This is a genomic window from Mycolicibacterium chubuense, from assembly GCF_001044255.1.
Classification (GTDB): domain Bacteria; phylum Actinomycetota; class Actinomycetes; order Mycobacteriales; family Mycobacteriaceae; genus Mycobacterium; species Mycobacterium chubuense.
This window is the reverse complement of sequence record NZ_JYNX01000062.1, coordinates 1-54919: the sequence shown is the minus strand read 5'-3', so window position 1 is coordinate 54919 and position 54919 is coordinate 1. Positions and strand designations below refer to the sequence as shown.

Sequence of the window (54919 nt, the reverse complement as noted above, 5' to 3'; positions counted from 1 at the left end):
GCAGGCCGGCCACCTCGGCCTCGTCGGGGAGCAGGGCTGCCAGTACCCGCCCGAGACGCATTGCCTCGCTGCACAATTCGTCGCGGATCCAACGGTCGCCGGAGGATGCCGAGTAGCCCTCGTTGAAGACCAGGTAGATCACGCTGAGAACGGCGGACAGTCGCTGGGGGTGGTCGGAGCGGTCGGGGATGTCGAACGGTACGCCGGTGAGCGCCTTCTTGGCACGGACGATACGTTGTGCGACGGTGGCTTTCGGGACGAGGAAGGCGGCGGCGATCTCGTCGGTGGTCAGGCCGCCGACCAGGCGCAGCGTCAGGGCGATCTGGCTTTCCCGCGGCAGGCTCGGATGAGCGGCCATGAAGACGAGCCGCAGCACGTCGTCGTCGATGCGGTCGGGATCCCAGGCGCTGTCGGTGACGGTCTCGAGTTCGCGGGCCAGCACCGCGTATTTGGCGTCGAGGTTGTCGCTGCGGCGCCAGTGGTCGATGGCCTTGCGCTTGGCGACGGTGGTCAGCCACGCGCCGGGATTGCGCGGCACCCCGCGCTCGGGCCACTGGGTGAGGGCGTCGACCAGGGCCTCGGCGGCCATGTCTTCGGCGAAGCTGACATCGCCGACCGCGGCGGTCAGCGTCGCGACGATCTTCGCGGCCTCCATACGCCACACCGCGTCGACGGTGCGCTGGACATCGGGGTCGGCCACGCCGCCATTTTCGTCCCCGCGAGCGTGCGTGTCTGCGGCCGCCACGCCGCGAGAAATCCCGAGAACGCGCACGCTCGTCAGCCGACCGTGCCTGATTGTCGGCTTCCTCCTCGGCTCGTCCCTCGCCGCATCGTCAGCCGACTGAACGCCCCGCGCCCTCCCAGAACTGCGCCCGCACCGCCTTCTTGTCCGGCTTACCCAGCGCGGTCACCGGCACGGAGTCGACGACGATCACCTGCTTCGGCGCATGCACCGAGCCCTTGCGCTCCTTGACCGCCACCTGGATCTCCGTGACCATCGCATCGACCGCGGCCTCGTCGGTCGCCGCATCGGGTCGCAGCACCACCACGGCCGTCACCGCCTCGCCCCACTTCTCGTCGGGCGTACCGATCACGCACACCTGTGCGACCGAGGGGTGTTCGGCCACAACGTCTTCCACCTCACGCGGGAACACGTTGAAGCCACCGGTGACGATCATGTCCTTGGTGCGGTCGACGATGTAGTAGAAGCCGTCGGAGTCTTCCCGGGCGAGGTCCCCGGTGTGCATCCACCCGTCCCGAAAGGTGTCGGCGGTGGCGTCCGGCAGCTTCCAGTACCCGCCCGACAGCAGCGGGCCGGAGACGCAGATCTCTCCCACCTCGCCCTGAGGCACCGGTTGGCCGTCGTCCCCCAGCAGCGCCACCCGCGCGAACAACGTGGGCCGTCCGCATGACGTCAGCCGCTTCTCGTCGTGATCCTTCTTGGCCAGGTAGGTGATCACCATCGGCGCCTCGGACTGGCCGTAGTACTGCGCGAAGATCGGTCCGAACCGCCGGATCGCCTCCTTCAGGCGCACCGGGTTCATCGCCGAGGCCCCGTAGTAGACGGTCTCCAGCGACGACAGGTCGCGGGTGTGCGAGTCGGGGTGGTCCATCAGCGCGTAGATCATCGACGGCACCAGCATCGTCGCGGTGATCTTCTGCTCCTCGATCACCCGCAGCACCTCGGCCGGGTCGAACTTGGTCAGCACGATCAGCTCGCCGCCCTTGACGATGACCGGTGTGAAGAACGCGGCGCCCGCATGCGACAGCGGCGTGCACATCAGGAAGCGCGGGTTCTCCGGCCACTCCCATTCGGCCAGCTGCACCGTCGTCATCGTGGTGATCGACTGCGTCGTGCCCATCACACCCTTGGGCTTGCCGGTGGTTCCGCCGGTGTACGTCAGCCCGCCGATGTGATCGGGCGGCAGATCGGCCGCCACCAGCGGTTGGGGCGTGTACTTCGCGGCTTCGGCACTGAGATCGACGGCGGTGACGTCGGCCAGCTCGGCAGGAACCGGACCGATGGTCAGGATCTGCTTGAGCGACGGCACCTTGTCCAGCAGACCCAGCGCCCGCTCGACGAACATCGGGTTGGGGTCGATGATCAGCGAGGTCACCTCGGCGTCGGCGAGCACGTAGGCGTGGTCGTCCAGCGATCCCAGAGGGTGTAGTGCCGTCCGGCGGTAGCCCTGGGTCTGGCCGGCGCCGATGATCATCAGCACCTCGGGCCGGTTCAGCGACAGCAGTCCGACAGCGGCGCCGGTGCCGGCCCCCAGCGCCTCGAAGGCCTGGATGTACTGGCTGATGCGATCGGCCAGCTCACCGCCGGTGAGCGTGGTGTCGCCGAGGAACAGCACGGGCCGGTCCCGGTGGCGCTTCAGCGCGCCGACGGTCAGGTGGCCGGAGTGCAGGGGATGCCGCAGCAGATCACTCATGCGCTACAGACTAGAACGTGTTCCAATTTTAGTCACCAGGCCCGGTACCCGGGGCGACGACGGCGGGGGCCGCTTAAGTCGCGTAGTCGACTACGCGCGATCGCAAATACTGCAGCCGAAACACTTTCCTCGACGGCAGGCAGAGCGCCGGCCGACACCGAGGGGAGAACTTCTGATGACCACCCGAACTGCCGTTTCGCTGGCCCTGGCCACCGCATTCGCCGGCTCGCTCGCAGCGATGCCCGTCGCGCACGCCGACCCGCTGGACGCGATCATCAACACCGTCAACAAGGACCGTCCGGCGCGCTGCCCGGCGCTGAAGTACGACAGAGGCGTCCTCGAGGGCGCTGCTCAGACCTATGCGCGCTCCGAGAACCCGGTCGACGGACAGCCCGCCGGATACAACGGGCGGACGCTCGCGTTCCTCGGGTCCGGTGATCCGCAGGCCGCGGCGACGACCAGCGCGTATTCGCGCGGTGCGGGCGGGGTGATCACCAACTGCGACTTCACCGACTTCGGTGTCGGCTTCGTCCGGCACGAGGATCGGGAGGTCGACGTGGTGACGATCGTGCTGGGCGCCCCGGCGAAGCCGGTCGAGGCGGCCCCGGCACCGGCCGCCAACCCGGCGCCCGCACCCGTCGCTGTGCCGGACCCCCCGAAGCCCGACCCCGTCGCTCCCACCGACGCGATCCGGTTGGCGTTCGACCGGGGGTTGACCAGCTGGACGGTGAACATCACCAACACCTCGGCGCTGGCCGGCACGTGCACCTACGTCGCGACGAACCCGGTGCTGCCGGGGGTCAACAAGACGTTCTCGATCGGCCCGAACGGCAGCACCAGCTTCCCGGTGCTCCCGCCGCCGCCGCTGTCGACCTACCACGTGACGGTGTCCTGCAAGGGCGACTTCAACGGCAAGAACGTCGAATTCGGCCACGTCGAACAGGACGTCTGACCGCCGCGCCGGCATGGCGGTCCGCACGGGCCGCCATGCCGGGGCGCTGGGGGCTCAGCCCGGGTAGCCCTCCTTCTTCCACTGCATCTCCTTCTGCACCCACTCGTTGTCCTGCGGGAACTCTTCGGTCTCGGTGATGCGCCGCACCTCGAGCCGCGCGCCGTGGCCCAGCGGGCACTTCAACGCCCACTGCTTGGCTTCCTCGATCGACGACACTCCGAGGATCCAGAAGCCGTTGAACAGTTCCTTGGCCTCGGTGTACGGGCCGTCGGTGATCACCGGCGTCTCGGCGTCGAAGTTCACGACGAAACCCTCCTCGGGCCCTGCCAGGCCTTCTCCTGCGAGCAGCACCCCGGCTTTGAGGAGCTCCTCGTTGTAGCGGCCCATCGCGGCGATGACCTCGTTGAAGTCGACGTTCTCCATGGCCTTCTCGGCCTCGGGGGTGGACCGCAGGATCAGCATGTAGCGGGTCATGGTCTCTCTCCTTCTTTCTCGGTGGGAAGGGCTCGTCAGGTCTTGTTCAGGATGCCCTTCACCCACTCGTCGATCGGCGCGGGCGCAAATCGACACGAGCGGGAAGAAAAGTTTCGCCTCGGGGCACGCGTGGGCGTGGCACGCTTGTCGACCATGGCCGATCTGCCCGAACCCCGCTTCCTCGACGAACGAGTCGCCCACTGGGCGGCCACCACCCCCGACGCCGAGGCGATGGACTATTTCGACCGCAACTGGACCTGGGCGCAGTGGGACGACCGGATCCGACGGCTGGCCGGGGCGCTGACCGAACGCGGCGTCGGGCGCGGGGATGTGGTGGCGTTTCTCGACAAGAACCATCCCGCGTGTGTCGAGACGACGATCGCCGCCGCGTCGCTGGGCGCCGCCACCGCGATCATCAACTTCCGGCTGGCCGCCGACGAACTCGACTACGTGCTCAACGACTCCGGCGCCAAGGTGCTGATCGTGGGCGCGGAGTTCATGTCCTCGATCGACCGGATCCGCGACAAGCTGACCAACATCGAGCACGTCATCGCCGTGACACCGGAAGGCGATGACGAGTACGAACAGATTCTCGCCGCGTCGACGCCGGTGCAGCGTTCCGAGGACGTGGAACCGGGCGACGTGGCGATCATCATGTACTCGTCGGGCACCACCGGCCGGCCCAAGGGTGTCGAGCTCACGCAGGCCAACATCATCGCCCACACCGTGAACGCCCACGAGGGCTTCGAGTTCGACGAGGGCGACAAGAACATGGTGTCGATGCCGCTGTTCCACGTCGGCGGTTCGTCCTACGTGCAGTTCGGCATTCACGACGGCTTCCCGAGCGTGATGACCCGTGACGTCGACGGCGCGGCGCTGGCGGGGGCGATCCTCAAGGGCGCCAACCGCACCTTCCTGGTGCCGGCGGTGCTGGCCAAGGTGCTCGAGTCGGGCGAGGACGCGGTCAAGCTGTTCGCCGCGCTGAAGACCTACGCCTACGGGGCGTCGCCCATGCCGCTGCCCCTGCTGCGGCAGGCGTTGCAGGCGTGGCCGGACACCGACTTCATCCAGGCCTACGGGCTCACCGAGGTGTGCGGTGTGATCAGCCATCTACTGCCCGAGGCGCACCGCGATCCCGGCCGCGAGGAGCGGCTCTCGAGCGCGGGCACGCTGGTCCCCAACGCCGAGGTGCGGGTCGTCGACCCCGACACCCTCGAGGACGTGCCCACCGGTGAGCAGGGCGAATTGTGGTTCAAGACACCGCAGTTGATGAAGGGCTACCACAACAAGCCGGAGGCCACCGCCGAGGCGATCACCGAGGACGGCTGGTTCCGCACCGGTGACATCGGCCGCGTCGACGACGGCGGCTACATCTTCGTCGAGGACCGGCTCAAGGACATGATCATCTCCGGCGGAGAGAACATCTACTCGATCGAGGTCGAGCGGGTGCTCGCCGAGCACGAGGCGGTGGTCGAGGTCGCGGTGATCGGTGTGCCCGACGACAAGTGGGGCGAGGTCGTCAAAGCGGTCGTCGTGGTCGAATCGGAGGTCTCGGAGAAGGACCTGATCGCGTTCGCACGCGAGCGGTTGGCCGCCTACAAGTGCCCCAAGTCCGTCGACATCACCGACGAGCTACCCCGTAACCCCACCGGCAAGGTCCTGAAAAAGGAACTGCGCAAACCGCATTGGGACGGCCGGGACCGCGCGACGGTCTAGATGCCGACGGCGACCTCGTTGCGGCGGCGGAACGGCAGCGTCCACGGCGGATCGTAGAACCACGCGGTCGTCTCACCGACGGGCTCGATGCCCTTGTCGCGCAACGTCGTGCGCAGCTCTTCGCCACGCCTGGCGATCGCGGCCGCACTGCGGTCACCGGTGAACTTCAGCACCGCGACGGTCTGGGGCGGCACGGTCACCAGCCGGACGTTCTCGTCGTCGGGTTCGGGCAGGGTCTCCATCGACCACTTCGACGGCATGAAGAACCGCACCGTCCAGCCGTCCTCGGCGCTGCCCGTCTGGGAGACGGGCGCGGTCATCGCGATCTCCTCCTTGGCGGACTGCTGGCTCACCGGCGCAGTCATCGCGATCTCGGTGTCGCGGTGGTTGCCGCCGAAGATGTAACCCGCGAGCCGACGGAACCCGGTGTTGAGGGCTTTCTGCTTGTCACCGCTGACGGTGGTCTCGGCGGCGATCCGCGAGCCGTACTGCCGGATCTCGACGGTGTCGGTCAGCGGGCGCTTGATGTAGTGGGGCTCCTCGACGGTCCGCACACCAACGATCGACAGCGCGGACTCCCCGAGCTGGCCGGCGAACTTGACGATGCGATTGACCACGGGCTCATCCTCCTTCTCACCTCGGGCGGCTACCCGCACCGAGCTCGACGCAACCTTTCTTCGTCGCCATGACGTCTCCGGATGGGTGGCGGCAGCGCACCCCGAACGCCATCACGGCGCAGGCTGGGCCCACTGCGCGATCAGCGATCGCCGGTGCGCGGCCTCCGCCTCGCTGACGGGCCCGGCCAGCGAAGCCGTCATCGCGTCGATGGCCTCGCGGTGGCGCCCGTCCCGGGCCAGGATCTCCGCACGCACGGCGTGCCAGCGGTGGTCGGGCTCCAGCTCGGCCAACGCAGCCAGGCCGGCGGCCGGTCCCGCGTGTTCGGCGACGGCGACCGCGCGCGCCAGTCGGCCGGCCGAGGTCGGTTGCACGTCGACCAGCAGCGTGTAGAGCCGGACGATCTCCGCCCAGTCGGTGTCGCGGTAGGTCGCGGCGCGGGCATGCTCGGCGGCGATGGCGGCCTGCAACTGATAGGGGTCGGCGATTCCATCGGAGCGGCGCAGCGATGCGTCGAGCAGACGGCACCCCTCGGCGATCGAGGCCCGGTCCCAGGCCTGGCGGTCCTGCTCGGCCAGCACGATCGGACGACCCTCTGGGTCGGTGCGCGCGCCGCGGCGGGCCTCGGTCAGCAACAGCAGCGCCAGCACCGACATCGGCGCGCCCTCGTCGGGCATCAGGTCGAGCACGAGCCGGGCGAGCCGGATCGCCTCCCGGCAGCCGTCCACGTCGCTGAGGTCCGGACCCGACGTCGCGGTGTGGGCGCTGGTGTACAGCGTGTACACGACCGCGCAGACCGCGGCGAGCCGCTGGGGAAGTTCGGCGGCCGACGGCACCTGGTAGGGGATACCGGCGCGAGCGATCTTGGCGCGCGTGCGGGTCAGCCGCTTGGCCACGGCGGCCTCGGAGCTCAGTAGCACCGAGGCGATCTGCGCCGTCGACAGCCCACACAGCACCCGCAGCGCGAGGGTCACCTGAGCGTCGAGCGACAGCGCGGGGTGGGCGCAGGTGAAGATGAGCCGCAGCAGGTCGTCGTGGACCACCGGCTCGGGAGGGTCCTCGTCGACACGCAGGTCCATGGCGGCACGTTCCTTCGTGGTCCGGGAGCCTTCGCGGCGCAGGACGTCGATGGCGGCGCGTCGGGCGGTGACGGTCAGCCATGCCCGCGGTGAGTCGGGAATGCCGGTGACCGGCCACTGCCGCAGCGCCCGCATCGCGGCCTCCTGGACCGCGTCCTCGGCGATGTGCAGATCGCCGACGATCCGGACCAGGGTGGCCAGGATGCGCGCACCCTCGGCCCGGATCGTCTCGGCGACCTGCTGATCGACTGAGGTCACCCGCCGAAGTCGATGACCGGACGGACCTCCACCGCCCCACCACCCCAGGCTGCGGGGATGTCCGCGGCGATGCGCAGGGCCTCGTCGAGGTCGGCGGCTTCGATGAGGTAGAAGCCGGTCAGCGCCTCCTTGGTCTCGGCGTACGGGCCGTCGCTGAGCACGACCTCTCCGCCGCGGGCGCCGCGAACCCGCACCGTGGTCGCAGTGGAGGTCGGGTACAGCGCGGCGCCACCACGGATCGACGCGCCGTGCGTTGCGCCGAACTCGCCGTACTCCGCCATCTCGGCGGCGTGCTCGGGCGCCGTCCAGTCGACGTCGGCGGCGTAGTTGATGGCGGCGTACTGAGGCATCGTGTTCTCCTTTGTTGGGGTGATCCCACTGTTGGGATCACAACAGGAAGACGAACGGGACGCACGGAAAAGGACATCAGTGCGCGGCGCGTGATTCCACGTGCGCCTTGAGCTGGTCGAGGTCCTTGACGTGCAGGGAGCGCACCCGGCGGCTCATGGCAGCCTCGACCAGGTGACGCAGGCCCGGCGGCAGTGGTGCGGCCTCGCTGGCCGAATACCTCGGTCTGTCGCGCGGATCCGTCACCGCACTCGTCGATCGGCTCGAAGCTGCAGGCCTGGTCGAGCGCCGCGCCGCCGAGCGGGATCGGCGCAGTGTGCTCGTGGCCCTGCGCGATCCGACGTGGCGCGCACTCGCCGAGATCTACCGGCCCCTTGGCCAGGCTGTCGCCGCGGCCGGCGCCGCTCTCAGCGAACGTGACCGCCGCGCGCTGGTGCGGGGGCTCGGCCGGATCACGGCCGCGTTCGCGCAGGCGCAACCGTCGGCTGCCGGATGATCGGAGCGATGGACCTCGCCGACATCCTCGACCGCCTGCACGTCGTCGCCCTGCCGATGCGGGTGCGCTTCCGCGGGATCACCACGCGGGAGGTGGCGCTGATCGACGGCCCGGCCGGCTGGGGCGAGTTCGGGGCCTTCGTCGAGTACGGACCCGCCGAGGCCGCGCACTGGCTCGCCGCGGGTCTCGAGGCCGCGTACCAGCCGATGCCGTCGACACTGCGCGACCGGGTCCCGATCAATGCGACCGTCCCCGCCGTGCCGGCCGCGCAGGTCCCCGAGGTGCTCGCCCGGTTCCCCGGCGCGCGCACCGCCAAGGTGAAGGTGGCCGAAGCCGGGCAGTCGCTGGCCGATGACGTCGCGCGCGTCAACGCCGTCCGCGCCCTCGTCCCGACGGTGCGGGTCGACGCCAACGGCGGCTGGAGCGTCGAGGACGCCGTGACCGCGGCCGCGGCACTCACCGCCGACGGGCCGCTGGAGTACCTCGAGCAGCCGTGCGCGACGGTGCCCGAACTGGCGGAGGTGCGCCGCCGCGTCGACGTCCCGGTCGCCGCCGACGAGAGCATCCGCAAGGCCGATGACCCGCTACATGTGGTGCGCTCGGGTGCGGCCGACGTCGCGGTGCTCAAGGTGGCGCCGCTGGGCGGGGTGCGCGCGATGCTGGCGATCGCCGCGCAGATCGACATCCCGGTGGTGGTGTCGAGTGCGCTGGACTCGGCGGTCGGCATCGGCGCCGGACTCGTCGCCGCGGGATGCCTGCCCGAGCTGAGGCACGCCTGCGGGCTCGGCACCGGCGGCTTGTTCGTCGAGGACGTCGCCGGCCCGTTGGTGCCGGTCGACGGCTTCCTGCCCGCGGCCGCGGCGGCCCCCGACCCGGCCCGGATCGCGGCGTTGGCGGCACCGCCCGCACGCCGGCAGTGGTGGATCGAGCGCGTCCGGGAGTGCCACCCACTCGTGTCCTGATCTGTGGGGTGCATGGCCTGGACGCCATCGCGGTGGTCGCTGACACTGAGGACATGGCGCAACGGGTGCTGATCCTCGGCTTCGAAGGAGTCCAGGCGCTCGACATGGTGGGCCCGTTCGAGGTGTTCACGGGGGCGACGCTGTACGCGCACGCCCACCACGCCGACGGCTACGACGTCCGCGTCGTCTCGGCACACGGCGCGCCGGTCAGCACCGGCACCGGGCTGACGCTCGTCGCCGACCCACTGCCCGATCCTGGCGGGCCGGTCGACACCGTCGTGCTGCCCGGCGGCTACGGCACCGAGACTGCGCGCAAGGACCCCGACCTGATCGACTGGATCGCCGCCGTGGCCCCGCACGCCCGCCGCGTGGTCAGCGTCTGCACCGGCGCGGTGCTGGCCGCGCAGGCCGGCCTGCTCGACGGCTGCGTCGCCACCACGCACTGGGCGTTCGCGCCGCAGCTGGCCTCGGAGTTCCCCGCGGTCACCGTCGACCCGGATCCGATCTTCGTCCGCAGCTCGTCGAAGGTGTGGACGGCCGCGGGCGTCACCGCCGGAATCGATCTGGCGCTCGCACTCGTCGAGGACGACCTCGGCACCGAGGCCGCGCAGACGGTAGCCCGCTACCTGGTGATGTATCTGCGCAGGCCGGGCGGGCAGACGCAGTTCGCCGCGCCGGTGTGGATGCCGCGCGCGCGGCGCACCCCGATCCGCGACGTGCAGGAGGCCATCGAGGCCGCACCCGGCGGCGCTCACAGCATCGCCGAGCTGGCGCGCCGCGCCGCGATGAGCCCGCGGCACTTCACCCGGGTGTTCACCGAGGAGGTCGGCGAGGCGCCCGGCGCCTACGTCGAGCGCGTGCGCGTCGAGGCGGCCCGCCGTCAGCTCGAGGAGACCGACGACCCCGTCGCCGTCATCGCCGCGCGCTGCGGGTTCGGCTCCTCGGAGACGCTGCGCCGCAACTTCGTCCGCCGTCTCGGCGTTTCGCCCGACCGGTATCGAAAGACGTTCGCCTGAAAGGAGATCGGCCATGCAGGTCGCGATCGTGCTCTATCCCGGGTTCACCGCCCTGGACTTCATCGGCCCGTACGAGTGCTTGCGTTGGCTGCCCGAGACCGAGGTCCGTTTCGTCTGGCACCAGCCGGGTCCCATCGCCGCGGACTCCCAGGTGCTGCTCGTCGGGGCCACGCACAGTTTCGACGAGACCCCGTCGCCGGACATCGTGCTGATCCCCGGGGGGATGACCACGCTCGAGCACGCCCGCGACAAAACAGTGCTCGACTGGGTACGGCGCGCGCACGCGACGTCGACGTGGACCGCGTCGGTGTGCTCGGGGTCGGTGATCCTGGCCGCCGCGGGTCTGCTCGACGGCAAGCGGGCGACATCGCACTGGGCGGCGCTGCCGGTGCTGCGGACGTTCGGGGCGGTGCCGGTCGGCGACGAGCGCATCGTGCCGGCCGACGACCACCTCGTCACCTGTGCAGGGGTGTCGGCGGGGATCGACCTCGGGCTGTGGCTGGCCGGCCGCATCGGCGGAGAGGCCAAGGCCAAGGCCATCCAGCTGTCGATGGAGTACGACCCACAGCCGCCGTTCGATTCCGGGCACATGTCGAAGGCGTCGGCGTCGACCAAGGCCGCCGCCACCGCGCTGATGGCCCGCGACCTGGCCAAACCCGCCTCGCTCGCGGCGGCCGGCGGCCTGATGTGGGACGCGGCGCTCGCGCGCGTTCGCCGCGGTCGCCGCTGACGCCGAGACTGCGCCCAGGGCGGCATTTTCGGGCGAATCGCCACCGTGGACGCAGTCTGGACGGACTCCAGTAGCCTCGTCGGGGTGAATTTGGCCTACGACGACCGCGGCACCGGCGATCCGGTGCTCTTCATCGCTGGTCGCGGGGGCGCCGGTCGCACCTGGCATCTGCATCAGGTGCCCGTCTTCGCCCGCGCGGGCTACCGATGTGTGACGTTCGACAACCGCGGGGTCGGCGCGACCGAGAACGCCGACGGCTTCACCACCGAGACCATGGTCGGTGACGTCGTGGACATCATCGAGCAGCTCGGTCTCGCTCCGGTGCGGATCGTCGCGCTGTCGATGGGCTCCTACATCGCCCAGGAGCTGATGGTCGCCCGCCCCGAACTGGTGCGCTCGGCAGTGCTGATGGCCACCCGCGGCCGCCACGACCGCACCCGCGATTTCTTCTGGAAGGGTGAGCAGGCGCTGGCCGACTCCGGGATCGAACTCCCCGTTGAGTTCGAGGCGAAAGTGCGCCTGCTGGAGAGCTTTTCGCCGAAGACCCTGAACGACGACAATGCCATCCGCGACTGGATCGACATGTTCACGATGTGGCCGCAGAAGCCGACGCCCGGCATGCGCACGCAGTTGTCGATCGCGCCGCAGAGCAGCCGGCTGGCCGCCTATCAGAACGTGCAGACCCCGGCTCTGGTGATCGGGTTCGCCGATGACGTCGTGCTGCCCTCCTACCTCGGCCGCGAGGTCGCCAACGCGATGCCCAACGCGACGTTCCTCGAGATTCCGGGCACCGGCCACCTCGGCTTCATCGAGAAGCCGCAGGTGGTCAACACCGCGATCCTCAATTTCTTCGCCGATACGCTGTAGTGGTGAACCCCTCGACGGCGCAGGCCCGGGTGGTCGTCGACGAACTGGTGCGCGGCGGCGTCCGCGACGTCGTGCTGTGCCCCGGCTCGCGCAACGCCCCCCTCGCCTTCGCGCTGCACGACGCCGACCGCGCCGGCCGGCTGCGCCTGCATGTGCGCATCGACGAACGCACGGCCGGCTTCCTGGCCATCGGCCTGGCGGTCGCCGAAGGTGCGCCGGTGTGCGTGGCGATGACGTCGGGCACCGCGGTGGCCAACCTGGGGCCCGCGGTGGTGGAGGCCAACTACGCCCGCGTGCCGTTGATCGTGCTGTCGGCGAACCGGCCCTATGAGCTGCTCGGCACCGGCGCCAACCAGACCTTCGAGCAGCTCGGCTACTTCGGCACCCAGATGCGCGCCAACATCAGCCTCGGTCTCGCGGAGGACGCCCCCGAGAAGATGGCATCCCTCAACGCACAGTGGCGGTCGGCGACGTGCCGGGTGGTGGTCGCCGCGACGGGCGCTCGCTCCGCCAACGCCGGGCCGGTGCAGTTCGACATCCCGCTGCGCGAGCCGCTGGTGCCCCCGGTCGACGAGCCGGGCGCCGCGTACGCGCCGGAGGGTCGCCCCGACGGCCGGCCGTGGACGATCACCCCGCCGGTCACCTTCGATCAGCCGCTCGACATCGATCTGACGCCCGACACCGTCGTCATCGCCGGGCACGGCGCGGGCGTGCATCCGAATCTCGCGCATCTGCCCACCGTCGCCGAGCCGACGGCGCCCTACGCGCGTACTCCGCTGCATCCGTTGGCGCTCAACCTGATTCGGCCCAAACAGGTGATCATGCTGGGCCGTCCGACGCTGCACCGCCCGGTGTCGGCGCTGCTGGCCGATCCGTCGATCCCGGTGTACGCGCTGACGACGGGCCCGCGCTGGCCGGACGTGTCGGGCAATTCGCAGGCGACGGGCACGCGGGCGGTCACCTCCGGCGCGCCGGCGCCGGACTGGCTCGATCGTTGCGCCGAGGCCCACCGGCACGCCTGCGAGGCGGTGCGCGGTCAGCTGGCCGCCCACCCACTGACCACGGGGCTGCACGTCGCCGCGGCGGTGGCCGACGCGGTCCGACCCGGTGACCAGCTGGTGCTCGGCGCCTCGAACCCGGTGCGCGACATCGCGCTGGTGGGCTTCAACACCGCCGAGGTCAAGGTGCGCTCCAACCGCGGCGTGGCCGGCATCGACGGCACGGTGTCGACGGCGATCGGGGCGGCGCTGGCGCACCGGGGCCGCACGATCGCGCTGATCGGGGATCTGACGTTCGTGCACGACAGCTCGGGCCTGCTGGTCGGGCCGACGGAGCCGATGCCCGCCGACCTGACCATCGTGGTGTCCAACGACAACGGCGGCGGCATCTTCGAACTGCTCGAACAGGGCGATCCGCGGTTCACCGACGTGTCCTCCCGCATCTTCGGCACCCCGCACGACGTCGACGTCGGTGCGCTGTGCCGCGCCTACCACGTGGAGAGCCGGCAGATCGAGGCTGCCGAGCTGCCCGCGGCGCTCGAGGAACCGCACGACGGGATGCGGGTGCTCGAGGTCAAAGCCGACCGGTCGTCGCTGCGGGCGCTGCACGCGTCGATCAAGGCGGTGCTGTGAGCGCACTGCTCGCGCGGCTGAAGGCGTTGTGGCAGTTCGTTATTCCGCATCTCTACGGGGAGCCGGGGGAGACGCGGCGCGGCCGGGTCCTGCGCAGGATCAGGATCGGCATCGTGGTGGCGGCCTGTCTGGTGACCCTGCAGTCGGTGCTGCTGATGGTCGGCGCGTGGCGCAACGACCGCCAGATCGAGCGCCACATGGGTGTGGCGGAGGCCACCGTGCTCGACGCGGGACCGCGGCGGTCGACGATCGAGTTCGTCACGCCCGACCGGGTGACCTACCGGCCCGAGCTCGGTGTGCTGTACCCCTCCGAATTGGAGAACGGTATGCGCATCTACGTCGAATACGACGTCAACAACCCGGATCTGGTGCGGGTGCAGGACCGTGACGCGTCGCTGGCGATCATCCCCGCGGCATCGATCGCGGTGGTCGGCTGGCTGGTGGCCGGGGCCGCCCTGGGTGTCACCGCCTTGGTGCAGCGCCGCATCGATTCCGGGGCGGTTCCTCAGGACGCGACGAGCTGATCGAGCCAGGTGTCGTCGGACAGGTCGATCTTCTCGCCGGTCTTCAGGTCGACGACCGTCGGGGTTCCGGTGCTGACCGGGTCGACGTCGTAGAGCAGGCTGAAGTTCGCCTCCTCCATCGCCGCGACGTCGACCGCCTCTTGATCGCGGGACACGTTGTCGGCCACTGCTTCTGGTAGACCTGCACCCCGGGCGATGTCGCGCAGCTCGTCACCGGTGAACGCCGGACCGCCCGGATCCTGCTGCGCCCACAGCTCTTCGACGAAGTGTTGGAACTGCGTGCCGGTGGTGGTCGCGTCTCCGGTCGGCTCGGCGGCGACGAACATCGCGTTCGCCACCGTCGCCGAATAGCCGCTCTCAGTGTCCTGGTCGAGGAACGTCAGGGGACGGTAGGTGACCTGAAGACCGCCCACGGTCACGTAGTACGCGATCTGGTCCCCGAACTGCTGCTGCAGCTCGTGGCAGTGGGTGCACTGCGGCTCGGTGAAGATCTCGATGTGCCCCGGGGCGTCGTCGTAGCCGGCGACGATGCCGAACCCGTCGTCGGACAGGGCCAGCGGCGCGGTGGCGGGATCGGGCCGGGCGGTGCCGGTGACGTCCTTCGAGCAGCCGCCGACGCCGAGCATCAGCCCGATCGCCGCGACAGCGAGCACCGTCCGCGTTCTGCGCATGTCCCGAAGAATAACGCCGCAGAACCCGCAGTTCGTGCGACATATCCCTGTCGGCAACCTCCGGGACAGGTGGCGATGTCACCGTCATCGTGTGCGCGTCGCCATCGTCGCAGAATCGTTCCTCCCGAATGTCAACGGCGTCACCAACTCGGTGCTTCGGGTGATGGAGCATCTCCGTCGCACCGGGCACGAGGTGCTCGTGATCGCCCCGGACACGCCGCGCGGCCAGCCCGCGGCCGACAAGGTGCACGACGGGATCCGGGTGCACCGGGTGCCGTCGATGATGTTCCCCAAGGTGACCTCGCTGCCGCTGGGCGTCCCGCGGCCGCGGATGGTGGGGGTGTTGCGCGGCTTCGACCCCGATGTCGTGCATCTGGCCTCTCCCGCCCTGCTGGGCTGGGGCGGGGTGCACGCCGCGCGTCATCTCGGGGTGCCGACCGTCGCGGTGTTCCAAACCGACATTGCCGGGTTCGCCCAGAGCTACGGCGTCGGCGTCATGTCGCGCGCCGCGTGGACATGGACCCGACGCCTGCACAGCAAGGCCGACCGCACCCTGGCGCCGTCCACGGCGGCGATGGACGACCTTGTCAGCCATGGCATTCCGCGCGTACACAAGTGGGCGCGCGGAGTGGACGTCACCGGCTTCGCTCCCTCTGCGCGCGACGAGCGCCTGCACCGGTCGTGGTCGCCGCATGGTAAGCCCGTCGTCGGGTTCGTCGGTCGGCTGGCCCCGGAGAAGCACGTGGAACGGCTTGCGGTGCTGGCCGCGCGGGACGACGTGCAGGTCGTCGTCGTGGGGGATGGGGTCGACCGGCCGAAGCTGGAGGCGGCGCTGCCGGGTGCCGTCTTCACCGGCGCGCTGTACGGCGCCGATCTCGCGGCGGCGTACGCCAGCATGGACGTGTTCGTCCATCCCGGCGAGCACGAGACGTTCTGCCAGGCGGTGCAGGAGGCGATGGCCTCCGGTGTGCCGGTCATCGCGCCCGATGCCGGCGGCCCGCGTGACCTGGTCGCCCCGTACCGCACCGGGCTGTTGTTGCCTGTGCCCGAGTTCACCGAGCGGTTGTCGGCGTCGGTGCACCACCTCGTCGCCGAGCGGCGGCGTTACGCGGTGGCGGCGCGGCGCAGTGTGGTGGGCCGCACCTGGCCGGTGATCTGCGACGAACTGCTCGGCCACTACGACGATGTGGCAGGCAGGCGCGGAGCGCGCGCCGCGTAACTTGGGGGCTGTGCACCCCGAGCAGAAGATCGACGCCGGCGCGCTGACAGGCGTCTCCGAAACAGCCCTTCTGACGCTCAACGGACGAGCGCACCAGGCGCGGCTTCCGAATGCCATCCTCGACGACCCGATGGCCATCCGCCTGGTCGATGCGATCGACTTCGACTTCGACAAGTTCGGTCGTCGCAAGGGTCAGGAGATGGCGCTGCGCTCACTGGCTTTCGATCGCGCAACCACGGCGTATCTGTCCCGCTATCCGTCGGCGATGGTCGTCGCCCTCGCCGAGGGGCTGCAGACCACCTTCTGGCGCCTCGACGCCGCGCTGCCCGATCCCCGATTCCGATGGCTGACAATTGATTTCGAACCGATCATCGCGTTGCGTCGACGTCTGCTGCCGTCGTCGGCGCGCATCACCGCCCTCGCGCAATCGGCTCTCGAATTCAGCTGGATGGACGCGGTCGACACCAGCCAGGGCGTGGTCATCACCGCCGAGGGCCTGCTGATGTACCTGCAACCCGACGAGGCGATGCGCCTGATCACCGCGTGCGCGCAGCGGTTCCCCGGCGGCCAGATGATCTTCGACCTGCCGCCTGTGATGGTGAAGAAGCTCGCGCCGAAAGGCATGCGCTCGTCCTCGCGCTACCGGGTGCCGCCGATGCCGTTCAGCCTGTCCGCCGCGCAGCTGGCGGCGCTGGTCGACACCGTGCCGGGGATCACGGCCGTGCACGATCTGCCGATGCCCCGCGGACGCGGCTTCTTCTTCGAGCGGGTGTTCCCGACGTTCTGGGCGTGGAGGCCGGTGAGGAACCACCGCGGTTCCTACACCCTGCTCGAGTTCGGCTGAGGACCGCGCAGGGTTTGCCGGCGGCCTGCGCGGGTACAGAGCCGATGGCTCTGCTGCTGGGATCTGACGGCGGCGCAGCAATGTGTCGACGGCTCAGCGGAGAGCGAGGATTTCATGATCGGTGCCCTGTACGACGCCGCTCTGACCGGCCGGCGATGTTGGATCCGCGGTGCGGACTATCAGACCCGGGTGCTGCCCGTCGATCGGTGGCTCGGCGAGTGTGACGACGATCCGTTCGACGCCGCGCTGGCCGCCCGTGCCGAAGGCCCGACCGTCGACCTGGCGTGCGGACCGGGACGTTTCGCGGCGTGGCTGGCCCGCCAGGGCATCCCCGCTGTCGGGATCGACCAGTCGGCCGTCGCGGTGCACCTGGCCGAGCAGCGCGGTGCCCGGGCGCTGCGCGGCGACGTGTTCGACATGCTGCCGCGCGAGGGCTGGTGGCAGACCGTGCTGCTGGCCGACGGCAACGTCGGCATCGGCGGGGACCCGATGCGGCTGTTCAACCGCTGCCGGGCGCTGCTGCGCGACGGCGGACACTGCGTCGTCGAATTCGATCCGGCCGTCACCGGCTCGACGACCACGATGGTCCGCCTGGAAACCGACGACGAGGTCGGTCCCTGGTTCGAGTGGGCGTCGGTCGGCCTCGACGCGGTCGAGGAGTTCGGTCAGCGAGTGTCGTTGCGCCTCAAGGACGTCGAGATCATCGGCGAGCGCGGCATGGCCGAGCTCGCCGCGATCTGACTCAGCCCTGCGCTTCCACCGCGACCGGCTGCCACTGCTCCCAGGTGGCCAGCCGCTTCTCGTAGTCCGCCTTGGCCAGCTCCAGCGGCAGTTCGCCGAAGAACACCCGCAGCGGCGGCTCGTCGGCGTCGACGACCTTGAGGATGGCCCGCGCCGAGGCGGTCGGATCGCCCGGCTTCGCGCTGCGCGACGCCCGCCACTCGGCGGCCTTCGCGTGGATCTCGGCGTAATCGGGCAGTTCTTCGGCGTGCTTGGCCGACGGGCCCGCCCAGTCGGTGGAGAAACCGCCCGGCTCGATCAGCGTGACGTGCACGCCGAAGTCGGCGACCTCCTGGGCGAGCGCCTGGGAGAAGCCCTCCAGCGCCCACTTCGAGGCGTGGTAGATGCCGACGTTGGGGAACGCGGTGATGCCGCCGATCGACGACACCTGGATGATGTGCCCGCTGCGCTGGGCGCGCAGCAGCGGCAGCGCGGCCTGGGTGACCCACAGCGCCCCGAACACGTTGGTCTCGATCTGATCGCGGGCTTCCTGCTCGGAGAGCTCTTCGATGAACCCGAACTGCCCGTAGCCGGCATTGTTGACGACGATGTCGAGCCGGCCGAAGTGGTCGTGGGCCTGCTGGACGGCCGCGAAGTCGGCGTCGCGGTCGGTGACGTCGAGGCGGATCGGCAGCAGCGCGTCGCCGTACTTGGTCGTGAGGTCGTCGAGGGTGGACAGGTCTCGGGCGGTGGCGGCGACCTTGTCGCCGCGCTCGAGCGCCGCGATCGTCCACTCGCGCCCGAAGCCGCGCGACGCACCGGTGATGAACCAGACTTTTTCACTCATGTCCTAGGTCAAGGCCGTCGACCCCGCGGGCATTCCCGGCGCCGGGATCTGCACAGAAACCTGCCAGGCGGGACCGGTGATACGTTCGGCCCTGTGAACCGCGCGTCGCTGGAGAAGGACCCCCATGAGGTGGCGTCGATGTTCGACGGCGTGGCGCGGCGCTACGACCTGACCAACACCGTGCTCTCGTTGGGGCAGGACCGGTTCTGGCGGCGGGCCACCCGGGAGGCGCTGGGAATCGCGCCCGGGGACAAGGTCCTCGACCTGGCGGCCGGCACCGCGGTGTCGACCGCCGAGCTGGCGACGTCGGGGGCGTGGTGCGTGGCGGCGGACTTCTCGGTCGGCATGCTGGCCGCGGGTGCCGCGCGGCCGGTGCCCAAGGTGGCCGGCGATGCGACCAAGCTGCCGTTCGCTGACGGCGTGTTCGACGCGGTGACGATCAGCTTCGGATTGCGCAACGTGGTCGACCACGTCGCCGGGCTGCGGGAGATGGCACGCGTGACGCGGCCGGGCGGCCGGCTGGTGGTCTGTGAGTTCTCCACGCCGACGAACGGACCGTTCGCGACGGTGTACAAGGAGTACCTGATGAAGGCGCTGCCGGCGATGGCCCGCGCGGTGTCGTCGAACCCGGACGCCTACGTCTATCTCGCGGAGTCCATCAGGGCGTGGCCCGATCAGGCCGAGCTGGCCCGTCGTATCGAGGCCGCCGGCTGGACCGATGTCGCCTGGCGCAACCTGACGGGCGGCATCGTGGCGCTGCACGCCGCCACCAAACCCTGACGGAGACCCCTCACCTCTCTCCGCGAGCGTGCGTGTCTGCGGGCAACACGCCGCCCATTTCCGCGAGTTCGCGCACGTTCGCGCCCCGCGAAAGCCGCCCGGCCGCACACCCATTCCCGTTAGCGTCACGACCATGCTGCACGGACGCCGCGCCGATCCCGATGCCACCCTCGCCACCGACCCCCGCTCCGATCCGCGGATGGTCGCCGCCCTGGCCGCTTTCGGTCTGACCGAGCGGCTGCCGTCGTCCGGCCTCGGCGTCGACTCCCCGCTGGCGGAGCGCCTCGCCTACGCGACGATGAGCGAGCAGGGCATCGGCGCCATCTTCGACGCCCTCGCCCAGGACATCGCGCCGCCGGCGGGCGTCACGACCATCACGACGACGATCACCGGCGCCGACGGCAACGACGTCACGCTCTTCATCAGCCGGCCAACCGACGCGTCCGGTCCGCTGCCGGCGATCGTGCATCTGCACGGTGGCGGCATGGCGATCGCCAGCGCCGCCGATATGCCGTACGTCCGGCTGCGCGAGCATCTGGCCGCGACGGGCCTCGTCGTCATCGGCGTCGAATTCCGCAACTCCGGCGGCAAACTCGGTCCGCACCCGTACCCGGCGGGTCTCAACGACTGCGCCTCGGCCGCTCGCTGGGTCGACGAGCAGCGCGGCGAACTCGGCGTCGGCCACATCGTGGTTTCCGGAGAATCCGGCGGCGGGAACCTGACATTGACCCTGGCGCACAAGGCGAAACGCGAGGGATGGATCGACCGGATCGCGGGCTTCTACGCGCAGTGCCCGTTCATCTCCAACCGGTGGCTCGACGCGGGCGACGAGCTGCCGTCGCTGGTGGAGAACGACGAATACTTCATCAGCCGTGAGCAGTTGGCCATCCTCGGCTCGCTGTACGATCCGGACGGGCGCCATGTCGACGACGCGGCGTGCTGGGCGTACGTGGCGACCGACGACGAGTTGGCCGGACTGCCACCGCATGTCATCTCGGTCAACGAACTCGACCCGCTTCGCGACGAGGGGCTGCAGTACTACCGCAGGCTGCTGCGGGCGGGCGTGCCGACCGTCGGGCGGGTGGTCGCGGGTACCTGCCACGGGGGAGATCTGTTGCTGGCGAGCGCGATGCCGGAGGTATTCGCCGCCAGCGTCCGCGACGTCAGCGGCTTCGCCCACTCGTTGAGGAGCGGCTAGTCCTGCTCCCACAGGCGCGCCGATTCCACGCCGACGTCTGCGTCGTGGATCTGCTGGAAGTTGCGCCCGCCTCGGGCGAACGTCGCGAGAACAGCCGACGGACAGCGCATTTCGACCAGCGGCGTATCCCGCCAGCGGCACGGCCGGACGTGCACGAGGTCGACGTCTTCGCCGTCGGCGTCGTAGACGTACGGTCCGGTCAGCCGGCCCAGCCAGAACAGCCCGTCGCCGTCGCGGGTCCACACGAACGACCCGTCGGGCACCTCGGCGAAGCGTGACACCCGCCGCGCCGGGACGTCGAAGCGGCCGAACCCGCACAGACCCTCCCGCAGGCCGCGCTCCACCCCCGCGTGCGCGTCGATGTCGTCTCGGCGCGACCGCATCGGCGCCCGGTACACGGACGTCACGTGAACGGGCGGCGGGCGTCCACGCGGCCCGACAGCCGGCCTGCGCCGCGCCACACCCGGGCCACCACGTCCTCGTCCTCGTCGGTGACGAAGTTGCCCATCACCCGCACGGCCACCGTCATCAACGCCGACGACCGCATCGCGACCGGTCCCGTGGCCGGCAGGAACCGGGGGAACGTCAGCAGCAGCGCCAGCCGGCGCGCGATCGAGAAGCCACGCGCGTAGTGCGCATGCAGTACTGCCGGCCAGGCCTGCGAGTAGTCGCCCGAGCCCAGCATCTCCGCGGCCAGCCGCCCGGTCTCCAGGCCGTAGTCGATGCCCTCGCCGTTGAGTGGGTTCACACACGCCGCGGCGTCCCCGATCAGCATCCAGTTCGGCCCGGCCACGCCGGACACCGCGCCGCCCATCGGCAGCAGCGCCGAGCGCCCGGCCCGTGGATCACCGTCGAAGCCCCACTCGTCGCGACGCAGCGCGGTGTAGTGGTTCATCAGCGGCCGCAGCGCCGCGTCGGCGGGCCGCTTCGACGTCGCCAGCGCGCCGACGCCGATGTTCACCTCGCCGGTACCGAGCGGGAAGATCCAGCCGTAACCGGGCAGCACCTCGCCGGCCGGTGAGCGCAGCTCCAGGTGCGACGTGATCCACGGTTCGTCGTGCCGCGGGGTCGCGATGTAGCCGCGGATCGCGACGCCGTAGACGGTGTCCTTGTGCCACTCGCGGCCCAGCGCCCGGCCCAGTGTCGACCGTGCCCCGTCGGCGACGATCAGGTCCGCGCAGCGCACCACCTCACCGGAGTCGAGCATCACCGCCGACACCCGGCCAGTCGAATCGCGCTGCACGTCAACCGCTTTGACGCCCAACTTCATCTTCGCGCCGTCGTCGACGGCCACCAGCCGGATACGCTCGTCGAGTTCCGTGCGTGGCACTGCGCTCGACAGCGGCGGGAACGACCGACCCGGCCACGGAATCTCCACGTCGGCGCCGAAGCCCGACATCCGCAAACCGTGGTGGGTGATCCGGCCGTCCAGCCACCCGCCGAGGCCCAGCCGCCGCATCTCGGCCACCGCCCGCGGGGTCAGGCCGTCGCCGCACGCCTTGTCGCGCGGGAACGACGCCGCGTCGATGACCAGTACCTCGCGCCCGGCGCGCGCGGCCCACGCCGCGGCCGACGAACCAGCCGGCCCGGCGCCGACGACGACCAGGTCAGCGCTCGTCTCCATGACTCCCAGTATGTTGGCTGTGTGAGGACACCGGCGAACGTGGTGGCGGGAGTGGACTTCGGCGATGCCGAGTTCGCCCAGGACGTCCGTGACGGAGTGGCCCGGATCGAGACGCTCATGTCGGAGGAACTCGGCCGCGCCGACGAGTTGATGGCCGAGGCCGTCACGCATCTGTTCGAGGCCGGCGGCAAGCGGTTCCGCCCGCTGTTCACGGTGTTGTCGGCCCAGCTCGGCCCGGAACCGGACGCCTGGCAGGTCACCGTCGCGGGCGCGGTCATCGAGCTGGTGCACCTGGCGACGCTGTACCACGACGACGTCATGGACGAGGCGCAGGTGCGTCGCGGGGCGGTCAGCGCCAACGCCCGGTGGGGCAACAACATCGCGATCCTGGCGGGGGATTACCTGTTCGCGACGGCATCACGCCTGGTCAGCAGGCTGGGCCCGGACGCCGTGCGGATCATCGCCGACACCTTCGCGCTGCTGGTCACGGGCCAGATGCGGGAGACCCGCGGCGTCGCCGAGCACGTCGACGAGGTCGAGCACTACCTGAAGGTGGTTTACGAGAAGACGGCCTGCCTGATCGCGGCGTCGGGCCGCTTCGGTGCGACGTTCTCGGGCGCCGACGACGATCAGATCGAGCGGCTGAGCCGGCTCGGCGGGATCGTCGGCACCGCGTTCCAGATCTCCGACGACATCATCGACATCGACAGCGACCCCGACGAGTCCGGCAAGGTCCCCGGCACCGATCTGCGGGAGGGCGTGCACACGCTGCCGGTGCTCTACGCGCTGCGCGAGACGGGGCCCGACGCCGACCGGCTGCGGGAACTGCTGGCCCGTCCACTCGACGACGACGCCGACGTGGCCGAGGCGCTGCGCCTGCTGCGCTCCTCGCAGGGCATCACCAGGGCCAAGGAGACGGTGGCCGGGTACGCCCGGCAGGCCGAGGAGGAGCTCGCCGCGCTGCCCGACGGCCCCGGCCGTCAGGCGCTGGCCACGCTGGTCGACTACACGATCAACCGGCACGGCTGAGTACTGCGGAACCTGCGCGGCGTCCCCGAGCGTTGAATGAGCGAATGAGTTGTGCAGGTGTGGTGAGGAGGAACCCGCGATGACCTGGCATCCGCACGCCAACAGGGCCAAGACGTTCCTGTTGCTGGTGGTTTTCTCGGGTCTGATCGTTGCTGTCGGCGCGATGTTCGGGCGCAACATCATGTTCCTGGCGGTGCTGTTCGCCCTCGGCATGAACGCCTACGTGTACTTCAACAGCGACAAGCTGGCGCTGCGCGCAATGCACGCACAGCCGGTCACCGAGATGCAGGCGCCGGTGATGTACCGGATCGTGCGGGAGCTGGCCACGACGGCACGTCAGCCGATGCCGCGGCTCTACATCAGCGACACCGCCGCCCCCAACGCGTTCGCCACCGGTCGCAACCCGCGCAACGCCGCGGTGTGCTGCACGACGGGCATCCTGGGCATGCTCAACGAGCGCGAGTTGCGCGCGGTGCTCGGTCACGAGCTCTCCCACGTCTACAACCGCGACATCCTGATCAGCTGTGTGGCCGGGGCGATGGCGTCGGTGATCACCGCGCTGGCCAACCTCGCGTTCTTCGCGAGCATGTTCGGCGGCAACCGCGAGGGCGGCGCGAATCCCTTTGCAATCCTTCTGGTTTCGCTGCTCGGCCCGATCGCGGCGACGGTCATCCGGCTGGCGGTGTCCCGCTCGCGGGAGTACCAGGCCGACCAGTCCGGCGCCGAGCTCACCGGCGACCCGTTGGCGTTGGCCAGCGCGCTGCGCAAGATCAGCGCCGGGGTGGAGCGGGCGCCGCTGCCGCCCGAGCCGCAGCTGGCCGACCAGGCGCACTTGATGATCGCCAACCCGTTCCGCTCCGGCGAGAAGATCGGCAAGCTGTTCGCGACCCACCCGCCGATCGCCGACCGCATCGCCCGCCTGGAGGCCATGGCCGGTCGGGGGCCCGGCCAGTACTGACGGGACCGTCAGACTTTCTCCCCTGACGATGCGCGCCCGGGGGCCACCCGCTTATGGTGTGCGACGTGCTGACGAGAATCCTGATCGGCGTCGCGGCCGCCGCCGTGTGTGCCGCGCCCGCCGTCGCCTCCGCCGATCCGTCGCCGCTCAACGTCAACGCGCTGCCGCCGATCAATCCGCAGCCGTTCGCCTCGCCGGACGGCGCCTGGTACTCGTTCGCCGCGCCCGGGGGTGTGACGTGCGTGATGGACCGCCAGACCGGCAGCTACGGGTGCAACGGATCGCTGCCGGGTGCGCCGGGCGGCGCGAACGTCGTCACCGGCTGGGCGGGCGGGCCGCCGGGGTTCGGGCACGCCAACGGGCCGATGTACGGCACGACGGCCAACCCGCTGCCGCTGCCGGCCAACACCCGGATGAGTTTCCGCACCGTCAGCTGCGGCACCGACGGCGTCATCACCTCCTGCACGAACACCGTCGACCAGTCCGGCTTCGTCATCAGCCCGACCGGCAGCTACGCGTACTGAGGTCCTCGCTAACGCGGCCGGCCCTTCCGGCGACATCTAGGCTGTGACCGTGTCGAGCAGAGCTTTCCTCGGTGCTGCGTGCGTCGCCGCGGCCGGTGTCCTCAGTGCGTCCGGTCTCGCGGGCGCCCAGCCCGCGCCGCCCACTCCGCCGCCGACGCCGCCGGCCCCTAACGTGAACGCGTGGGCGCCCGCCAACCCGAAGAACTACGCGGTCTTCGACGGCGCCGCCTACGCGTTCAGCGCCAACGGCCTGACCTGCATGCTGCAGCGCTCCGGCGGCTACGGCTGCAACGGTGTGCTGCCCGGCGCCCCGGAGGGCGCCAACCTGGTCAGCGGTTCGGCCGGTGGGGTGCCCGGCTTCTCGGTGGCGCCCGCCCCGATCTACGGCGGCCCCGTCAACGCGCTGCCGCCGAACACCCGGCTCAGCTTCGGCGACGTCAGTTGCGGCGGCGACGGCACCCTCACGGCATGCGTCGACAACCGCAACCAATCCGGTTTCGTGGTCAGCCCGTCGGCGTCCTGGATCGTCAACGAGGTCAACCCGCTGCTGGCCCGCCCTGACGGCACCAACCCCTTTTTCAACTGACTCAGAAGCCGGACCCGAAGACTTCGTGGCCCGGCTTCTCCACCATCAGCCCGTGGTAGGCGTCCTCGACCGTCGAGCCGTGGTTGACCACGCCGTCGACCTCGCGCGCGATCGGCATCGAGATGCCGAGCTCCTCGGCGAACGACATGATCACGCTGGACGCCTTCACCCCTTCGGCCACCTGGTTCATCGAGGAGATGATCTCGTCGATCGGCTTTCCGGCGCCCAGCTGTTCGCCGACGTGCCGGTTGCGGCTGCGCTGGCTGGTGCACGTCACGATCAGGTCGCCCATGCCGGCGAGCCCGGCGAAGGTGTCGCGGTGCCCGCCCAACGCCTCGCCCATCTTCGACATCTCGCGCACGGCGCGGGCCATCACCATCGCGCGGGTGTTCTCCCCGATGCCCAGTGAGTAGCCCATGCCGACCGCGATCGCATAGACGTTCTTCAACGCCCCCGCCATCTCGACGCCTACCACGTCATCGGTGGTGTAGGTGCGGAAACGCTTGGTGCGGAACAGGTTCGCCAGGTTCGCGGCCAGATGCTGGTCGGGCATGGCCAGTACCGCGGCGGCCGCGTAGCCCTCGGCTACCTCCCGGGCGATGTTGGGGCCGGCCAGGATTCCGGCCGGATGGCCGGGCAGTACCTCGTCGACCACCTGGCTCATCCGGTAGTTCGTGCCCTGTTCCAGCCCCTTCACCAGCGACACCACCGGCACCCACGGCCGTAGCGTCGACGCGAGTTCGGTGAGTACACCGCGGAATCCGTGCGACGGCACCCCCATCACGATGACGTCGGCGCACTCGGCGGCCTCGACGAAGTCGGTGGTCGCCTTCAGGGTGTCCGCCAGCTCCACCTCGTTGCCGAGGTATTTCGTGTTGCGGTGGTGGTTGTTGATGTCATCGGCGGTCTCCTGCGAACGCACCCACTGCAGCGTCGGACCCCGCCGCGCGCAGATGGACGCCACGGTGGTGCCCCAGGATCCGCCCCCGAGGACGACGACTTTGGGTTCGCGCTGTGCAGGTGCCATGAGTGACCACATTAGGGCGGCGGCGGAGGCTCGAGGGCCGGTTTCGGACCGATCGGTGCGCCGACGGGTGTGCGGGAGTGGGCATAATGAGAACGACTTTGCTGAGGGGGTTGGCGTTTGTCGGTCACGGTATCGACGGTCGAGGCATCCGATCCGCAGGGCCTGACGACGGCCGCGGATCGACTCGGCGGCACGATCGCCGATCTCGACGGCGCGATCACCGAGCAGCGCCGAGCACTGGACCGGATGCGCGCCGCATGGCGGGGAACGGCGGGCGACGCGGCGATCGCCAAGGCCGAGCAGAATCTCACCGAGCAGCTGCAGCTGAAGGCTCGGTTGGAGTCGGTGCGGGCGGCGCTGGCCGCCGGAGGCTCTCAACTCGAGGCCACCCGCGACGCGTTGGTGGGCATCGTCGGGACGCTGCGGGCCGCGGGGTGGACGGTCACCGACGACGGTCGCGCGATCGCGCCGATCTTCCCGCCGCTGCTCAAGCAGTTCGAACCCGGCTTCACCGCGGTCATCCAGCGATTGCTCCAGCTGTTCGATCGGATCGACGCCGCCACCGCGGGCGCGGTGCGCACCGCGATCGGCGGCGTCCCGCCGGCCACGCCGCCTGGCACGCCGCTGCCGGCACCGCCGCCGCCCGGGGCATCGGCCGAGCAGGTCAAGCAGTGGTGGGACTCGCTCAGCGACGCCGACCGGAAACGACTGACCGATGCCGCGCCCCGCGGGCTGGGCAATCTCGACGGGCTGCCCGTCGAGGTGCGTGACCAGCTCAACCGCACGGTGATGGACCGTGACATCGCGCGGGTGGAGCACGCCGCGAGCGCCAACGGGGTCGGCGCCGACGAGGTGGCTGCCCACCCGGAGCGCTACGGGCTCAATCGCGCGGACGCCATCGCCTATGAGAACGGGCTCAAGGCCCGCCAAGGGCTCAAGCATCAGGCCGAGGGCGACAACCCGGCGCGGCCGCGCAAGACCTACCTGTTCGGTTACGACCCGCTGGCGTACAACGGTCAGGGCACCGCGGCCATCGCACTGGGCAACCCCGACACGGCCGACAACATCGGGGTGATCGTGCCGGGCACCGGCAGCAGCCTGGAATCGGACTGGCTCAACAGCGGCCGCAATGACGGCATCAACCTGCTCGACCAGATGGGCAAGGCTGACCCGACCAAGCAGAACGCGGTCATCATGTGGATGGGCTACGACGCGCCCGATAGCTTCACCGATCCGCGTATCGCCAACCCCGAGCTGGCCCGCGCCGGTGGCGCGCTGCTGGCCGGCGACGTCAACAGCCTGCACGTCACGCACACCGGGGCCGGACAGCCGAACATCACCGTGCTCGGCCACTCCTACGGGTCGACGACGGTTGCCGACGCGTTCGCCGGCAGCGGGATGAAAGCCACCAATGCGGTGCTGATCGGTTGTCCGGGAACGGATCTGGCGCACTCGGCGGCGGACTTCAACCTGCAGGGCGGGCAGGTGTACGTCGGCAACGCCTCGACCGATCCGGTCGGCTGGATCGGTGCCAGCGACATGGCGGCCGACGTGCTCAACGGCCCGCTGGCCGATCCGCTGGGTGTGTCGGTGGGGTTGGGCGACGACGCGTCGGCGGAGTCGTTCGGCGCCGTGCGGTTCCATGCGGAGGTGCCCGGCTCCAACCTGCCGGACTTCGACGACCACTCGTACTACTACACGATGGGCAGCGAGTCGCTGTACAGCATGTCCGCGATCGCATCCGGGCACGGGGATGCGCTCGGCGAACTCGGCATGCTGGCGGACGGGCGGGCCGCGCCGACCGTCAGCACGCCCGATCGGATCCCGACTCCGTTCGGCGACATCCCGTTGCCGCACACCGATATTCCGCTGGGGCCGGCGATCCTCGACCCCGAGGCGCCGCGCGACAACGGCGCGGTCACCTCCGACCACCGATTCGACGGAAGACCCATCTAGTGATGACCCGACTGCTGTCCACGCTGCTGATCGCGCTCGCCCTGGGAGGCTGCCACATGTCCGATTCCGGCCCGGCCCAAGACAATCCGTACGACGAGCCGGAGAACACGCTGTCCGACGAGCAGACCCGCGCGCAGGTCGTCGACCCGGCGGTGGCCGTGGTCCGCGCCGTGAAACTGGACGATGTGACGGGCGGCTTCTCGTTCGGATCGTGCAACGACCAGGGTGAGCCGCCGTTCCAGGGCCGGGTCGAGGTGGCGTTCAAGCTGCCTGCCGACCCGGGCGCGGTGTACGCGCAGATCCGCGACGCGCTCGTCGCGCAGGGCTGGGCGAGCGGCGCGCCGGCCGGGCAGGTCGTGCACGGCGACTCGCTCCACCGCGACGGCGTGACGGCCGCCGTCGGGCCGCGCGTCGCCGACCCCGGCTACGGCGCGCTGCAGATCTACGGGGAGTGCCGCAACATGGGTGACCACGGGTCCGACGGCCCGGTCGACATCACCCCCGAATTGCGTTGAGACTGCGCCTAGGGCGGCGAAAGTGGAGAAAAACCCGCCGTAGACGCAGTCTCAACGATCTCAGCGGTAGTTGACGAACTGCAGCGCGGCGTCCAGGTCGGCGCCCTTGAGCAGCGCGATGACGGCCTGCAGGTCGTCGCGCTTCTTGGAGCTGACGCGGATCTCCTCGCCCTGGATCTGAGCCTTGACGCCCTTGGGCCCTTCGTCGCGGATCAGCTTGGTGATCTTCTTGGCGTCCTCGCTGCTGATGCCCTGCTTGAGGGTGCCCGTGAGCCGGAAGGTCTTACCGCTGGGCTGGGGGTCACCGGCGTCAAACGCCTTCATCGAGATGTCGCGCCGGACCAGCTTCTCCTTGAACACGTCGACGGCGGCCTTGAGCCGCTCCTCGGTGGAGCTGACCAGCTCGATCACCTCGTCGCCCTTCCAGGCGATGGTGGTGTCGGTGCCGCGGAAGTCGAAGCGGGTGCTCAGCTCCTTGGCGGCCTGGTTGAGCGCGTTGTCGACCTCTTGCCGGTCGACCTTGCTGACGACGTCGAACGATGAATCCGCCATGGACCCGTCCCTCCTTCGTAGGTGTCAGTTCTTGGTCCCATCTTGGCCGACAGCTGCGAGCGGAGGCCACACCACCCTGGCGATTTGTTCTCGGGGTATGTCCTCGTTGTATCCTGCTGTGCGCGCTCTTCGCGTCACCGGCAGGTTGCCCGAGCGGCCAATGGGAGCGGACTGTAAATCCGTCGGCTTACGCCTACACTGGTTCGAATCCAGTACCTGCCACGCTGGTCAGGCCCCCTTTCGAGGGGGCCTGACGCGTTTGGGGGTGGAATCTCCACGGGTTGTCACGGCAAGGGAAAGCGGGCGTCAGCGTGCCAACGATGTCCCGCGGAGAAACGAGATCGCCCCGGTATCGGCCGCGCGACGAGGCGCGCGGCCGGCTACTCCTGGCTGATTCGGAAGCCGTTGACGATGGCGGGGTCGATGGAGACGAAGGTGTCGGCGCGATGGAGCCAGGGATCGAGCATGCGTTCGTAGCGCGATACCTGTTCAGGATCGGTCAGTGTGTGCGCACGTCCGGTGACCGAGACGCTCCAGCCGGTCTGTCTCCGGGCATCGAGACTGTCGGCTTGGTAGCCGACGACGACGCCGTCGGTCGATCGCTCCGCAGCCGAGATCTTCGGGTTCAGCCAGGCGCAGATGATGACCTGGCCGTCGTCGATGACATGGTTGACCGGACGGGCTGCTGGTAGTGCATTGAGAGTGAAAATGACCCGCCCATAGGGGACACTGGCGAGAAGCCGGACAGCCTCGACTCGGGTCAGCTCGGCATGATCTCCGTCGACGTGCGCCAGTCGGTTGCCATGATAGGTAGCGCCATCGCGTTCGCGTTGTTTCGCCATTGTTCCTCGAATTGATCGACATTCGAGGCCCCGATTAGACGACGAATTCTAATTATAGCCGATGCCACGCTGGGATATCGGCATTATCGCGAAAATCTCTGGCGCAGAAACGATGTGGGCAACTATCCCTCGCGTCTTTGGGTTAGCCGTACATCGGCAGGGACTCGGCGGTGACGAGCACTCACGTGTGAGATGCAAGTCTATCGAAAGTCGAAGGGCAGCAGGTGATTCCAAATACCTCGAAGTCTTCTGCCCCGTGTCGTACTGAAGGCTTGATCGGCGTCCAGTCCGCCATGCTGCCAATTTAATCGGCACTCGGGTTGCCCGAAAATAGCGAAAGTCCTCGTGCAGGGAGCCGATGGTCCCGGAGGGCGACTGAGGGAGAGGCTAACGCCTAGCGACGGTCCTCACGGATGCGGCGGGCCGAGGTACGGGAATTCGTCCAACGTGTCGGTGTGCGGCGACAGGCCCGACGGTGGGCACTCGTTCTTGGTGAGGAACCCCAGCCGGTAGTCGATGACGTCGTCGGTGAAGGTCCGGCCGTTGGGATACCGCGCGGGCAGCGCCGGATCGAAGGTCAGCATGTCGGGCAATGTGCCCTCGGCCTCGATCACGGCGATCGCGTCCTCGCGGCTGTATCCGCCGGTGTGGCCGAGCAGGTGGACGAACTGGTCCAGCCAGCGGTCCCAGTCGTGCACCGGCTCGCTGGCGTTGTACTCGAGCTTGGTGTCGTCGGTGTTGAAGAAGCTGCTGACCGACGGGTGCCCTGCCCGGTCGACGTGGCGCAGCTCGCCGTTGTCCCGCACGCTGCACCGCCCCCAGATCCGGATCGGTCCCTGCGCACCGAACATGCTCGTCGGGACCTCGACCGCCATCGAGCAGACGTTGGCGGTCAGGTTGGAGTCCTGGCCCGTCCACGGCGACGTTCCGCCGAGATCACCCAGATGGGGTTCGGTGAAGTTGCGCTTACCCGAGGTGTCGAACAGCGCCTTGATGCCGTCGAAGTCGAAGAAGAACGCGTCGCTGCGCGCGCCGGCGGCGAAGGTGATGTCGCCTGCCCGCAAGATGTTGGGATCGGCCGTGAACGACACCTCCACCGCGGAGAAGATCTTCTCGCCGGCCGGCTCGGGATCCCGCGACTCCGCACCGCGGGCGAGATACACGTCGACGGTCTGACGGCCGTCCTGCGGCTCGGAGAAGACGAATGTGAACGCGATGTCGTTGAGCAGGTCTCCGTCGGTGTCGACCGCCAACCGGTACACCGCGTCGGGATGCAGTGCGTCGGCATTGGGATTGGCGTTCAGGATCAACACCGTTCGCGCGTCGTCGGCCGGTGACTGAAACGCATACAGGTCGCACAGGTCCAGGCGCTGATCGCCGAGGGGAGGCCCGAGGCTCAGTCCGGTGAAGTGGTTGGACACGGTGTGCACCTCTCGCCCGGGGATCCGTCATCTGCCAACCTACGGGCTCAGGCGGCCCAGTACGAGCCTTCGGTGGGTGCGCTGCAACCAGGAACGCGCCGACGGGGCACCATAAGCTGGCGGGCATGGGCAGTGATGGCCTCGGCGACTATCTGCGAGCACGCCGCGCCCGGGTGGCCCCCGGCGACGTGGGACTGCCGAGCGACGGGTTACGCCGCGTCAGCGGACTGCGGCGAGAAGAAGTGGCGCTGCTGGCCGGTATGAGTGTCGACTACTACACACGGCTCGAGCAGGGTCGCGAGCGTCGCCCCTCGCCCCAGGTCATCGATGCGTTGTCCGCCGTCCTGCAACTGCCGGACGACGCGCGCGAGCACCTGTTCCGGCTGGCGGGGCTGAGCCCCCAGGAACGCGGCAGTGTCAGCACCCGCGTCGACCCGGCGCTGCTCGACCTGCTCGACATGTGGCCGTTCAATCCTGCGTTCGTCTACAACCGAGCCTTCGACGTCCTCGCCAGCAATCAGATCGCCGATGCCATGTTCCTCAAGTGGACGCATTCGAAGAACCTGATGCACGTGATCTTCACCGAGCCCGACGCCCAGACGTTCTACTGCAACTGGTCGGTGGTCGCCGAGGATGCGGTGGCCGGCTTCCGGCACGGCTTCGGGTTGGCGCCCAACGACGTACGGCTGCGCACCGTCCGGGACGAGCTGCTCGAGGCCAGCCCCGCCTTCGCCGAACTGTGGACCCGCAACGATGCCCGGCGGAAATCTCTGCAGAACAAGACCTTCCGGCATCCGGTGGTGGGGGTCATGACGTTGACGATGCAGACCTTCGACGTGCGATCCAGCCCTGGTCAGGAGTTGGTCGTCTACCACGCAGAACCCGGCTCGCCGAGTGCCGAGGCCTTGTCGGTGCTGTGTTCCTGGGCAGCGACCGGATGACGTCCCTGGGTGTACTGCACCCCTTGTCGTCGCGCAGCGTCTGATTACCGTCGATACCGGGAGCAGTTGTCGGAAAGGATTGATCGTGAAGCGAACCACTCTCGGCGGTCTCGGCGTCTCGGCTCAGGGCCTGGGGTGCATGGGGATGAGCGAGTACTACGGCGCGTCGGACTGGGACACCAGCATCGAAACGCTGCACCATGCCATCGATGTCGGCGTCACTCTCCTCGACACAGCGGACCAGTACGGCTCGGGCCACAACGAAGTACTGGTGGGTCGCGGGATCGTCGGCAGGCGCGACGACGTCCAGATCGCCACGAAGTTCGGCATCGACCGCAGTGGCGGTGACGAGAACCGGCTCCACCGCGGCGATCCGCCATACGTGAAGCGGTCCTGCGAGGCCTCGCTGCTGCGGTTGGGGGTCGACCACATCGACCTCTACTACCTGCACCGGCCCCCGCAGAACGCCGAGATCGAGGACACCGTCGGGGCGATGGCCGAACTGGTGCGCGAAGGCAAAGTCCGGTACCTGGGTCTCAGCGAGGTCGGCGCCGATCTCCTTCGCCGCGCCCACGCGGTGCATCCGATCGCCGCGGTGCAGAGCGAATATTCGCTGTGGACAAGGGATGTCGAAGAGGTCACTCCCGTGATGGCCCAACTGGGCGTCGGCCTCGTGCCCTATGCCCCGCTGGGACGGGGATTCCTGACCGGGGCGGTGCAGACATCGTCGTTGGACCCCAAGGACTTCCGTGCCCGCAACCCGCGGTTCACCGGTGAAGCCGGTGAACAGAACCAAGTCATCGCCGACACCGTCCGCGCCGTCGCCGAGCGGCTCGGCGTGCTACCGGCGCAGGTCGCGTTGGCCTGGGTGTATGCCCAGGCGGACCGGCTGGGCGTTTCGGTGGTGCCGATTCCCGGGACCCGGCACGCGCATCGCCTCGACGAGAACGTGGCCTCCCTGGACGTCCAGCTCGACGACGACGCCCTGGCTGAACTGCAACCCCTCAGCGACCTGGTGAAGGGCGGCCGCTACCCCGAGCAGGCTGTGCGCTGACTCGAGCCCTCACCGCATCTGTAGGCCGCGCCGCCGCACCCACAGCACCGCCGCCGCGGTGCCGACCACCCAGACCGTGGCCGCCACCGCCAGGTGGACGAAGGTCTTCGTGTCGCGCCCCAGCAGCGGGCCGATCGCGGCCGGTAACCGGTTCCAGAACAGCTGGTGCTCCACACTGCCGATCGGATCCGCGACGTAGTACAGCGCGTAGGGCAGCGCGAGTGCCGCCGCCCAGACCGTGAGGCTCGCCCGGTCGTGGCGGCGCCGCCACCGCCGCAGCAGTGGCACCGCCGCGACCGGCAGCAGCACCGAGACGAGATTGCCGACGCCGAGCCAGGAGATCACGGGCACCAGCACGTTGGGCACCGTCCTGAGCAGCCGCGACGGGTGATCGAGCGTGACGGTGAACGCCGCCGCCGCGGCGAGCGTGGGAAGGCCGACGATGACTAACAGTGCCGCGTTCTTCACCAGCAGGATGCGCCACATCGGCGTGCCCGCCGACCACGCTGCGTTCACCCGGTGGTGGTCCGCGCCGAGCAGATTCGTCGTCGTGACGTCGGCCAGGATGAACGACGCGAAGTAGGTGTCCACGACGACGATCAGGTCGTCGTGCGCGCCGTGCCGCGTCACCGGCTGCACCAGCAGCCACAGCGCCGCCAGCACCGTGTTGGTCCACACCCCCATCAGGCAGGTGCGGGGCGGCGTGAACATCCAGCGGATCTCCGCGGCCACGGACCGCAGCAGCGGCAGCTGGAAATCGGCCGCCGCGCGTCGGGCGGTGAACGGGCGCGGCGCCCCCGCCCGCGCCATCGACCGGGAGGCAGCGCCGAGGTATCGACGGACGGTCGTGTTCACGTTGCTGACACCCCCGGGCAGAGTGTGTGCGACCCTACCGCGTCGACGCCCGCCGGCAACCTCCACGATGTACTGTTTCTCCGCTCCATCGATGACATCGACAGCGAGGCAGCCACGCCGTGAGACTGATCCTTGAACTGCTCCGCCCGTACCGGTGGCTGGTTGCCGGGATTTTCGCGGTGCTGTGCGTGCAGATCGCCATGGGTCTCGCGGCGCCGTGGCCGTTGAAGGTGGTGCTCGACAGCGTCGTGGGAAACCACCCGCTGCCGCCCTGGCTGCACGGGCTGCTGCAGCCCATCCTGGGCGGGGAGAGCCGGATGCACATCGCCGGCCTGGCCGCGATCATGGTGATCGTCATCGCGGTGATCGCCGCGATCGCCACCTACGTCGCCAATTACCTGACCGAGACGGTCGGCCAGAAGGTCGGCAACGATCTGCGCACCCGCGCCTACCACCATCTGCAGCAGCTCTCCCTGAGCTACTTCGACACCCACCGCGTCGGGCCGATCCTGTCCACGCTGACCGACGACGTCGACACGATCCAGGACTTCGCGTCGGCGTCGACGCTGGGCATCGCGACCGACCTGCTGACCATCGTCGGCATGCTCGGCCTGATGCTGTACCTGCAGTGGGACTTCACGCTGGTCGCGCTGGCCGTGGCCCCGTTGCTGCTGCTGTTCGTCTCCCGCATCCGCAAGGCCGTCAAGGCCGCGACTCACGAAGTGCGCAGACGGGAATCGGACATCGTCGCGGTGGCGGAGGAGGGCCTGCAGTCGATCCGCGTGGTCAAGGCGTTCGACCGAGAGGCCCATCAGGAGAACCAGTTGGCCATCGCCGGCCAGCAGGCCGTCGACGCCGCGCTCAACGCGCGCCGGGTGAAGTCGGTGGTGTCGCCGATCGTCGCGGTGGTGGTCGCCGCGTGCACCGCGCTGGTGCTGTGGCGCGGGTCGGCGCTCATCCTGGCCGGCGCCATGACCGCGGGCACGCTCACGGTGTTCATCAGCTATCTGGCGTCGTTCTTCAAACCCGTGCAGGATCTGGCCAAGCTGACGAACACGATCGCGATGGCCGCCGTCGGTGTCGAGCGTGTCGCCGCGCTGCTCGAGGCCGAGACCGGGATCGTCGAGAAGCCCGATGCCGTGGAGCCCGAGCGGATCAGGGGTGCCGTGCGTTTCGACAAGGTGGCGTTCAGCTACGACGGCGAGAAGCCGGTGCTGCGCGATGTCACGTTCGACGTCGCGCCGGGTCAGTTGGTCGGCATCGTCGGGCACACCGGCAGTGGGAAGTCCTCGCTGGTGAGCCTGATTCCGCGGTTCTACGACCCGTCGATGGGCTCGGTGTCGATCGACGGGGTCGATCTGCGCGACTACAAGCTGCACGAACTGCGCCAGCAGATCGGTTACGTGCTGCAGGACACGGTGCTGTTCCGTGGGACGGTCCGCGACAACATCGCCTTCGGCAGGCCGGACGCCACGCACGAGGAGATCGTCGAGGCGGCGAAACTGGCCAACGCGCACGAGTTCATCTCCGACATGCCGCAGGGCTACGACAGCGCGGTCGGCGAACGCGGGATGACACTGTCGGGAGGTCAGCGGCAGCGCATCGGCATCGCCCGCGCGCTGATCCGCAACAGCCCGATCCTGATCCTCGACGAGCCGACGGCCGCGTTGGACGCACAGTCCGAGCATCTGGTGATGTCGGCTCTGGAGCGGTTGATGAGCGACCGCACGGTCATCACGATCGCTCACAGGTTGTCGACGATCCGCGACGCCGACAAGATCGTCGTGCTCGAGGAGGGCCGGGTGGTCGAGGAGGGCACTCACGAGGAGCTGCTCGCCCGCGACGGCAGATACGCTGAGCTCCACCGCATCCAGTACGAGGACGAGACTACGTGAGCCGATCGCTGATCATCCTGCCCGACGATTCGGCACAGCCCGTGCTGGACGCGATCCACGGGGCGACGAAATCGCTGCGCGTCAAGATGTTCGCGTTCAGCCACCAGCCGCTCCTGGATGCGATCATCGCGGCCCATCAACGCGGCGTACTGGTCAAGGTGATGCTCAACCCCGTGCGGCGCGACGGCGAGACCGACAACGACGGTGCACGAGATCTGTTGCAGGAGTACGGCATCGAGGTCACCGAGAGCAGCCCGTCGTTCGACCTGACCCACGAGAAGTCGATGGTGATCGACGACGAGTACGCGTTCGTCGAGTCGTTGAACTGGACCGACGAGAACTTCACCGAGACGCGCGACTACGCCGTGGTGACGCCGACGTCGCACGAGGTGCTGGAGATCATCGAGTGCTTCGAAGCCGACTGGGCCCGGCAGGATTTCGATCCGGGGGATTCAGCGCGGCTGATCTGGTGCCCCACCAACGGCCGGGCTCGTATCGCCGAGTTCATCGACCGCGCCGAGAAGACGTTGTTCGTGCAGAACGAGCGTTATCAGGATCCGGTGATCATCGAGCGGCTGGTGCGCGCGGCGCGGCGCGGGGTCAAGGTGCACGTGATGGCGCGTGCGCCACACCATCTCAAGGCCGACAAGCTCCTGGAGGGCGTGAGCGGGCTGCGCATCCTCGACGACGTCGGCATCAAGATCCACCGGCTCAAGCACCTCAAGCTGCACGCCAAGATGATTCTCGCCGATCACGAACGGGCCGTCGTCGGCTCGATCAATCTGTCGCCGGGCAGCTTCGACCACCGTCGGGAGCTGGCCATCGAAGCCGATGACAAGCACCTGCTCAAGCGGTTGAACGAGGTGGCGCATCACGACTGGAAGCATTCGGCGCCAATGGATCTCAGTGATGAGGCACTTCTGGCCGACCTCGCGGGCCGCAACCAGCGTGAGGTCGATCAGCTCGCGCTGCACAAACGCGAGGACTGATCAGGCCACCTCACGCCACCGACGTCGCGCCGATCCGGACGATCCGGCCTGAGCCGTAATCCAATTGGTAGAGTGCCCCGCCGGGTCCCTGGGCGAGCAGCACCGTCTGGCCGGCCTGCGCGTCGAAGTCCCGGGGGTTGCCGCACGACGAGAAATCGGCGGTGCAGTCGAGCGCCTTGATCCATCCCTTGATGAAGTCGGCGATGAGCAGGGTGTTCTGGAATTCGGAGCCGAGCTGGCCGCCGGTGTAGTAGAGCACCGAGGTGATCGATGCGCCTTCGCCGTCGTGGCTGTAGGCGTAGATCGGGTTGATGCTGCCTGCGCAGTTGCTGGTGCAGTTGCCCTCCGAACCCGGCCAGCCGTAGTTGCCGCCCGCGATCACGTTGTCGACCTCCTCGAAGGAGTTCTCGCCGACGTCGGCGACCAGGAGCGTCCCGTCCGGGGTGAACGACAGGCGGAACGGGTTGCGGAAGCCGTAGGCGTAGATCTGCGGCAACGCACCGGCGCCGAGGTCGGGGTTGTCGGACGGGATCGTGCCGTCGGGGTTGATCCGGATGACCTTGCCGTGGATGGTGCCGAGGTCCTGCGCGTTGTCGGAGTTCTTGTTGTCGCCGACTCCCCAGTACAGGGCGCCGTCAGGGCCGAACCCGAGGGCACCGCCGTGGTGGTAGAACGCCGACGGATCGGTCGTCTGCAGGAGGACCTTCTGGGATCCGAACACCACGCGGTCGCCGCGAACGGTGAGCCGGGCCAGACGGTCGCGGGCGCCGATCGTCGTGTACGCCACGTAGATGTAGCCGTTGGTCTCGAAGTCGGGATCGACGGTCAGCGCGCCGAGCCCGCGTTCGCCCTGGGTCAGGGTGAACACCCGGTAGAGCGGCCGCCGCTGCACGGCGCCGTCCTCGACGATGCGGATCCGGCCGCCCTTCTCGGCGACGAGGATCCGCCCGTCGGGTAGGAATCGGAAGTCGGTGGGCTGGTTGAGGCCTGCGGCGACGACAGTGCGGTCGGGTACCGCGGCGGCGGTGGCCTGTGTCGTCTGGCGCGCACCCGCGCCGGCCAGCCCGGTGGCGACGACGTCGAGTAGACCGGCAGCACGGTCGCGGGGCCTGAGCGGATCGGCGGCAGTCGCTGAAGCGGTCGGCTCGGTGGGTGCCGGCGACGTGACACGGATGGTCCGCTGACGGCGCTGTTCGACGCGGTCGCTGCGGTCGGCCGCGCGTTCGGCGCGTGCTTCTGCCCGCTGGGCGCGGACCTCAGCCCGGCGCGTGGCGCGCTCACTCGCCGTGGGCTTGTCGTCCGCGGCGCCGCGTCGGATCCGCGGCCCGGCTGCCGGCGACGCCGAATCCGGGCTGGCCGCAGCGGCATTCGTCGATGTCGAGGTGTCGCCGGTCTCGGCGGAGGCGATGGCCTGCCCGGTCAGAACGGCAGCGCCGATGCCCAGGGCGACGGCCAGGCCGCCGACCCGTCCGATGTGCAATGCCGACGATCCCATGACGCCTCCTCGAGCGCGGGCACCCCGCACCTCCACTCGGCGGTGTCAGCCGATGCCCCGATGTTCAGGACTCTAGGTGTCCGGTGAACCCGCCACCGCGTTTTCGCCGGGAAAGCTGTGAATGCGCCGTGCGTGTGATGTGCACGCGGGCAAGGCTTTTCGTTTGATCTTGAGTTTCCGCGCGGGAGCACGCCGCGGTGGCGAAGGGGTGCGGCGGAGGACCCGGTGCCCGATCATGTTCGCGATATCGTCGCGTTGACACGATCGTGCAGTGTGAACCGTTCGTGATGGGTTGAAGGAGTTTGCCGGGGCTTCGTCAACAGGGCCGTCCCGGCAATCCCGGCAAACCCACAGCGACGGGCTTCGGGCCGCTCTGTGCAGCGGCGAAGCCGGAGTGCTCGCGGGCAGTCGGGCAGGGACCGCGCAGATCGTGACGGGTTGCTGACGTGCTGTGTGATCCAGCTCACAGAAGCGTATTGTCGAGGTATCTCTTGAGAGGAAGGAGATGCGATGAAAGGCGCTCATCGTGATCCGGTGGATCACGCTCGCACGACTCTGCCGCACAGCGGGGAGTCCTTCATCGACACCCTCTGGCTGCCCGGACTTCTGCTCATCGGTGTGGGCACGGTGCTGATCGCAGGCACCGTCGCTGCCACCGCCTACGGCAACCGTGATCTGTCCCTGATCCTCGGCCTGGTCGCCGGCGCACTGGTCACCGCCGGGGCCCTGCTGATCACGCTGGAACATCAACGGGTCAAGAGGGTCGAACGGAGGTGGGAGGCCGAGCATCCGGACCATCGTCATCTACGAGCGAGCTAGCTGCGCACAGCGGTAGCAACCCCTGCCAGGACGCGTTACGGCCTCCGGAAGCAGCGACCGTCGGCTCTGATCATGATCGACTTCGGTGCGAATGCCGCGAAGTGGGTATGTCAGCAAATTTCCCGACGTACACTGCTGCTGACTCTACGAGGGGGAGGCAATGGGGAATCGTCGGGCAGGCACACAGGGTCGGCACCGGAAGCACAAGCCGGAATCCGGGAAGCGCGGCGTGCGGAGGGCCAAGGCCGCGTTGTCCGCGATCGGGATGGCGGGGGTCGCGGTCGTCGGGGCCGCGCTGCTCGCTACCGCGCCGTCGATGTCGGTCAGTCCGCAGCTGCTCGCGACGCTGCACTACCTGCGCGGCACCAACATCGGCTACCAACCGACACAGCAGGAGTACGAGGACTTCATCGGTGTCGTGGTCAACGGCACGGCGGCGCCGAAGCCCGACCTTCCCTACGAGAAGGTCGACTACAACGCGGGTTTCCGGCCGTTCTCCCACGGCGGCTTCAAGGACCTCACGTTCGACGACTCCGTCGCTGAGGGCGTGGCCAACCTCGCGGCGGCCCAGCCCGCGCCGGGTGACATCATCTTCGGCTTCTCGCAGGGCGCCGCCGTCGCCTCGCAGTACAAGGCCGACCACACCGGCAACACCTACGTCCTCGTGGCGAATCCCAACCGGCCCAACGGCGGGATCCTGGAACGGTTCGAGGGGCTGCACATCCCAATTCTCGACGTCACATTCAATGGGGCCACCCCGGACAACGGCGACTACACCATCGATGTCGCCCGCCAGTACGACGGCTGGGCGGATTTCCCCACCTACCTCTGGAATCCCGTGGCAATCGCCAACGCCTTCGCGGGAATGGCTCTCGTGCACGGGAATACGCAGTTCCAGTTGACAGAGGGGGATCTCGAAGCAGCCAGGAACTCCGGCGACAGCGACTACTACCAGTTCGACGCGAAATCCAACACCGCCTACTACGTCGTCAAGACCTACCCGATCCCGCTGCTGATGCCGCTGGACCCCTTCCTGCCCGACCCGGTGATCGCGGCACTGGACGCCCCGCTCCGGAAGTTCATCGAAACCGCCTACAACCGAGACGATTACAGCGTTCCGATGCGGGCCACGCTGTTCCCGCGCCGGCAGGCGACGGCCGCGGTGGAGTCGGTGGACGAACCGGCCGTCGCCCCCGCGCAGCAGCGCTCGGCTCCCGAGCCCGAGCCGCAGGTGGGCGAGGAGCCGCAGGAAACGGCGGCCAAACGGACGGCCTGGCAGCCGCGTAAGCATCTGCGTGCAGTCGCCGACGACGAGCCGGCGAGTGACACCACCGACACCGACACGGCCGGCAGCAGCACCACGACGAAGAGTGAGACCGAGACCGACGCCCCGGCGAAGGCCGACAAAGCCCCGACGACCGAACACAGTGCGGCGGCCGCCGGCTCCGCTGCCGAACAGGCCGCCTCCTGAGCCGAGGGAACTATCCCTCGTGGCGCCGGTGGTGATGGTGCCGCTGAGCCTGCGGCTCCGACTTGGGATGCTGTGCGGTCGCGGCAGCGTGGCTGTCCGATGACGGCGGGGCGCTGTCGGCGGAGGCGGTGCCCGCGAGGCCGAGAGCACCGGCGAGGATGCCGGCGGTCAGCAGGGGAAGGGCGAGGAAGCGGGTGCGGATGTTCATGTCAATCTCCCTGGGCGAGTGATGTTTCGGGTGGCTCCGCCGGATGCTTCTGGCGTTGTGATGAGCATGCCCCGGTGCTGCGCGCGGGTCTGTCCACTGCCCGGTGGATGCGGGAGATGAATGCGGTGTCCACCGATCGGGGGATGCGGAACTAGGCCCAGCTGTCCGGGCAGCGACCGTCGAGGTCGGTGAACCCGTATTCACGCGCGAGTTGGACCGAGGTCGCCGAGAGCTGGTTCCAGCGTGCCCGGCCCGGGTCCGCGGCCAGCGCGGCCACGGCGCGGCCGACGTAGCGCGGCGATTCCGATTCGGCGAACGCATCGGGCGCGGTCGGACGGCCGTCGGCCCGGTCGGGCTGCAGCGCGTCGCGCCACGTGTCCTCGGTGACGCCCCAGTTGTCCAGCATCATCTCCGAGCGCAGCCATCCCGGGGTTAGTGACACAGCGGTGCACCCGTAGGGCGCGAGCTCGTGACCCAGGTCGAACGCCAGCCGATTGACCGAGACCTTGGCCAGGCCGTAGAACGCCGAGATCCGGTAATGCGCCGCGTTGTACGAGGTCGTCCCGTCGGTCACTTCGACGACGAGGCCGCCGGCCCGGTCGATCAGCAGCGGCAGCAGGAAATGCGACGTGATCAGGTGCGTTTCGACACCGAGTCGCAGAATGCGCAGCCCGTCGTCGAGGTCGTGCTTCCAGATCGGCGTGTGCCACCGGGCCGGGGGCCCCTTGAGGATCTCGGCGCCCCAGATGTCATCGACCAGGATGTCGAGGTGGCCGTGATCGGCGCGGAGGCGATCTGCCAACGCGCAGACCTGGGCGCGGTCGAGGTGATCGACAGGCAGCGGAACACCGACGCCACCCAGGCTGTCGACCAGCTCGGCCGTCTCCTCGATCGTCTCCGGGCGGTCATAGTCGGACTGCAGGGTGGCGGTGCGGCTGCTGCGACCCGTGCAGATCACCGTCGCGCCCGCTTCACCGAGCGCTGCAGCGATGCCGCGGCCCGCTCCGCGGGTGGCGCCGGCCACCAGCGCGACCCGGCCCCGCAGGGCCTCTGCGTCGGGCTGCCACACCATCACCTCAGTGTCGGCCTCCGCGGCCCTGGTGCCAAGGCGGTTTGGTCAGCGGTCGAGGCGCGAGGCGTGCCGCTCGCCGAAGACGCGGAACTGGGTGGGCATGTGCGACCGGGTGTCGCGCGGGGTGGTTGCGACGTGGCCGCCGTGGCTGACGGTGGTGGTGGTCTGGGCGGCCGCCGTGCCGGCCACGCCGAGTGCTCCGCCGAGGATGCCGACGGTCAGCAGTGGCAGGGCGAGGAAGCGGGTACGTGCGTTCATGGTGAATTCTCCTGTGTACGTTGATCTTTGAACTTCTGCGCCGGTGTGTTCCGGCGATGCACCAAGAATGCCGGGGTGGGCGGCCCACGTCTGTCCGTCGGCTGGTGGAAGGGAGGGCGGAATGTGATGTCCTCCGATCGGGGGACATCGCTGTGGCGTCGATTACTCGGCGATGCGGCGGGCCGGCCGGCGTGGGATGTTCGAACGATGACCTGCGCGCAGTGCCCGCGGTGCGGCGCCGAGCGGCCGACGTGGCTGGGGGAGCCGCACCGCTGCATGGGCGATGCGAACCTTTCCTGGCTGGCCTTTCACGAGATGACCGCGCACGCGGCGATGGCGTGGCGGCGCGGGCTGCTCGACGGGACGTCCTGATCGGGATTTGCGGGCGCGACAGCGCGCGGTAGGGTCGACCGTTAGTCGCAAAGAGATCGGATCGTTACGTCATGGACCTTGTACTCGGCTTGTCGATGACGTCGTCATCGGCGCGCTGGGTGCTCGTCGAGGGAACCACCGGTGACGGCGCCACTCTGACCCGCGGATCGCGGGCTCTGCATGATCTCGACGCGGGCGCCCTCCTCGACTCGCTGATGGCCGAGGCCGCGCCCCGCCGGGTGCACGCGGTGGGTCTGACCTGGGCCGCAGCTACCGAAAGCGCCGCCAGCGATGTCTGGCAGGCGCTCACCGACCGCGGCGTCGAGAACGTCATCGCGGTGTCCGACATCGAGGCCGCCGAGGCCCTGGCGCTGGGCATCGCCGAGATGGCCGGCTGTGAGCGCGTGGTCGTCTGTGTCGCCGAGCCGGGCCCGTCGGTGCTGGCCACGGTCACCCCTGACGGGGTGATCGCCGACCGTGTCGACGAGGGAGAGTTCGGCGACGTCGAGGCTGTCGCGCCGGACGCGGTGTTCGTGCTGGGGTCCGGCGACGTCGCGGGCGCGGTGGCCACGCTGCAGCGGCGGACCGACGTGCCGGTCATCTCCGCCGACCAGGCTGACCTGGCGCTCGCCCGCGGCGCGGCGCTGGCGTCGGCGTCCGCCGTGGCCATGCTCGACGCCCAGCCGAACGGCCGGGGCGCGCGGCTCTCGCCGACGGCCGTGCTGGCCTCGGTGCTCGCGGCCGCCGTCGTGACGCTCGTCGTGTCGGCGTCGGCGGCGGTGGGCTTGAGCCTGACGCCCGACACCCCGTCGCCCCAGATGGTCCGCTCGGTGCAGGAGCCGGTCCGGGAGGCCGCCCCGCGGCCCGCGGAGATCCTGCCTCCCTCTCCGGCCGCCCCGCCACCGGCGCCGGCCGCACCCGTCGTCAACGAGATGCCTGCGCCCGAAGCCGTCGAGATGCCCGCCCCGGAGGCGCCACCGCCGGTGTACGACGAGCCGATCGCTCCCGCGCCCGAGTACGTCCCGCCGCCGGCGCCCGACTACGTGCCGCCGCCGGCGCCGCCGAACTATCTGCCGCCCGCGCCCGGTGCGCCGGTCCTGGTTCAGCCGGGCGGCCCGCTGCCCGCGGCGGTGCCGCCCCCGGTCACCGTGGACGCCCAGCAGCCGCGGCTGCGCGATCGCATCATCGAGCGCATCCCGATCATCAACCGCTTCCACGAACCGCAATACAATCCCTGATCCCGCCGAAACTGTATTCCGGCTGAGGAAGTGCGAGTGGATGTCTGCCGGAATGCAGTTTCGGCGGGTCAGCCGGAGACCAGATTGCGCAGCGGCTCTCCGCGCTGCAGCCGGGTGATGTTCGCGGTGACGTCTCCGACGCGGCCGGCGAACGTGTCGGCGGTGATGCCCGACGAGTGCGGGGTCATCAGGACGGTGGGTAGCTCACCGAACGGGAATTCGCTGGGCGCGCAACCGTTGTCGCCGCTCGGGTAGCGATACCAGACGTCGATGGCCGCACCCGCGATCACCCGACCCGCCAGCGCCTCGTAGAGGGCCCGCTCCTGCACCAGGGGGCCGCGGCCGACGTTGATCAACACCCCGTCGGGGCCCAGCGCGTCGAGCTGGGCCGCGCCGATCATGCCCTCGGTGTTCGCGTTCAGCGGCGCGGACACCACGACGACGTCGCTCTCGCGCATCAGGCGGTCCAACTGACCGGTGTCCCCTGCCCACGTCAGCCCGGCATCGGGCGCCACGGCGCCTGATCCGGTGACTGCGGCGGCAGTACACCCGAACGCCCGCAACAAATTCCAGCTGCGCATCCCGATGTGGCCGAAACCGAGAAACCCAATGTGCGCGTCGCCGAGCGTCGGCGGCTGCGCGAGGGACCGGTCGTAGACCGCGGTCGCCCACACGCCGTCGCGCAGAGCGCGGTCCTGGGTGAGGAACCCGCGGCGCAGCATCACCGCAGCGCCCACCACGTACTCCGCGATAGAGCGCTCGTGGTGGAACGTGTTGGCGACCAGCATGTCCGGCGATAGTGCCGCGAAGTCGACCTTGTCGGTACCTGCACCCGCGACGTGGATCAGCCGCAGCTTCTCGGCGGTGCGCGCCATGTCCGCGGTGAACCGGCTGCCGACGTACACCTCGGCGTCGCGCAGTTCGGCCTCGGGCACGCCGGTGATCAGCCAGCGGATGTCCGATCCCGGCGGCGCCATCGCCTCGAACCGGTCGCGATGGGGGAGGAGGTTGGGGTCCGCGACGACGATTTTCACGTCAATCCCTCTGCAGCGCAGGGCGTTTGCTGTCGAACGTCCACCCGGGGATCAGGTACTGCATCGCGACGGCGTCGTCACGGCTGCCCAGCGCCTCGCGGGTGTACAGCGCGTGCGCCGCGGCGACGGCGGACTCGTCGAGCGTCACGCCCAGCCCCGGTGCGTCGGGCACGGTCAGATGGCCGTCGACGATCTCGTAGGGCGCGGTGGTGATGGCCTGGCCGTCTTGCCAGATCCAGTGTGTGTCGATGGCCGTGATGTCGCCGGGCGCGGCAGCGGCCACATGGGTGAACATCGCCAGCGAGACGTCGAAGTGGTTGTTGGAGTGCGATCCCCACGTCAGACCCCACGCCTCGCAGAGCTGCGCGACGCGCACCGAGCCGGCCATCGTCCAGAAATGCGGATCGGCCAGCGGGATGTCGACGGCGCCCGACCGGATCGCGTGGCCCATCTCGCGCCAGTCGGTGGCGATCATGTTGGTCGCCGTCGGCAGCCCCGTGGCGCGTTTGAATTCGGCCATCACCTCGCGGCCCGAGAACCCGCCCTCCGGACCGACGGGGTCTTCGGCGTAGGCCAGTACGCCGGTGAGCTCGCGGCAGATCCGGACCGCGTCGTCGAGCAGCCATCCGCCGTTGGGGTCCAACGTGATTCGGGCGTCGGGAAAGCGGTCGGCCAGCGCGATGACGGCCTTGGCCTCGTCGGCCGCGGGCAACACCCCACCCTTGAGCTTGAAGTCGGCGAACCCGTAGCGCTCCCGCGCTGCCTCGGCCAGCCGGACGACGGCGTCGGGAGTCAGGGCCTCCTCGTGGCGGACCGTGAGCCAGTCATCGGCGTCGTCGGCTTCGTCGGCCGCCGAGCGGTAGGCGAGATCGGTTCTGGTGCGGTCACCGACGAAGAACAGGTAGCCCAGGGCCTGCACTCGACTGCGCTGCTGACCGTCGCCGAGCAGCGCCGCGACCGGCACGTCCAGATGCCGGCCGAGCAGGTCCAGCAGGGCGGACTCGATCGCGGTGACCGCGTGGACGGTGACGCGAAGATCGAAGGTCTGCGCGCCGCGGCCACCGGCGTCGCGGTCGGCGAAGGTGCGGCGGACGTCGTTGAGGACGGCGTGGTAGTCGCCGATGCTGCGGCCGACGACGAGCGCGCGGGCGTCTTCGAGGGTGCGCCGGATCGGTTCGCCGCCAGGCACTTCGCCGACGCCGGTGTTGCCCGCGGAGTCGGAGACGACGAGCAGGTTGCGGGTGAAGAAGGGCCCGTGTGCTCCGGACAGGTTCAGCAGCATGCTGTCGTGGCCGGCGATCGGGATGACGGTGACGTCGGTGACGACGGGCGTTCTCATGGTGTTCCTCTCAGGCGTCATGACGCGAACCACTTGTCGCCGTTGGCGAGCGGACGGACCACCCGGGACACTTTGTCCCCCATGGCCCGCAGGGTGTCGACGATCTCGCGTTCCCGCTGCGGATCGAGCCGGTCGACGGGCACCGACGCGCTGATCGCGTCCTGCGCGGGCCGGCAGTAGCGCAGCGGCACCGCGAAGCACCGCAGCCCCACGGTGTTCTCCTCGTCGTCGCAGGCGTACCCGCGCAGCCGGACCTCGTCGAGCTCGCGGTCGAGCGCGCCGCGGTCGGTGATCGTCGTGACGGTCAGCGGGGTCAGCGCGGAGGGGACGTGCCGGTCCCGGTCGACGCCGAACCGCTCGGCCAGCAGCGACTTTCCGAGGGACGTCGCATAGGCGGGCAGCCGTCTGCCCACCCGGCTCGCGGTGCGGGTGTACTGCTTCGACTCCCGGGTGGCCAGGTAGACGATGTCGGTGCCGTCGAGCCGGCCGAGGTGGAATGTCTCGTCGAGGGCGGCGCGCAGGTCTTCCAGGAACGGGACGATCAGTGGCAGGTACGGGTCGCTGTCGAGGTAGCTGGTCCCGACCAGCAGGGCGCGGATACCGATGCCGTACAGCGTGCCGCTCGGGTCCGAGCGCACCCACCCCTGGCTGACGAGAGTCCGCAGCAGCGCATGGGCACTGCTGCGCGGCATCTCGAGCGCATCGCTGATCTCCCGCAACCGGGCCGGATCGTCGTGCCGGGCGGCGAGGTACTCGAGCAGCTCGACGGTGCGCACCGCCGACTTGACCTTCCGGACCGGAATATCCTCTGTCACAGCGGCTCCCTCACAATGCCAGCAGTTCGCGGCCGATGAGCAGCACCGCGCCCGCGGCGGAGACGCCGATCGCCAGCCAGCGCAGGCGGGTCGGATTGAGGTGCCGGTTCAGCACCGTCGAGAGCAGGTAACCGGCCAGCGCCGCCGGAATCAGGACGGCGAAACCCCACCAGGTCCGATGGTCGACGGCGCCGGTCACCGACAGCACGATCAGCGACAGCACCGATCCGACGAGGAAGAACCCACTCATCGTGCCGCGCAGCCGGGATCCCGAGTTGCGTTGCCACACTAAAGCCATCGGCGGACCGCCGATCGAGGTGGCCGTCCCGAGCAGTCCGGACGTCGCACCGGCCAGCACCACGTTGCGGCGCCGCGAAGCAGGGATCCAGCCACTGCTGGTCAGCACCACTCCGCCGAGCACCACGGCGGCCAGCAGCAGCGACAGCGCCCGGTGCGGCAGCGCGGCCAGCAGCAGCGCGCCCGCGATCGTGCCGGGTACCCGCCCGACGAGCGCCCACCCGGTGCCCCACAGGTCGATCGCCTCGCGTTCCCGGATCACCACGATGAGCGTCACCAGCGTCGCGACCATGATCAGCGTGCCGGGGATCAGCGACGGCTCCACCAGCGCGACGATCGGTGCGGCGAACATCCCCATCCCGAACCCGATCGAGGCCTGCAGCGCCGACGCGAGCAGAACTGCCACGGCGAGAACGCCGTACCCCGCGAGGCTCATGCCGGCACGGTCTCACGCCCACTCCCTTCGAGCAGCAGGGGATGGTGGCATTCTGCGGCGTGGCCGGGCGTCTCGGGATCCGCGGCGACGGGTGGCGGCGTCGTCGCGCAGACCTCGGTGGCCTTCCAGCACCGGGTCCGGAAACGGCACCCCGACGGCGGGTTGATCGGCGACGGCACCTCACCCTTGAGCAGGATCCGGTTGCCGCGCTGCTCGCCGTCGAGTGTGGGGGCCGCCGACATCAGCGCCGCCGTGTAGGGATGGTTGGACCGCTCGTACACCGCTTCGGTGGGACCGTTCTCGATGATCCTGCCCAGGTACATCACCGCGACGCGGTCGGCGACGTGACGCACCACCGACAGGTCGTGGGAGATGAAGATGTAGCTGATGCCGAGCTGGTCCTGCAGGTCGTTGAGCAGATTGAGCACCTGCGCCTGGACCGAAAGGTCGAGCGCGGAAACCGGTTCGTCGCAGATGATCACGTCGGGATTGAGCGCCAGCGCGCGGGCGATGCCGATGCGTTGCCGCTGCCCGCCGGAGAACTCCTGCGGATACTTCGCGGCGGCCTTGGCGCCCAGACCGACCAGATCGAGCAGGCCGCGCACCCGCATGTCGCGGTCCTGGCGGTTCTTCACCACACCCTTGTGGCTGCGCCACGGCTCGGCGATGATCTCGGCCGCCGACATGCGGGAGTTCAGTGACGCGTAGGGGTCCTGGAACACCATCTGCACGCGGCGGCGGAACGTGAGCAGTTCGGCGCCCTTGAGGCTGAACGGGTCGACGCCGTCGAATCGCACGGTGCCCTCGTCGGGGCGTTCGAGCATCATCAGGGTGCGTGCGAGTGTGGACTTCCCGCAGCCGGATTCGCCGACCAGGCCGAGGGTCTCGCCGCGCTTCAGATCCAGGGTGATGCCGTCGAGCGCGCACAGGAGGTTCTTGCCCGCGTGCGGCACGCGGAACGACTTCCGGACGTCGCGGACCTCGAGCAAAGTGTCATCCGTCATCATTCGATCAGACATCAGTGACCTCTTCCGGGAAGTGGCAGGCTGCCGTGCGGCTGGTGCCGGTCAGGGCGGGCCGCGTCGTCGTACAGATCTCCTGCGCCAGCGGGCAGCGGGCCTGGTAGACGCAGCCTTCGGGAATCGCGTGCAGGTCGGGCGGGGTGCCGCCGATCGACTTCAGGGTGTCCCCGCGACGCGCGTTGACCGGCACCGAGTTCAGCAGGCCCTTGGTGTAGGGATGCCGCGGGTTCGCGAAAACTTCGGCGACGGTGCCGGTTTCGACGATGTTGCCGGCGTACATCACCGCGACCCGGTCGGCCTCCTCGGCGACCAACGCCAGGTCGTGGGTGATCAGTACGACGGCCATGTCGTATTCGGTGCGCAGATCCCGCAGCAACGCCATGATCTGCGCCTGCACGGTGACGTCGAGAGCGGTAGTGGGCTCGTCGGCGATCAGCACGCTCGGGTTGAGTGCTACGGCCATTGCGATCAGCAGACGCTGGCGCATGCCGCCGGAGAACTGGTGGGGATAGGAGTTCAGCCGCGTCTCGGGTTGCGGGATGCCGACGCGGGCCATCAGGTCCACGGCTTTGCGCTTGGCTTCCTTCGCGGAGAGCCGCTGGTGGATCCGGAACGGCTCGGCCAGTTGGGTTCCCACGGTGTAGAGCGGATTCAACGCGGTCAGCGCGTCCTGGAAGACGATCGCCAGTTCGGTGCCCGCCATCTCGCGGCGCTTCTTACGGTCGGCGCGCAGCAGATCGACATCGCCGAGTCGTGCGCTGCCGCCGACGATGTCGGCGACCGGCTCGAGCAGGCCCACCAGGGCCGTCGCGGTCATCGACTTACCGCAACCGGATTCGCCGAGCAGCGCCAGGGTTTCGCCGCGCCGGGCGCCGAACGACACCTCGTTGACCGCGCGTAGCGTCCCGGAGATGGTGCGCACCTCGACGGACAGTCCGTCCACCTCGAGGACGGGCGCGGCGTCGAGGTGCAGGTCGTGATCGGCGAGTGCGGTCATCACAGTGTCTTTCATGGGAGGCGCTTTCCGGTCTTGGTGAATGCAGCGAGCCGCTTCTGCGGGACGGTGAGGCGCCACCGCTGACCCGGGTCGGTGGCGATGCGCGCCCAGGCCGCCAGGATCGTCGCCGAGACGGTGGTGATGACGATCGCCAAACCGGGGAAGAACGACAGCCACCAGGCGCTGTGCAGGTAGGTGCGGCCCTGAGAGACCATCAGGCCCCAGCTGACGTCCGGCGGCTGGATGCCGATGCCGAGGAAGCTCAGGGAGCTCTCGGCGAGCATGACGTAGCAGAAGTCCAGCGTCGCGACGGTCAGCAGCGTGGGCAGCACGATCGGCAGCACGTGCCGGCCGATGATCGAGCCGGCGCCGGCGCCGAAGGTACGGGCGGCGTCGACGAACACCCGGCTCTGCAGTTCGGCGGATTCCGCACGGGCGGTGCGCAGGTACACCGGGATGCGGGTGATGGCCAGCACCAGGACGATGTTGGCGGCGCTGGGGGAGAACACGTACAGCACGACGACGGCGAGCAACAGCGATGGGAAGCTCATGATCACGTCGGCGATGCGCATCGCGAGGGCCTCGCGCCAGCCCCTGTAGTAGCCGGCCCACATGCCGATCGCCGAGCCGACGATCGCGGAGATGATCACCGCGGGAAGTGCGACCGACAGCGTGGTGCGGCAGGCGACGATCAGCCGGGCGAGCATGCTGCGGCCCAGCGGGTCGGTGCCCAGCACGTTCGCCCAGCCGTGGCTCAGTGTGAACGGGGCCTGGTTGGAGTTGTCCAGGTCGATGCGGGTGGCGAGGTCGCCCACCAGGACCGGACCGAGCAGCGCGGTGAGGAACACCAGGCCGAGCACGCAGGCCGCGGCGAAGGCCACCCGGTCGTTGACCAGCAGCCGGAACCACAGGGCACCGCCCCGCTGGCGGGAGGCCTCGGTGTCGTCCTCGCCGACGATCGCCGTCGTGGGCTTGACCGGGATCAGATCGATCTGAGTCACGTTGTCCCCTTATACCTTTGCCGGTTCCCGCACCCGCGCGTCGAGCAACGCGTAGCAGGCGTCGATGAAGATGTTGAGCAGGAAGATGCTCACCGCGGTGAGTAGGACCGCGGCCTGCAGGACCGCGAAATCGCGTTGCAGGATCGCGTCGATCATCAGCTTGCCGATGCCGGGCCAGCCGAAGATCGCCTCGACCACCACCGCGCCGTTGATCAGGCCGACCGCCAGGTCGCCGGCGACGGTGAGCGCAGGTGCGGCGGCGTTGCGCAGGGCGTGGTGGCTGACGACGCGAAAGTCGCTGGCGCCCTTGCTGCGTGCCAGCCGCACGTAGGGCGCCGACAGCGCGGAGACCATCGCCCCGCGCACCACCTGGGTCAGCACACCGAGCGGGCGGATCATCAACGTCGCGATCGGCAGGATCCAGCTCAGCATCCCGTCGTCGACGCCGGAGGTGGGCAGCCACCCGAGCAGCACCGCGAACAGCCAGACCCCGGTGATGGCGAACCAGAAGTCGGGGATCGACGCGGCGGTCATGGACAACAGGCTGGAGAACCGGTCGGCCAGCGAGTTGGGGCGGTAGGCGGCCCAGCAGCCGATGACCACGGCGCCCACGATCGCCAGCAGCATCGTGGTGATCGCGAGTTGCAGGGTGGCGGGGAAGGCCCGCAGCGCCATGTCGGCCGCGGACTCGCCGGTGCGTAGCGAGGTGCCGAAGTCCAGATGGACGACACCCTTGAAGTAGTCGATCAGCTGCGTGATGAGCGGATCGTTGAAGCCGTTGGCCGCGGCGAACTCGGCGCGCTGGTCGGCGGTGGCCGACTCGGGCAGATACAGGTTCGTCGGGTCACCGGTGAGCCGGGCGAGCAGGAACACCCCGAGCAGCACGATGATCAACGGCAGTGCGCTGGAGTACATCCGGCGCCGGACGAAGGAGAACATGGGCTGGGCCTTCCTGTTTCTCAGGACTGGTCGGTGCGGTCGGCACCGGCGGGGGTCATCGCGGCGAGCCGCATCTCGTCGCCGGTGGCCGGGTCGGGGGTGTAGTCGACGCGCGCCGACTTGCCGAGGATGCCTTTCATGTGGGCGATGTAGGCCATCTGCATGATGTCCTGCGGTTCCTCGGCGAACAGCTTGGCGAACGCGTCCTGGCGGGCCTGCCCGGTCAGTGCTTCCGCCGCCCGGATCTTCTTGTCGAATTCCGTTGTCCCGTAGGCGGCTTGGGGCCCGTCGGAGAGCATGTACTGGTCCATCGTGAACGCGGCGTCACCGGCCTGGTTGCCGTGCATGATCATCAGCAGGTAGGGGCCGGGGTTGGGGGGGAAGGGCCGAAGCTGGTACTCCAGCTGGTTGGCCGTGTCCATCATCTCGATCTTGACGTTCAGCCCGATCTCGGTGAACTCGGCCTGCAGCACCTCGATGGTCTCGCTGATGTTGGGGAACTGCGCGGTGCGGCCGATCAGCCGGATCTGGGTGTCCACGGGTACGCCGTCGGCTTTAGCCTCGGCGATCAGTTGCTTGGCCTTCTCGGTGTCGTGGGGCCACAGCTGCAGCTGATCGTTGTAGCCGACCACGCCGGACGGGATCAACTGCGCAGCGGGCTGACCGAGACCGCGGAAGAGCGCCTTGACGATGCCGGTGCGGTTGACGGCGTAGTTGATGGCCTGGCGTACCCGCATGTCGTTGAGCGGCGGTTCGGTGGCCTGCATGCGCAGGGCCGTGGTCTCGTTGTTCTGGAACGGCACACCCAGATCGCCGGCACCGTCCTCGGGGCCGAGGCCGGTGGCGATGTCGGCCTCGTCGTTGATGATCATCGCGGCGCGCACGCTTCCCTCGCTGCGCCAGCGGTATTCGGCTGTGGCGAACGCCGGCGGGGCACCCCAGTAGGTCGGGTTGCGCCGCAGCGTCAGCTTCTGGCCGTAGTCCCACGTGGCGATCGCGTAGGGGCCGGTACCGATGGGCTCGCGCACCTTCTCGGTCGTGCTGGTGGTGCGCGGGACCATCTCGACGAACGAGATGCGCAGCGGGAGAATGGGATCGGGCTCCGTCGTGCCGATCACCACGGTGGTCGGGTCGGGGGTCTGCAGGCTGAGCTTCTCGTCGCCGAACACGTAGCCGTCGACGTTGCACTGCAGGTCGGAGTTCACCGCGCGGTCGATCGAGAAGGCGGCGTCCTCGGCGGTGAAGGGCGCTCCGGTGGAGAAGGTCACGCCGTCGCGGAGTTGGAACGTCCACTGCGTCGGGCTGGTCTGCGACCACTTCGTGGCCAGCAGAGGGGTGAGGTCGCCCGTGGTGGCGTCGCGCTCGAGCAGCGGTTCGGTGATGTTGGAGCGGACCACGATGCCGGTCGAGGTCAGCGAGCTCTCGCACGGTTCGAGCGTCGGCGGCTCCTGCTGGAGCACGATGCGCAGCGTGTTCGGGTCGTACCGGCCCCCGCCGGTGTTGGCGACCGAGCAGCCGGTGGCCGTGACGGTGACCGCCGTCAGGGCGAGCGCGACGAGGGCTGCGGGTTTCATGAATCCTCCCGGGCTGGGGGCTTGTGACGTCCACGTATGTAGATGAAATCTGTGATGGCAACCACACCGTATGAGCGCGTTTTGGAGAGCGTCAACCCCGGTGAAACGGCCGTTTCCGGCTGAATCTGCGGTGGACGTGAGGCGCCGGGGGTCCTGCGAAACCGTCCTTGAACTGCACCTTTGGGCGTAGACGGGGGCTGTCGATACCGGAACGCGTGGCGCAATCACCCGCCAATGCCGTTTCGCTATAAGTCCATGCCAATTCGGACGTGGACGGGTATTCCCAGGTCGCCGTAGCGTGGGGAGCACTATGAGCACTCCCGGTTCGGTTCTGCAGGTCGGTCCCCTCAAGCCCTCGCTGGCCAAGACGCTGGCCGAGGACTACGCCGCCAGGACGCTGCCGGAGTCTCCGTCCGAGCGCGCGACGTTCCTGGCCGAGCACGGCGCCGACGTCACCGCGGCCGTCACGTCGGGCCGTACCGGCGTGGATGCCGCGCTGATGGCGGCGCTGCCGAACCTCGGCGCCATCGTCAACTTCGGCGTCGGATACGACACCGTCGACGTCGACGCCGCCGCGGCGCGGGGCATCGGCGTGAGCAACACCCCCGACGTGCTCACCGACTGCGTCGCCGACACCGCGGTGGGTCTGATGATCGACACCCTGCGGCAGTTCTCGGCGTCGGACCGGTATGTGCGCGCCGGCCGCTGGCCCGTCGACGGGAGTTACCCGCTGACCCGTCAGGTCAGCAACACCCGAGTCGGCATCATCGGCCTGGGCCGCATTGGTCAGGCGATCGCGCACCGGCTCACCGCGTTCGGCTGCACGATCAGCTATCACAACCGCCACCAGGTGCCCGATTCGCCGTACACGTATGCCGCGTCGCCCGTCGAGCTCGCCGGCGGGGTCGACGTGCTGGTGATCGCCGCGGCCGGCGGCGACGGTACCCGCGGACTGGTGAGCGCCGAGGTGCTCGATGCGCTCGGCCCGCAGGGGTATTTGGTCAACATCGCCCGCGGCAGCGTGGTCGATCAGGACGCGCTGGTGTCGAGGCTGCTGACGGGTCGGCTCGCCGGCGCGGGCCTTGACGTGTTCGCCGACGAGCCCAAGGTGCCCGAGGAGTTGTTCGCGTTGCCCAACGTGGTGCTGCTGCCGCATGTCGGCAGCGGGACCGTGCAGACGCGGGCAGCCATGGAAGCGTTGACGCTGCGCAACCTGGACAGCTTCCTCAGCACGGGCCGCCTCGTCACCCCCGTCTGACTGACCGCGGAATAGCATTCCTGGTCGCGATCGGGCGGGCGGATTCATACGGTCACTGCAACATCCGGTGTTCTGGGGGGTTGCTGAGTGGGCAGTGGGCGGCGGTTCGGGTCTGAGGTTCGGC

General features: G+C 69.2%; 58 protein-coding genes, 1 tRNA gene and 1 pseudogene (1 of these 60 cut by a window edge). 31 read left to right on the top strand and 29 right to left on the bottom strand.

Annotated elements, in window-relative coordinates; all coding sequences use genetic code 11:
• Positions 1-655: the 5' portion of an RNA polymerase sigma factor gene (locus MCHUDSM44219_RS23440; RefSeq protein ID WP_048420700.1), read on the bottom strand. It extends 554 nt beyond the left edge of the window; 655 of the gene's 1209 nt are visible here — the first part of the coding sequence; it begins with the start codon at positions 653-655; its stop codon lies beyond the left edge, outside the window.
• A 178-nt stretch (positions 656-833) separates the two neighbouring features.
• Entirely contained in the window at positions 834-2435 is a 1602-nt protein-coding gene (gene fadD8, locus MCHUDSM44219_RS23435; protein WP_048420663.1) for a fatty-acid--CoA ligase FadD8, read from the bottom strand.
• A gap of 175 nt (positions 2436-2610) precedes the next feature.
• Between fadD8 and MCHUDSM44219_RS30550 the strand changes: the two genes are divergently transcribed.
• Positions 2611-3387 carry a CAP domain-containing protein gene (locus tag MCHUDSM44219_RS30550; protein WP_048420662.1) on the top strand — a complete coding sequence of 259 codons (777 nt, stop codon included), beginning with the start codon at positions 2611-2613 and terminating at the stop codon, positions 3385-3387.
• Between the two features lie 54 nt (positions 3388-3441).
• Here the strand turns inward: MCHUDSM44219_RS30550 and MCHUDSM44219_RS23425 are convergent, their stop codons facing one another.
• Positions 3442-3861 carry a YciI family protein gene (locus MCHUDSM44219_RS23425; protein ID WP_048420661.1) on the bottom strand — a complete coding sequence of 140 codons (420 nt, stop codon included), beginning with the start codon at positions 3859-3861 and terminating at the stop codon, positions 3442-3444.
• Positions 3862-4014: 153 nt separating this feature from the next.
• On the opposite strand from MCHUDSM44219_RS23425, the gene MCHUDSM44219_RS23420 reads away from it, so the two are divergent.
• Complete coding sequence (locus tag MCHUDSM44219_RS23420; RefSeq protein WP_048420660.1) at positions 4015-5577, top strand: long-chain-fatty-acid--CoA ligase; 1563 nt, start codon at positions 4015-4017, stop codon at positions 5575-5577.
• Here MCHUDSM44219_RS23420 and MCHUDSM44219_RS23415 read toward each other — a convergent pair.
• The 4 genes from MCHUDSM44219_RS23415 to MCHUDSM44219_RS30075 all read right to left on the bottom strand — a co-directional run bounded on the left by MCHUDSM44219_RS23415 (position 5574) and on the right by MCHUDSM44219_RS30075 (position 8123).
• On the bottom strand, positions 5574-6194 hold the full coding sequence (locus MCHUDSM44219_RS23415; RefSeq protein WP_048420659.1) for an SOUL family heme-binding protein: 621 nt from the start codon (positions 6192-6194) through the stop codon (positions 5574-5576). The two genes, MCHUDSM44219_RS23420 and MCHUDSM44219_RS23415, sit on opposite strands and share 4 nt — an antisense overlap.
• 111 nt (positions 6195-6305) lie before the next feature.
• Positions 6306-7529, bottom strand: coding sequence for an RNA polymerase sigma factor (locus MCHUDSM44219_RS23410; protein WP_048420658.1), 1224 nt, complete (start codon positions 7527-7529; stop codon positions 6306-6308).
• Positions 7526-7879 carry a YciI family protein gene (locus MCHUDSM44219_RS23405; protein WP_048420657.1) on the bottom strand — a complete coding sequence of 118 codons (354 nt, stop codon included), beginning with the start codon at positions 7877-7879 and terminating at the stop codon, positions 7526-7528. The genes MCHUDSM44219_RS23410 and MCHUDSM44219_RS23405 overlap by 4 nt, the downstream gene beginning before the upstream one ends.
• A gap of 76 nt (positions 7880-7955) precedes the next feature.
• On the bottom strand, positions 7956-8123 hold the full coding sequence (locus MCHUDSM44219_RS30075; RefSeq protein WP_157868783.1) for a hypothetical protein: 168 nt from the start codon (positions 8121-8123) through the stop codon (positions 7956-7958).
• Here MCHUDSM44219_RS30075 and MCHUDSM44219_RS31775 point away from each other — a divergent pair.
• The 8 genes and pseudogenes from MCHUDSM44219_RS31775 to MCHUDSM44219_RS23370 all read left to right on the top strand — a co-directional run.
• Positions 8104-8148 (top strand): annotated as a pseudogene (locus MCHUDSM44219_RS31775) (hypothetical protein); the annotation flags it as partial. The gene MCHUDSM44219_RS30075 and the pseudogene MCHUDSM44219_RS31775 sit on opposite strands and share 20 nt — an antisense overlap.
• Positions 8149-8199: 51 nt before the next feature.
• Positions 8200-8373: a hypothetical protein gene (locus tag MCHUDSM44219_RS31310; protein WP_236695569.1), complete on the top strand. Its 174-nt coding sequence runs from the start codon at positions 8200-8202 to the stop codon at positions 8371-8373.
• A complete protein-coding gene (locus MCHUDSM44219_RS23395) occupies positions 8370-9335 on the top strand; it encodes an o-succinylbenzoate synthase (RefSeq protein ID WP_082162359.1) in 966 nt (321 codons plus the stop codon). The genes MCHUDSM44219_RS31310 and MCHUDSM44219_RS23395 overlap by 4 nt, the downstream gene beginning before the upstream one ends.
• A gap of 53 nt (positions 9336-9388) precedes the next feature.
• The gene (locus MCHUDSM44219_RS23390; protein WP_048420698.1) at positions 9389-10351 is read left to right on the top strand and encodes a GlxA family transcriptional regulator; all 963 of its coding nucleotides are present in this window, start codon (positions 9389-9391) and stop codon (positions 10349-10351) included.
• A 13-nt stretch (positions 10352-10364) separates the two neighbouring features.
• Entirely contained in the window at positions 10365-11081 is a 717-nt protein-coding gene (locus MCHUDSM44219_RS23385) for a DJ-1/PfpI family protein (protein WP_048420655.1), read from the top strand.
• A gap of 84 nt (positions 11082-11165) precedes the next feature.
• Complete coding sequence (locus tag MCHUDSM44219_RS23380) at positions 11166-11948, top strand: alpha/beta fold hydrolase (protein WP_048420654.1); 783 nt, start codon at positions 11166-11168, stop codon at positions 11946-11948.
• Positions 11949-11950: 2 nt separating this feature from the next.
• Positions 11951-13579 carry a 2-succinyl-5-enolpyruvyl-6-hydroxy-3-cyclohexene-1-carboxylic-acid synthase gene (gene menD / locus MCHUDSM44219_RS23375; RefSeq protein WP_172506315.1) on the top strand — a complete coding sequence of 543 codons (1629 nt, stop codon included), beginning with the start codon at positions 11951-11953 and terminating at the stop codon, positions 13577-13579.
• Entirely contained in the window at positions 13576-14103 is a 528-nt protein-coding gene (locus MCHUDSM44219_RS23370) for a DUF3592 domain-containing protein (RefSeq protein ID WP_048420652.1), read from the top strand. The genes menD and MCHUDSM44219_RS23370 overlap by 4 nt, the downstream gene beginning before the upstream one ends.
• Here the strand turns inward: MCHUDSM44219_RS23370 and MCHUDSM44219_RS23365 are convergent.
• On the bottom strand, positions 14085-14774 hold the full coding sequence (locus tag MCHUDSM44219_RS23365) for a DsbA family protein (protein WP_048420651.1): 690 nt from the start codon (positions 14772-14774) through the stop codon (positions 14085-14087). The two genes, MCHUDSM44219_RS23370 and MCHUDSM44219_RS23365, sit on opposite strands and share 19 nt — an antisense overlap.
• 91 nt (positions 14775-14865) lie before the next feature.
• Between MCHUDSM44219_RS23365 and MCHUDSM44219_RS23360 the strand changes: the two genes are divergently transcribed.
• The 3 genes from MCHUDSM44219_RS23360 to MCHUDSM44219_RS23350 all read left to right on the top strand — a co-directional run bounded on the left by MCHUDSM44219_RS23360 (position 14866) and on the right by MCHUDSM44219_RS23350 (position 17578).
• Positions 14866-15993, top strand: a complete 1128-nt coding sequence (locus MCHUDSM44219_RS23360) for a glycosyltransferase family 4 protein (RefSeq protein ID WP_048420650.1) — start codon at positions 14866-14868, stop codon at positions 15991-15993.
• Positions 15994-16003: 10 nt separating this feature from the next.
• Positions 16004-16837: a class I SAM-dependent methyltransferase gene (locus MCHUDSM44219_RS23355; protein WP_048420697.1), complete on the top strand. Its 834-nt coding sequence runs from the start codon at positions 16004-16006 to the stop codon at positions 16835-16837.
• A 114-nt stretch (positions 16838-16951) separates the two neighbouring features.
• A complete protein-coding gene (locus tag MCHUDSM44219_RS23350; protein ID WP_048420649.1) occupies positions 16952-17578 on the top strand; it encodes a class I SAM-dependent methyltransferase in 627 nt (208 codons plus the stop codon).
• A 1-nt stretch (position 17579) separates the two neighbouring features.
• Here the strand turns inward: MCHUDSM44219_RS23350 and MCHUDSM44219_RS23345 are convergent, their stop codons facing one another.
• Entirely contained in the window at positions 17580-18404 is an 825-nt protein-coding gene (locus tag MCHUDSM44219_RS23345) for an SDR family oxidoreductase (RefSeq protein ID WP_048420648.1), read from the bottom strand.
• 93 nt (positions 18405-18497) lie between these two features.
• Here MCHUDSM44219_RS23345 and MCHUDSM44219_RS23340 point away from each other — a divergent pair, with 93 nt between their 5' ends.
• Positions 18498-19184 carry a demethylmenaquinone methyltransferase gene (locus MCHUDSM44219_RS23340; protein WP_048420647.1) on the top strand — a complete coding sequence of 229 codons (687 nt, stop codon included), beginning with the start codon at positions 18498-18500 and terminating at the stop codon, positions 19182-19184.
• A 133-nt stretch (positions 19185-19317) separates the two neighbouring features.
• The gene (locus tag MCHUDSM44219_RS23335) at positions 19318-20382 is read left to right on the top strand and encodes an alpha/beta fold hydrolase (RefSeq protein WP_048420646.1); all 1065 of its coding nucleotides are present in this window, start codon (positions 19318-19320) and stop codon (positions 20380-20382) included.
• Here the strand turns inward: MCHUDSM44219_RS23335 and MCHUDSM44219_RS23330 are convergent.
• Together MCHUDSM44219_RS23330 and menJ are read right to left on the bottom strand one after the other, a co-directional pair.
• On the bottom strand, positions 20379-20789 hold the full coding sequence (locus MCHUDSM44219_RS23330; RefSeq protein WP_048420645.1) for a hypothetical protein: 411 nt from the start codon (positions 20787-20789) through the stop codon (positions 20379-20381). The genes MCHUDSM44219_RS23335 and MCHUDSM44219_RS23330 overlap by 4 nt on opposite strands.
• Positions 20786-22006, bottom strand: a complete 1221-nt coding sequence (menJ, locus tag MCHUDSM44219_RS23325; protein WP_048420644.1) for a menaquinone reductase MenJ — start codon at positions 22004-22006, stop codon at positions 20786-20788. The genes MCHUDSM44219_RS23330 and menJ overlap by 4 nt, the downstream gene beginning before the upstream one ends.
• Positions 22007-22027: 21 nt before the next feature.
• On the opposite strand from menJ, the gene grcC1 reads away from it, so the two are divergent.
• The 4 genes from grcC1 (at position 22028) to MCHUDSM44219_RS23305 (ending at position 25103) form a co-directional block, all read left to right on the top strand.
• The gene (gene grcC1, locus MCHUDSM44219_RS23320; protein ID WP_172506316.1) at positions 22028-23035 is read left to right on the top strand and encodes a nonaprenyl/(2E,6E)-farnesyl/geranylgeranyl diphosphat synthase; all 1008 of its coding nucleotides are present in this window, start codon (positions 22028-22030) and stop codon (positions 23033-23035) included.
• A gap of 79 nt (positions 23036-23114) precedes the next feature.
• On the top strand, positions 23115-23993 hold the full coding sequence (htpX, locus tag MCHUDSM44219_RS23315) for a zinc metalloprotease HtpX (RefSeq protein ID WP_043405206.1): 879 nt from the start codon (positions 23115-23117) through the stop codon (positions 23991-23993).
• 65 nt (positions 23994-24058) lie between these two features.
• On the top strand, positions 24059-24517 hold the full coding sequence (locus MCHUDSM44219_RS23310; protein WP_236695568.1) for a hypothetical protein: 459 nt from the start codon (positions 24059-24061) through the stop codon (positions 24515-24517).
• A gap of 43 nt (positions 24518-24560) precedes the next feature.
• Positions 24561-25103 carry a hypothetical protein gene (locus MCHUDSM44219_RS23305; RefSeq protein ID WP_048420641.1) on the top strand — a complete coding sequence of 181 codons (543 nt, stop codon included), beginning with the start codon at positions 24561-24563 and terminating at the stop codon, positions 25101-25103.
• Between the two features lies 1 nt (position 25104).
• On the opposite strand, the gene MCHUDSM44219_RS23300 is transcribed toward MCHUDSM44219_RS23305, so the two are convergent.
• A complete protein-coding gene (locus MCHUDSM44219_RS23300; protein WP_048420696.1) occupies positions 25105-26130 on the bottom strand; it encodes an NAD(P)H-dependent glycerol-3-phosphate dehydrogenase in 1026 nt (341 codons plus the stop codon).
• 117 nt (positions 26131-26247) lie between these two features.
• Here MCHUDSM44219_RS23300 and MCHUDSM44219_RS23295 point away from each other — a divergent pair, with 117 nt between their 5' ends.
• Complete coding sequence (locus MCHUDSM44219_RS23295) at positions 26248-28086, top strand: alpha/beta hydrolase (RefSeq protein WP_048420640.1); 1839 nt, start codon at positions 26248-26250, stop codon at positions 28084-28086.
• Positions 28087-28088: 2 nt separating this feature from the next.
• Positions 28089-28601, top strand: a complete 513-nt coding sequence (locus tag MCHUDSM44219_RS23290; protein WP_048420639.1) for a lipoprotein LppJ family protein — start codon at positions 28089-28091, stop codon at positions 28599-28601.
• A 60-nt stretch (positions 28602-28661) separates the two neighbouring features.
• Here MCHUDSM44219_RS23290 and MCHUDSM44219_RS23285 read toward each other — a convergent pair whose 3' ends face one another.
• Entirely contained in the window at positions 28662-29153 is a 492-nt protein-coding gene (locus tag MCHUDSM44219_RS23285) for a YajQ family cyclic di-GMP-binding protein (RefSeq protein WP_048420638.1), read from the bottom strand.
• 139 nt (positions 29154-29292) lie between these two features.
• Between MCHUDSM44219_RS23285 and MCHUDSM44219_RS23280 the strand changes: the two genes are divergently transcribed.
• Positions 29293-29375, top strand: a tRNA-Tyr gene (locus MCHUDSM44219_RS23280).
• Positions 29376-29533: 158 nt separating this feature from the next.
• On the opposite strand, the gene MCHUDSM44219_RS23275 is transcribed toward MCHUDSM44219_RS23280, so the two are convergent.
• Positions 29534-29995: a pyridoxamine 5'-phosphate oxidase family protein gene (locus MCHUDSM44219_RS23275; RefSeq protein ID WP_082162357.1), complete on the bottom strand. Its 462-nt coding sequence runs from the start codon at positions 29993-29995 to the stop codon at positions 29534-29536.
• Between the two features lie 407 nt (positions 29996-30402).
• The gene (locus tag MCHUDSM44219_RS23270; RefSeq protein WP_048420694.1) at positions 30403-31416 is read right to left on the bottom strand and encodes a DUF4331 family protein; all 1014 of its coding nucleotides are present in this window, start codon (positions 31414-31416) and stop codon (positions 30403-30405) included.
• A gap of 125 nt (positions 31417-31541) precedes the next feature.
• Here MCHUDSM44219_RS23270 and MCHUDSM44219_RS23265 point away from each other — a divergent pair, with 125 nt between their 5' ends.
• A complete protein-coding gene (locus MCHUDSM44219_RS23265) occupies positions 31542-32357 on the top strand; it encodes a helix-turn-helix transcriptional regulator (protein ID WP_048420637.1) in 816 nt (271 codons plus the stop codon).
• A gap of 139 nt (positions 32358-32496) precedes the next feature.
• Positions 32497-33411, top strand: a complete 915-nt coding sequence (locus tag MCHUDSM44219_RS23260; protein WP_201778172.1) for an aldo/keto reductase — start codon at positions 32497-32499, stop codon at positions 33409-33411.
• Positions 33412-33420: 9 nt separating this feature from the next.
• Here MCHUDSM44219_RS23260 and MCHUDSM44219_RS23255 read toward each other — a convergent pair whose 3' ends face one another.
• On the bottom strand, positions 33421-34221 hold the full coding sequence (locus tag MCHUDSM44219_RS23255) for a hypothetical protein (RefSeq protein ID WP_048420636.1): 801 nt from the start codon (positions 34219-34221) through the stop codon (positions 33421-33423).
• A 164-nt stretch (positions 34222-34385) separates the two neighbouring features.
• Here MCHUDSM44219_RS23255 and MCHUDSM44219_RS23250 point away from each other — a divergent pair, with 164 nt between their 5' ends.
• Positions 34386-36161: an ABC transporter ATP-binding protein gene (locus MCHUDSM44219_RS23250; RefSeq protein WP_048420635.1), complete on the top strand. Its 1776-nt coding sequence runs from the start codon at positions 34386-34388 to the stop codon at positions 36159-36161.
• Positions 36158-37150: a phospholipase D-like domain-containing protein gene (locus MCHUDSM44219_RS23245; RefSeq protein ID WP_048420634.1), complete on the top strand. Its 993-nt coding sequence runs from the start codon at positions 36158-36160 to the stop codon at positions 37148-37150. Before MCHUDSM44219_RS23250 ends, MCHUDSM44219_RS23245 begins: the two co-directional genes overlap by 4 nt.
• A 10-nt stretch (positions 37151-37160) precedes the next feature.
• On the opposite strand, the gene MCHUDSM44219_RS23240 is transcribed toward MCHUDSM44219_RS23245, so the two are convergent.
• Positions 37161-38645, bottom strand: coding sequence for a PQQ-dependent sugar dehydrogenase (locus MCHUDSM44219_RS23240; protein WP_053081363.1), 1485 nt, complete (start codon positions 38643-38645; stop codon positions 37161-37163).
• 534 nt (positions 38646-39179) lie between these two features.
• On the opposite strand from MCHUDSM44219_RS23240, the gene usfY reads away from it, so the two are divergent.
• Complete coding sequence (gene usfY, locus MCHUDSM44219_RS23235; protein WP_330218637.1) at positions 39180-39464, top strand: protein UsfY; 285 nt, start codon at positions 39180-39182, stop codon at positions 39462-39464.
• Positions 39465-39693: 229 nt separating this feature from the next.
• Positions 39694-40935 (top strand): PE-PPE domain-containing protein, encoded by a 1242-nt coding sequence (locus tag MCHUDSM44219_RS23230; protein WP_236695566.1) that lies wholly within the window; start codon positions 39694-39696, stop codon positions 40933-40935.
• 10 nt (positions 40936-40945) lie between these two features.
• Here the strand turns inward: MCHUDSM44219_RS23230 and MCHUDSM44219_RS23225 are convergent, their stop codons facing one another.
• From MCHUDSM44219_RS23225 to MCHUDSM44219_RS30070, 3 genes are all read right to left on the bottom strand, one after another.
• Positions 40946-41143 (bottom strand): hypothetical protein, encoded by a 198-nt coding sequence (locus MCHUDSM44219_RS23225; RefSeq protein ID WP_048420632.1) that lies wholly within the window; start codon positions 41141-41143, stop codon positions 40946-40948.
• Between the two features lie 151 nt (positions 41144-41294).
• Positions 41295-42215: an SDR family oxidoreductase gene (locus MCHUDSM44219_RS23220; RefSeq protein WP_048420631.1), complete on the bottom strand. Its 921-nt coding sequence runs from the start codon at positions 42213-42215 to the stop codon at positions 41295-41297.
• Positions 42216-42260: 45 nt separating this feature from the next.
• Complete coding sequence (locus MCHUDSM44219_RS30070; RefSeq protein WP_048420630.1) at positions 42261-42473, bottom strand: hypothetical protein; 213 nt, start codon at positions 42471-42473, stop codon at positions 42261-42263.
• Positions 42474-42680: 207 nt separating this feature from the next.
• On the opposite strand from MCHUDSM44219_RS30070, the gene MCHUDSM44219_RS29835 reads away from it, so the two are divergent.
• Both MCHUDSM44219_RS29835 and MCHUDSM44219_RS23210 read left to right on the top strand, forming a co-directional pair.
• The gene (locus MCHUDSM44219_RS29835) at positions 42681-42845 is read left to right on the top strand and encodes a hypothetical protein (protein WP_157868782.1); all 165 of its coding nucleotides are present in this window, start codon (positions 42681-42683) and stop codon (positions 42843-42845) included.
• A 71-nt stretch (positions 42846-42916) separates the two neighbouring features.
• Positions 42917-44083, top strand: coding sequence for a DUF7159 family protein (locus MCHUDSM44219_RS23210; RefSeq protein WP_048420629.1), 1167 nt, complete (start codon positions 42917-42919; stop codon positions 44081-44083).
• A 68-nt stretch (positions 44084-44151) separates the two neighbouring features.
• Here the strand turns inward: MCHUDSM44219_RS23210 and MCHUDSM44219_RS23205 are convergent, their stop codons facing one another.
• From MCHUDSM44219_RS23205 to MCHUDSM44219_RS23165, 9 genes are read right to left on the bottom strand one after another with little or no spacing between them, the layout of a single operon-like run.
• Positions 44152-45117, bottom strand: a complete 966-nt coding sequence (locus tag MCHUDSM44219_RS23205) for a 2-hydroxyacid dehydrogenase (RefSeq protein ID WP_048420628.1) — start codon at positions 45115-45117, stop codon at positions 44152-44154.
• A gap of 1 nt (position 45118) precedes the next feature.
• Positions 45119-46456, bottom strand: coding sequence for a glucarate dehydratase (gene gudD, locus MCHUDSM44219_RS23200; protein ID WP_109777929.1), 1338 nt, complete (start codon positions 46454-46456; stop codon positions 45119-45121).
• A gap of 17 nt (positions 46457-46473) precedes the next feature.
• Positions 46474-47271 (bottom strand): IclR family transcriptional regulator, encoded by a 798-nt coding sequence (locus tag MCHUDSM44219_RS23195; protein WP_048420626.1) that lies wholly within the window; start codon positions 47269-47271, stop codon positions 46474-46476.
• A 10-nt stretch (positions 47272-47281) separates the two neighbouring features.
• Entirely contained in the window at positions 47282-48004 is a 723-nt protein-coding gene (locus MCHUDSM44219_RS23190; RefSeq protein ID WP_048420625.1) for a sulfite exporter TauE/SafE family protein, read from the bottom strand.
• The gene (locus MCHUDSM44219_RS23185; protein WP_109777933.1) at positions 48001-49008 is read right to left on the bottom strand and encodes an ABC transporter ATP-binding protein; all 1008 of its coding nucleotides are present in this window, start codon (positions 49006-49008) and stop codon (positions 48001-48003) included. The genes MCHUDSM44219_RS23190 and MCHUDSM44219_RS23185 overlap by 4 nt, the downstream gene beginning before the upstream one ends.
• A 7-nt stretch (positions 49009-49015) precedes the next feature.
• Entirely contained in the window at positions 49016-50023 is a 1008-nt protein-coding gene (locus tag MCHUDSM44219_RS23180; protein WP_048420623.1) for an ABC transporter ATP-binding protein, read from the bottom strand.
• Positions 50024-50034: 11 nt separating this feature from the next.
• On the bottom strand, positions 50035-50982 hold the full coding sequence (locus MCHUDSM44219_RS23175; protein ID WP_236695572.1) for an ABC transporter permease: 948 nt from the start codon (positions 50980-50982) through the stop codon (positions 50035-50037).
• Between the two features lie 51 nt (positions 50983-51033).
• Positions 51034-51963, bottom strand: coding sequence for an ABC transporter permease (locus MCHUDSM44219_RS23170; protein WP_048420621.1), 930 nt, complete (start codon positions 51961-51963; stop codon positions 51034-51036).
• 20 nt (positions 51964-51983) lie between these two features.
• Positions 51984-53537, bottom strand: coding sequence for an ABC transporter substrate-binding protein (locus MCHUDSM44219_RS23165; protein ID WP_048420620.1), 1554 nt, complete (start codon positions 53535-53537; stop codon positions 51984-51986).
• 310 nt (positions 53538-53847) lie between these two features.
• Between MCHUDSM44219_RS23165 and MCHUDSM44219_RS23160 the strand changes: the two genes are divergently transcribed.
• On the top strand, positions 53848-54795 hold the full coding sequence (locus MCHUDSM44219_RS23160; protein WP_048420619.1) for a 2-hydroxyacid dehydrogenase: 948 nt from the start codon (positions 53848-53850) through the stop codon (positions 54793-54795).
• Positions 54796-54919 lie beyond the last annotated feature (124 nt).

Bases quoted from the DNA above. Each gene is read 5' to 3' on its own strand.
- fadD8 (WP_048420663.1), bottom strand. From the start codon at position 2,435: ATGAGTGATCTGCTGCGGCATCCCCTGCACTCCGGCCACCTGACCGTC.
- MCHUDSM44219_RS30550 (WP_048420662.1), top strand. From the start codon at position 2,611: ATGACCACCCGAACTGCCGTTTCGCTGGCCCTGGCCACCGCATTCGCC.
- MCHUDSM44219_RS23425 (WP_048420661.1), bottom strand. From the start codon at position 3,861: ATGACCCGCTACATGCTGATCCTGCGGTCCACCCCCGAGGCCGAGAAG.
- MCHUDSM44219_RS23420 (WP_048420660.1), top strand. From the start codon at position 4,015: ATGGCCGATCTGCCCGAACCCCGCTTCCTCGACGAACGAGTCGCCCAC.
- MCHUDSM44219_RS23405 (WP_048420657.1), bottom strand. From the start codon at position 7,879: ATGCCTCAGTACGCCGCCATCAACTACGCCGCCGACGTCGACTGGACG.
- MCHUDSM44219_RS23395 (WP_082162359.1), top strand. From the start codon at position 8,370: ATGATCGGAGCGATGGACCTCGCCGACATCCTCGACCGCCTGCACGTC.
- MCHUDSM44219_RS23390 (WP_048420698.1), top strand. From the start codon at position 9,389: ATGGCGCAACGGGTGCTGATCCTCGGCTTCGAAGGAGTCCAGGCGCTC.
- MCHUDSM44219_RS23385 (WP_048420655.1), top strand. From the start codon at position 10,365: ATGCAGGTCGCGATCGTGCTCTATCCCGGGTTCACCGCCCTGGACTTC.
- MCHUDSM44219_RS23365 (WP_048420651.1), bottom strand. From the start codon at position 14,774: ATGCGCAGAACGCGGACGGTGCTCGCTGTCGCGGCGATCGGGCTGATG.
- MCHUDSM44219_RS23350 (WP_048420649.1), top strand. From the start codon at position 16,952: ATGATCGGTGCCCTGTACGACGCCGCTCTGACCGGCCGGCGATGTTGG.
- MCHUDSM44219_RS23345 (WP_048420648.1), bottom strand. From the start codon at position 18,404: ATGAGTGAAAAAGTCTGGTTCATCACCGGTGCGTCGCGCGGCTTCGGG.
- MCHUDSM44219_RS23335 (WP_048420646.1), top strand. From the start codon at position 19,318: ATGCTGCACGGACGCCGCGCCGATCCCGATGCCACCCTCGCCACCGAC.
- menJ (WP_048420644.1), bottom strand. From the start codon at position 22,006: ATGGAGACGAGCGCTGACCTGGTCGTCGTCGGCGCCGGGCCGGCTGGT.
- htpX (WP_043405206.1), top strand. From the start codon at position 23,115: ATGACCTGGCATCCGCACGCCAACAGGGCCAAGACGTTCCTGTTGCTG.
- MCHUDSM44219_RS23300 (WP_048420696.1), bottom strand. From the start codon at position 26,130: ATGGCACCTGCACAGCGCGAACCCAAAGTCGTCGTCCTCGGGGGCGGA.
- MCHUDSM44219_RS23290 (WP_048420639.1), top strand. From the start codon at position 28,089: ATGACCCGACTGCTGTCCACGCTGCTGATCGCGCTCGCCCTGGGAGGC.
- MCHUDSM44219_RS23285 (WP_048420638.1), bottom strand. From the start codon at position 29,153: ATGGCGGATTCATCGTTCGACGTCGTCAGCAAGGTCGACCGGCAAGAG.
- MCHUDSM44219_RS23275 (WP_082162357.1), bottom strand. From the start codon at position 29,995: ATGGCGAAACAACGCGAACGCGATGGCGCTACCTATCATGGCAACCGA.
- MCHUDSM44219_RS23265 (WP_048420637.1), top strand. From the start codon at position 31,542: ATGGGCAGTGATGGCCTCGGCGACTATCTGCGAGCACGCCGCGCCCGG.
- MCHUDSM44219_RS23260 (WP_201778172.1), top strand. From the start codon at position 32,497: ATGGGGATGAGCGAGTACTACGGCGCGTCGGACTGGGACACCAGCATC.
- MCHUDSM44219_RS23255 (WP_048420636.1), bottom strand. From the start codon at position 34,221: ATGGCGCGGGCGGGGGCGCCGCGCCCGTTCACCGCCCGACGCGCGGCG.
- MCHUDSM44219_RS23240 (WP_053081363.1), bottom strand. From the start codon at position 38,645: ATGGGATCGTCGGCATTGCACATCGGACGGGTCGGCGGCCTGGCCGTC.
- MCHUDSM44219_RS23225 (WP_048420632.1), bottom strand. From the start codon at position 41,143: ATGAACATCCGCACCCGCTTCCTCGCCCTTCCCCTGCTGACCGCCGGC.
- MCHUDSM44219_RS23220 (WP_048420631.1), bottom strand. From the start codon at position 42,215: ATGGTGTGGCAGCCCGACGCAGAGGCCCTGCGGGGCCGGGTCGCGCTG.
- MCHUDSM44219_RS30070 (WP_048420630.1), bottom strand. From the start codon at position 42,473: ATGAACGCACGTACCCGCTTCCTCGCCCTGCCACTGCTGACCGTCGGC.
- MCHUDSM44219_RS29835 (WP_157868782.1), top strand. From the start codon at position 42,681: ATGACCTGCGCGCAGTGCCCGCGGTGCGGCGCCGAGCGGCCGACGTGG.
- MCHUDSM44219_RS23210 (WP_048420629.1), top strand. From the start codon at position 42,917: ATGGACCTTGTACTCGGCTTGTCGATGACGTCGTCATCGGCGCGCTGG.
- gudD (WP_109777929.1), bottom strand. From the start codon at position 46,456: ATGAGAACGCCCGTCGTCACCGACGTCACCGTCATCCCGATCGCCGGC.
- MCHUDSM44219_RS23190 (WP_048420625.1), bottom strand. From the start codon at position 48,004: ATGAGCCTCGCGGGGTACGGCGTTCTCGCCGTGGCAGTTCTGCTCGCG.
- MCHUDSM44219_RS23185 (WP_109777933.1), bottom strand. From the start codon at position 49,008: ATGACGGATGACACTTTGCTCGAGGTCCGCGACGTCCGGAAGTCGTTC.
- MCHUDSM44219_RS23180 (WP_048420623.1), bottom strand. From the start codon at position 50,023: ATGACCGCACTCGCCGATCACGACCTGCACCTCGACGCCGCGCCCGTC.
- MCHUDSM44219_RS23170 (WP_048420621.1), bottom strand. From the start codon at position 51,963: ATGTTCTCCTTCGTCCGGCGCCGGATGTACTCCAGCGCACTGCCGTTG.
- MCHUDSM44219_RS23165 (WP_048420620.1), bottom strand. From the start codon at position 53,537: ATGAAACCCGCAGCCCTCGTCGCGCTCGCCCTGACGGCGGTCACCGTC.
- MCHUDSM44219_RS23160 (WP_048420619.1), top strand. From the start codon at position 53,848: ATGAGCACTCCCGGTTCGGTTCTGCAGGTCGGTCCCCTCAAGCCCTCG.